The sequence below is a fragment of the Bradyrhizobium sp. SZCCHNRI1009 genome, assembly GCF_032487575.1.
Classification (GTDB): Bacteria; Pseudomonadota; Alphaproteobacteria; order Rhizobiales; family Xanthobacteraceae; genus Bradyrhizobium.
Genome location: NZ_JAUEUL010000009.1, coordinates 112,534 through 167,680, shown reverse-complemented (window position 1 = coordinate 167,680; position 55,147 = coordinate 112,534). Strand labels below are relative to the sequence as shown.

Here is a 55,147-nt window from a genome sequence, read left to right as displayed (position 1 = left end):
GCCAAAGGCAACCGCTTTGTCGCGTCTCAGCGGCCGGATCGGCTCGTCCCGGCCTCGTCGCGCTTGCGCAATTCGTTCATCAGCTCCGCGAGGGGAGCTGGCAGGTGAGAGCCGTCCGGCGGCAGGCTGCGTTGCAGGCGCTCGCCGACGGCCTCGCAGATCGACCGGCTGGTCTTGCGATCGAGCGCGTCGCTGAAATCGGCGGTGCGGCCAGACATGACGGTATTCCACGGGCAGTTGCAGGATGATGCTGTAACAAGTCGTGGCCGCTCGATTTGTTTCCGGCTCCCGACCGGAATACCCCGAAATGAGGTTGAAAGTGCACAAAAAAAGCCCCGGCGTGGGGGAGACGCCGGGGCAATGCGAGTTCGGTGCGGCGGGGGGCGGGTGCCGCGCCGAGGCTCGTATCAATAGCAGCGGTTGATCAACCGCCAGCGCGGTCCCCACGGGGTCGGAACCACGCGGCGCACGTAGCAGCCGCCATAGCCGTAGCTGTAGACCGGGCCGCCGACGAAGAAGCGCGGGCCGTAGAACGGACGGTGCCATCCGCCATAGCCGCCGTGCCAACCGCCCCCATGCCAGCCGCCGTGCCAATGAGCCGAGGCGGCGGTCGGGGCGAGGGCGGCTGCGCCGAGGGCAATTGCGGCCGCCGCGATGAGGGAGAGTTTGCGCAACATGATCGTCTCCTGGATGACAGCGCTGGTGGCGCCGAAATTGTCCGACGGATGAGGCTGGGAGAGGGCGGCCACCGGTCGTGCTGCTGGCTCGTCCCCGCCCGATAGCCACGACCTTAAGGCCCCTGAGCTGAACACGGGCGGCACGGACCCTTCAGACTATGTTCAGAATCGTGAAATTGTCGTAAGGCGTCCCGCCTCCGGCAGGGTCCCGGTCGCTTGCCGTCGGCCGATCGCGTCGATATAAGCCCGCAACTCACCCAAATCCCGCACCTCCAAGGACGACATCATGGCGATTGAGCGCACCTTTTCGATCATCAAGCCCGACGCGACCGAGCGTAATCTCACCGGCGCGATCAACGCGCTGATCGAGAAGGCCGGCCTGCGCATCGTGGCCCAGAAGCGCATCCGCATGACGCGCGATCAGGCCGAGACCTTCTATGCCGTGCACAAGGCGCGGCCGTTCTTCGGCGAACTGGTCGATTTCATGATCTCCGGGCCGGTCGTGGTCCAGGTGCTCGAGGGCGAGGGCGCCATCCTGAAGTACCGCGACGTGATGGGCGCCACCGATCCGTCGAAGGCGGCCGACGGCACCATCCGCAAGCTGCATGCGAAGTCGATCGGCGAGAACTCGGTGCACGGTTCCGACGCGGCCGAAACGGCTGCGATCGAGATCGCGCAGTTCTTCTCCGGCAACGAGATCGTCGGTTGATCGATCCTCGTGCGGCGGAGGGCGCCCTCCGCCGCACGACCGTCGTGTTCTACGCTGAACTTGTCTGAAAGGCCCGGCCGTGAACTGGCTATCGCAACTCGCCGATTCCGCCAGCTTCGGCCACATGCTCGCTCAATTCGAGGCCGACCTGCAGAGCCCGGGCTTCTGGCTCGCGCTCGGCAAGATCGTCTGGATCAACGTGCTGTTGTCGGGCGACAATGCGCTGGTCATCGCGCTCGCCTGCCGCGGCCTGCACGGCAAGCATCGCTTTTGGGGCATGGTCGCCGGCTCCGGCATTGCCGTCGCGCTGCGCATCGCCTTTACCGGCATCGTTGCCACCCTGATGGCGTTGCCGTACCTGAAGCTGGTTGGTGGGCTGGCGCTGCTCGTGATCGCTGCCAAGCTGCTGGTGCCCGAAGACGAGAACGACGAGATCGCCGCCGGCACGACGCTGTGGCATGCGGTCCGCATCGTCGCGCTCGCCGACCTCGTGATGAGCCTCGACAACGTGATCGCGGTGGCTGCGGCCGCGAACGGCCAGGCGTCGCTGCTGATCATCGGCCTCGCCATGAGCATCCCGCTGATCATCGCGGGTGCCGCGCTGATCATGCTGGTGCTCGATCGCTTCCCGCTGCTGGTCTGGCTCGGCGCGATGCTGCTCGGCTGGGTGGCCGGCGAGGTGATCGCGACCGATCCCGCGATCGAGCCGATGCTGCACCATCTGCTCGACGGCACCGTCGTCATCAACATCGAGGCGACCTCGGCGCTGCTCGCCGGCAAGACCACTCTCGCGAGCCATGTCGATGTCATGGAGACGCTGATGTCGCTGATCGGCGCCGGCGTGGTGCTGCTCGCCGGCTCGATCTGGCGTGGCCGCGCGCTGCAGCGTCAGGGCCAGCTGGAGCCGGTGCCGGCGCGGGGCGTCGATCTGCCGTAGCGGTCGTCTGCGCCAGCGGATCCGACCGCACGCGCCGTCAGGCTTCGGCGTCCAGCCGATCGAGGAACTCGCGCACGGTGTGAACCGAGCCCGTGTCGGCCGGCTGATAGCCGGGCAGGGCGGCGATGGCGCAATGGAAGTCGTCGCCCTTCATCACATCGAGGATGCGCCGCATCGGATCGCTCTCGAGAAACGACTGATGGCAGGCGAAGAAGTAGTCCTCGGTCAGGATACGGATGAAGTCCAGCCCGAACTGCCGCGCAGCCGCCTCGACGCCGAAGCAGGCGTCGGCCATGTCGCTCGCGACATAGGCCGCGACGGCAGCGTGGGTGAACTCGATCTGCTGCGCGCCATTGATGCGCGCCTCGTCCAATCCGTGCGAAGCGAGCAATTGATCGAACAGCAGGCGGGTGCCTGAATCATGATCGCGGTTGACGAAGCGAATCTTGCCATCCGCGATGTCCGCCAATGATCGGATCGACAGCGGATTGCCGCGCTTGACCATCAATCCCATCTCGCGGGTCACGAAGCTGATGACGCAGTCCTGCCGGGGATCGAGCCAATCCCGGCAAGCCTGGATGCTCTGTGCGCGCAGTTCGCCGCGCGGCAGATGCAGACCGGACAGGTCGCAGGCGCCTTGCGCGAGCGACACCAGCGAATGCTGGCTGCTGACATAGCGCAGATCGACGCCGACGCCCGGCTCGCGATCGAGCAGCTCGCGCAACTTGGCGACGGCGAAGCCGTGGCTTGCATGCACGCGGATTACGGTGGGATGCGGCTGCAGGAACGGCTTGATCTCGGTCACCAGCTCCTGCGCCAGATTGTCGAGCTGCGGGCCGAGACGGGCCTGCATGCGCTCGCCGGCCCAGACCAGCTTGTCGCCGAACGCCGTGAGCTTCGATCCTTTGCCGCGCTGGGTCTCCACCAGCGGCACGCCGAAGAATGCGGACCATTGCTCGATCAGATTCCAGACATGACGATAGGAGAGGTGCGCGTCATGGGCCGCGCTGGTGATCTTGCCGGTTTTCCTGATTTCGCTGAGCACGCTGAGCATCACGACGATGCTCTGCGGTCCGTCATCCCAGTGGAAGCGCCAGACGGGTTCGATCGCGATGCGCAGCATCGGACCTGCTTGTGAAGTCGGCTTCATATGATGGCCCGCCATAGGCAACAGATATCATATTTACGAACTCATATTTGCTCCTACGCTGGCATACAAGAAGCGGAGGAAATATGATGTCCATTGCATATGACTACGAACGCGGCTCCAGCGCGTCGCGCTATCTGGCGAAGCCGCTGCAGCTCCTGGTCGACGGCCGGCACGTTCCCTCCGTCTCGGGGCGCTCGTTCGTGTCGTTCAATCCTGCCACCGAGCAGCCGATCGCGACGATCGCCGAGGGCAACGCCGAGGATGTCGACCGTGCCGTCGCAGCGGCGCGGCGTGCTTTCGAAGGGCCGTGGCGCACGATGCGCGCAGCGGAGCGTGGCGCGATCCTGCTGAGATGGGCGCAGCTGCTGCGTGATCATGCCGACGAGATCGTCGAGCTCGAAAGCCTCGATGCCGGCAAGCCGGTTGCGGCCGTGCTGCGCCAGGATCTGCCCGCAGCGATCGATACACTCACATATTACGCCGGCTGGGCCGACAAGGTCAGCGGTGAGGTCGTGTCCACGCGCGACGATGCCCTGACCTACACGGTGCGCGAGCCCGTCGGCGTCGTCGCTGCGATCGTGCCGTGGAACTTCCCGCTGATGATCGGGATGTGGAAGCTCGCGCCGGCGCTGGCCTGCGGCTGCACCGTCGTGATGAAGCCCGCCGAGCTGACCTCGCTGTCGGCGCTGCGGATCGGCGATCTCGCGCTCGAAGCCGGTCTGCCGCCCGGCGTTCTCAACATCGTGACCGGTCCCGGGCGCACGGTCGGCGAGGCGCTGGTCAATCATCCCGATGTCGACAAGGTTACGTTCACCGGCTCGCCCGGCGTCGGCCGCGGCATCATGAAGGGCGCGGCCGGCAACTTCAAACGGGTGTCGCTTGAGCTCGGCGGCAAGTCTGCCAACGTCATCTTCGATGATGCGAACATCGAGGCGGCCGCGAAGGCCGCGGCCAGCGGCATCTTCTTCAACACGGGGCAGGTGTGCTCGGCCGGCTCGCGCGTGCTGGTGCAGGAGCGTGTCTATGACGAGGTTGTCGAGCGCCTGACCGAGCGGGCGAGGGGCTTACGGATCGGCGATCCGCTCGATCGTGCCACCTCGCTCGGACCCGTCATCTCCGAGCGGCAGATGAAGACGATCCTCGATTATGTCGAGATCGGCCGCAACGAGGGCGCTTCGCTGGTGACCGGCGGGGCGCGTGCCGCACCGCGTGGCTACTTCGTCAGCCCCGCCGTATTCGCCGGCGTCACGCACGAGATGCGGATCTCCCAGGAGGAGATTTTCGGACCGGTCGTCAGCGTGATCAAGTTCAGGGACGAGGCCGACGCGCTGCGCATGGCCAACGGCACCGCCTACAGCCTGGCCGCCGGCGTCTGGAGCCGCGACATCGGCCGCGTCCAGCGCCTCGCCAAGCGGCTGCGCGCGGGCACGGTGTGGATCAACACCTATGGCTACACCGATGTGCGGTTGCCGTGGGGTGGCGATCGCGACTCGGGACTGGGCCGCGAGCATGGCACGGCCGCTCTGGACAATTTCACAGAGCCGAAGGCCGTCTGGATGAATCTTGCGGTGTGAGCCAGGCGTCGGTTGACGCGGACGGCCGCCATTCGGATCGGCGGTCGTCTGCGCGATCCAACGGATCAGTCGGCCTTGGCGCCGGTCGTGATGATCGAGCCGACATGGTGGCCACGCAGCGCCGCCGTCAGCCGTCCCGGCACCAGGCCGTTGACGACCTGGACCTGCGAGATGTGGCGTGCGTTGGCCATCACCTCGAGCAGTGTGCGGTCGAACGGCAGCGTGCCCTCCTGCTTGGCCAACGCATCGAAGCTGGTCTGACCCAGCAGTTTTGCTTTTGCCGCGTCCGGTCCGTTCGGGTCGACCGTGTAGACGCCATCGACGTCCTCGACGATCGTCAGTCCCGCGGCGCCGAGCGCATCGGCGATCAGGAAGGCGCCGGTGTCGGCCCGATGCGTCGGAATGCGCGAGGTCGGGAATTCGTGGTGGTGATAGGGCGGGAAGGCACTGCCGACCACTGCGCGTGCCGCGGTGAGATGAATCGCGAGTTGGTTGGCGATCGTCGGATGCTCGATGTAGGACACGCCTTCGCAGGCCAGCAGCGCCGCCAGGATGTGGCCGTTCTGGCCGGCCTCGCTGGCGGCGAGCGGTGCGAGCGAGCCGACCGGCAGGCCGAGATCGAGGCCGACGCCGTAGAGATGTCGGGCGCGGATACCTGCGCCGGTGAGGATCAGCAGCCGGTGCTCCGGCAGCAGCTTCCTGATCTCCTCGACCAGCGGCAGGATTGCCTCGGCGCCGCGGTCCATGATCGCGCGGCCGCCGATCTTGACGACCTGCAGCCAGGGCAGCAGCGCGATCGGGCGTTTGCCGGCGACAGGACGGGTGAGCTTGTCGTCGAGCAGCGTCTGGCGCGCGAGCGGCGAGGCGACGTGCTTGATGGTGTTGGTGTCAGCCATGGCGGTGGGGCCCTCAGCTCGCGGTGATGATGGTGCCGACATGCTCGCCGGCGAGCGCACGGGTCAGATTGCCGGGCACGAGTCCGTTGACGATCTGGACCTCGCGGACGTGTCGCGAGGCTTCGAGCAGGTCGAGCATCGGGAACTCCAGGATGGAGTCCGCCAGACCCTTGGCCTTCATCTCGGGCACCGAGATCTTGGGAATGAAGGTGGCATTCTTTTCGGTCTTCGGATTGGCGGTGTAGAGGCCGTTCTCGTCCTTCACGTAGATCATCGCCTTGCAGCCGAACTGCTCGGCGACCAGGAAGCAGCCGGCGTCGGTGCGGTAGGGCGGGATGACACCATCGGCCGAAGGGCGCATCCACAGGCCGTAGGGCGGCATGCCGCTGAAGACGACCGCGTTGACCTCGGCGAGATAGAGCGGCACGGCGGAAAGACCCGCGCCTTCCACCGCCGAGATGCCGTGCTTGGCGAGCAACTGGCCCAGCATTGCCGCGTTCTGGTCGGCAACGGAGGCGCCGAGCTGCGACAGCACGCCGGCCGGCAGATTCAGTCCGGCGGCGATCGAATAGAGGTGGCGCGCGCGGGTGCCGGCACCGGTCCCGATCAGCATCTTGTGCGCCTTGCGGGCGGCGACGATCTCCTCGACCAGCGGATAGACGGCGGCACGGCCGCGATCGATCATGCTCTGGCCGCCGATCTTGATCACGGTGGCGTCGGGAAGGATGCGGAAGTCAGCCGCCGTTTCCGCCGCCGCAATCAACTGGGCGTCGGTGAGCGAGCGCTGCATCAGAAGCTGCTCGAGCCCGGCCGTCGTGGTTGCCATTGAAAAACGTTCCTTTCCTCGTGGATGTCCGGCCGGCGTGCCGGATTGGCTGCGCCGTCCACCCGCTCCTGACCGTTTCCCTGAGATGTCCTGGCAGCCGGCTCAATGGCCGGCTATCGATCGCATATTGCCCGTGGAATACACGACCGTTCGTGGCCCCGACAATCGTCTGCGGAGCAGGTTGGCCCACGCTGTCATGCGCGAACATCGATCGCGCCGATCCCGCGGGTCCATCCAGTCAGAGAAAATCCCTTGGTATTTCAATTAGCTATATCGAGAATCATATAGCTTCACCCGAGCGGTTTGCAGGGTTTCCGACAATGCACAAAGTTTCGGCATAATCGCGCCGACTGCGGCCTGGACCGATTGATCGCAGCGCCAGGTTGCCGGTGAACGGCAGCCGCGATCATTTGAGAAGCTCGCAGATCGTGGGTCGATTCTTGTCGAATACGGCGCAGCGCCGCGACACGCTCCACCACCACTGGTCCAGCGCGCGACGCGTGCAGGGCAGCCTCACGCTCATGCCCTGCGCGAAATTGATCCACTCGGCGAACCTGAAGCAGGGGACGGCGATCAGGACAGGGACATCCGCGGCCAGTGCCTGCTCGATCAGATAGGTCAGGCCTCCGCCTTCGCTTTCCTGGCGGCCGAAGCGGTTGATGATGAGAAGATCGGCGCCCTCGCTCAGCGCCCCCGCCACTGCTGAGCCCGCCTGCAGCAATTGGCCGACGTCGAGGCGGCAGCCGCCGGCTTGGCGCCCAAGCCGCTGCAGCAGAGAAATCTCGACACCGCTGTGCACCAGCGTCGCCGCGATCTCGTGCGCGTCGAGAGAGCGCTGGACACGCTGCACCAGTCCGACGGCACGAACGCCGCGAGCCCGAAGACGGTCTGCGAACTCTCGTAACAGCTGATCCGGCTCGTCGCCCTGATCATACACCAGGGCAGCGAGGTCGCATTCGGCGTCGAACATCACGCGCTCCGGAGTGAAAATGACGGTGGACCCGTTTGCGGGAAGGCCGCGGACAACTGTCCGCGGCCTTCATGTGGCTCAGGCCGTGAGGCCCGGTCCGTTGATGATCTGCAGCTGGGTGAACTCGGCGAGGCCTTCCTCGGCGAACTCGGTGCCGATGCCCGATTGCTTGGCGCCGCCGAACGGGATGTGCGGCGCCATGTCCAGGTGCTTGTTGATCCACACCGTGCCGGCCTCGATCTGGGTGGCGATCTCATGCGCGCGTTTCGGATCGGACGACCAGACCGATGCGCCCAGGCCGTAGCTGGTGCCGTTGGCGCGGCGGATGACGTCGCTCGGGTCGGAGTATTTGATCACCGGCAGCACCGGTCCGAACTGCTCCTCGTCGACCAGCTTCGAGCCTTCCTTGATGTCGCGCACGATCGTCGGCTCGATGAAGTAGCCGGGACGATCCATCGCAGCACCTCCGGCGATGACCTTGCCGTTCTTGTGCGCGTCGTCGAGGAACGCCTTCACTTTCTCGTATTGCATCCTGTTCTGCAGCGGCCCGAGCTTGGTGCCCTGTTTGGAGCCGTCGTCGACCACGGTGTTCTTGGCGATCGCGACCAGCTCGTTGCAGATGTCATCATAGACGCTCTCGTGCACGTAGAGCCGCTTGATCGCTAGGCAGACCTGCCCGGAGTTCTGGAAGGCGCCCTCGAAGATACCGGGCGCGACGGTCTTCGGATCGACGTCGTCGAGCACGATGCCGGCGTCGTTGCCGCCGAGTTCGAGCGTGATCCGCTTCAAGGTCTGCGCGGCGCTGGCCATCACCTTCTGTCCCGTCGCGGTCGAGCCGGTGAACGAGATCTTGCGGATGTCCGGATGCCCGGTCATGCGGTCGCCGAGATCGTTGGCGTCGGTGATCACGTTGAGCACGCCGGCCGGCAGCACGTCCTTGACCAGCTCGGCGAATTTCAGGGTCGAGAGCGGCGTGGTCGGGGCCGGCTTGACCACCAGCGTGTTGCCGGCGAGCAGGGCAGGCGGCAGCTTGAAGCCCAGGATCAGCAGCGGATAGTTCCAGGGAATGATGGCGCCGACCACCCCGAGTGGACGGCGATAGGCTTCGACCTGGCGGTCGCCCGAACTCTCGATCACGCGCATCGGCAGCTCGAGCGTCGCGAGATAGCGGAAGAACGCGGCCATGCCGAGCACCTCGCCGGTGGCGTCGGTGAGCGGCTTGCCCTGTTCGCTGGTCAGGATCCGGGCCAACTCGCCCGAATTGGCTTCGATGATATCGGCCATCTTGCCAATGAGCCGGCGACGCTCCTCGATCGCAGTCGCGGCCCAGGCGGGGAAGGCCGCCTTGGCGGCGGCGACCGCCTGGTCGAGCTGGGTTTCGGAGGCCCGCGGACACTGCGCGAGCACCTCCTCGGTCGCCGGATTGATCACCGGCATGGTCGCGGCGCCCGGCACCAGCGTGCCGCCGATCAAAAGATGATAGTCGCTCATCGGCATGACTCTCCCTGCAAGATGTGGCACTTCGGCCACGTTATATCTGACGCTATATCACGATGAATACAGCAACGCCACCGCGGCATCTCCGCTGCCGCGCTGGACGCGATGGCATTTTTCGCTATAGTCATTCGGAAATAACGGTGAATTGATGTGGAGCCATCATGGAGCTGCGGGCCAAGGCGCTGACGGTCTGTGAGGTCGTCGACGACGGTGAGACGATCTCGCTCGGGTTCGAGGACGCGGCCGGCAATGCGGCGGCGCTCAGCCTCTCGGTCAGCCAGGCCGGCGCGTTGGTCATGACGCTGCCCGGCCTCCTCGAGCTGGCGCTGCGTACGCGTTATGGCGACCAGGCACTGCGCTACGCCTATCCGCTGGCGTCCTGGACCATCGAGCAGTCGACGGATTCGACGAAGCGCATCATCACGCTCGCAACGCCCGACGGCTTCAGCGTCCGGTTCGCGATTCCCGACGATCAGCAGAACGTGCTCGGCGAGGCGCTGCTGATGCGATACCCGTCGGCACCGGCGATCCGGCCGAACTGATCGCGCGGGGACCGATCCGAACGTTGGTCAGGCCAGGGATTTCCTGCCTGTTTCGAGGGCGGCGGCCGGCGCGTCGGCGTCCTCCGATGCCCTGCGAGAAGCACGATGGCCGTCATATGTGTTGCCGTTACCGTCTCCGATCACTGGGTCGGTCAGCAACCGTCGCGGCCGGATCACAAGCCGCTCCACAATGCTGCGGCACGGTGCCGCGCCTTTGACAAGTACCTCAGGGCGCGATCGTCTGTTTCTTATAATCTTGAACCCGTTCGCGCCGCCGCGACACCACCACGTCGAGCTCCACTGGTCGGGCCCTGATTGGAATTGTTTCGAATTGGACTTGCGCATGTTGACTGCTGATGAGATCGTGCACGTCAGGTCGTCGTTCGACTTGGTATTTGCCAATGCTACACAGATGACGACGACGTTCTATGACCGCATCTTCGAGCTTGCGCCGGAATGTCGGACGATGTTTCCCGCCGACATGGACGTGCTGAAACGGGACTTCATCGCGACCCTGGCGGTCCTCGTCGGCAGCCTCGATCAGACGACTGGTCTGTTGTCCAGCACCGACATCCTCGGCCGCAATCATGCGCGCTATGGGGTCAGGCCGGAGCACTATCCGGTGGTCGGCGAAGCGCTGCTGTGGACCCTCGCCAAGGGACTTGGTCCGCAATGGAATGATGAGGTCGAGCAGGCCTGGCGCAAGGTCTACGGCATCATCGCCCAGCGCATGATCGCCATCTCGGCCCGCGCGCGGCGGCCCTGATCATGATCTAGCTGCGCACGATCGAGCCGGAGCGGCCGACGAGACGCGCGAGCTGCTTGAAGCGTCCGCCGACGCGGTCGGCGACGAGGTCGACCATCTGGTGCTCGAACACCAGCATCAGCTTGCGGTCCTGGGTGCGGAAATGCGTCGCAGGCAGCACGCCGGGCCGCGCCGCCGAGATCAGATGCGCGACGCGAAACGCGGTGCCGAGCAGGCGCGCACGATCGATCTGAGCCGGGCTCAGCTGCTCGGTGAGAGCAGGCGGCTTCGCCTCGTTGCCCAATCCCTCGTAGCGGAAGAACACCGACAGCGCGGCGAAGATGCGGCCCTCATGGCTGATCGAGCCGAAATTGCCGTTGAGAATGATGCCGTAGGTCTGCTCGCCGCGATGGTCCGGATGCATGCGCCAGCCGATGTCGGACAACAGGCAGGCCGCGTGCCGCAGCCTGCGATCGTCCTCGGTCTCGCGGATGTGCATCACGCGGAACAGGCGGTCGGTCCAGTCGATCAGCTCGCGGGCATGCTGGGCCGAGCGCGACAACAGCTCGTTGAGGCCCTGCGCCGCGCAGAGCAGCCCGTCCTTGGCGCGCTCGGCGTCGGGAAGCTTGGAGTAGAGCAGGCCCTCGCGCACGCCGAAGGTCGAGAACACGACGGTCGTCGGCCTGGCGACGCGGATGATGTGCTCGAGCACCAGCGCGGCATAGGCAAGCAGCGGGCGCCGCGCCTCGGCGATCGCTTCGATGTCGGCCAGCATGTCGGCGGCGACGAGACGGCGCAGCCGGCGCACGAAGGCCAGCCCGTCGGCCGCCGGGATCGCATAGCCGTGCATCACCCCGAGCGGATAACCGCTCTGGATGATGTGGATGCGCGCCAGCGCGCGCCAGGTGCCGCCGACCGCGTAGAAGGTGCGGCCCTCGCCGGCCAGCAGCTGCGGCAGGTCGGTCAGCGCCTCGCTCGCGATACGCTGCGCCTTCTTCAGCGATTTCTCGGCAAGATCCTGCAGCGCAAGGCTGCCGAGCGGCAGGGTGACGCCGCTGCGGACCTGGTGCCCGCGCACGTCGATCAGCTCGAGTGAGCCGCCGCCGAGATCACCGACGATGCCGTCGGGCTTGTGAATGCCGGAGATGACGCCGAGCGCCGAATAGCGCGCCTCTTCGGCGCCGGTGAGGATCTGGATCGGGGCGCCGCAGATCTTCTCGGCCTTGGCGATGAAATCGGGGCCGTTCGAAGCATCCCGGCAGGCGGCGGTCGCGATGGCATGAACCTGCCCCACCCGCTGCACCTTGCACAGCGCACGGAAGCGCTTCAGCGCGGTCAGCGCCTTGTCGACGGCATCAGATGCGAGAAGGCCGGTGGTCTGGACCTCGCGACCGAGCCCACACAGCGCCTTCTCGTTGAACACGGTGACGAGACTGCGTTCCATCGCCTGGTAGACGACGAGACGGACCGAATTCGAGCCGATGTCGATGACACCGACGCTCGTGGCCCTCGTGCGGGGCGGCTTCACCACGGCATATCCCGGCGCAGAAGGCCCCGGTGCAGACAGCCCCTATGAAGGAGAGCGTTCATTCCGGCGCGTGAGCCGGCGCGGCGATGATTCCTTGAGCGACTTTCCACGGCCGGACAGACTCGGATTCGTCATGAAGTAATTGTGCAGGTTGAACGGCTCCTCGCCCTTCGCGGCCTTCATACGCGTTGACGACCCATCCGGCAACAATTGCCAGCTCTGCTCGGTATCCTTCAGGTTCGCGACCATGATCTGTTCCAGGACCTGCTGATGCACGGTGGGGTTCTGAAGCGGGCACAGCACCTCGACGCGGCGGTCGAGATTGCGCGGCATCATGTCGGCCGAGGAGATGTAGACGGCGGCCTTGGCGCTCGGCAGGCCCTGACCCATACCAAAGCAGTAGATGCGGCCATGCTCGAGGAAGCGGCCGATCACCGATTTGACGCGAATGTTCTCCGACAGTCCGGGGAGGCCGGGACGCAGGCAGCAGATGCCGCGCACGATCAGCTCGATCGACACGCCGGCCTGCGAGGCCTCGTACAGCGCGTCGATGATGTCGGGATCGACCAGCGAGTTCATCTTCATCCAGATCACGGCCGGCTTGCCCTGGCGGGCGAAGCTGGTCTCGCCGTGGATGTGCTCGATGATGCGCTTGCGAAGCGTGAGCGGCGACACCGCCATCTTCTCGATGTCGATCGGCTCGGCATAGCCGGTGATGTAGTTGAACACCCGCGTGACGTCGCGGCCGATCACCGGGTCCGACGTGAAGTAGGACAGGTCGGTGTAGATGCGCGCCGTCACCGGATGATAGTTGCCGGTGCCGGTGTGGACATAGGTGGTGAGGCTGCCGCCCTCGCGGCGCACGACCATCGACAGCTTGGCATGCGTCTTCAGCTCCAGGAAGCCGTACACCACCTGTACGCCCGCGCGCTCCAGGTCGCGGGCCCAGCGGATGTTGGCCTCCTCGTCGAAACGCGCCTTGAGCTCGACCAGGGCCGTCACCGACTTGCCGGCCTCGGCGGCCTCCACCAGCGTGCGCACGATCGGCGAATTGTTGGAGGTCCGGTACAGCGTCTGCTTGATCGCAACGACGTCGGGATCGCGCGCCGCCTGCTGCAGGAACTGCACGACGACGTCGAACGACTCGTAAGGGTGATGGACGATCAGGTCCTTCTGCCGGATGGCGGCGAAGATGTCGCCGCCATGGTCGCGGACACGCTCGGGATGGCGCGGCACGTAGGGCGCGAATTCGAGGTCGGGCCGGTCGACCCGCGTCAGTTGCGACAGCTCGTTCATCGCCAGCACGCCGTCGACGACGAACACCTCGTCATCCGTCGTGGACAGCGCATTCTGCACGAAGCGGCGCAGCTCCTCCGGCATGTTGGCCTCGATCTCGAGCCGGATCACCGAGCCGCGGCGCCGCCGCTTCAGCGCCGTCTCGAACAGCCGCACCAGGTCTTCGGCCTCTTCCTCGATCTCGATCTCGCTGTCGCGGATGATCCGGAAGGCGCCCTGGCCCTTCACGGTGTAGCCCGGAAACAGCCGGCCGATGAACAGTCCGGTCGCCTGCTCGAGGGTGATCAGGCGGATCACGCCATCCTTGGAGCCGGGGAAGCGGATGAAGCGATCGATCTTGCCGGGCATGCGAATGAGGGCGTTCATCGGACGCCCGTCGGCGGAGCGGATCAGCTGCAGCGCCACGGTGAAGCCGAGGCTCGGGATGAACGGGAATGGATGCGCCGGATCGATCGCGAGTGGCGTCAGCAGCGGGAAGATGTTGGCGAGGAAATGGTCCTCGATCCAGGCGCGCTCGCTCCTGGTGACGTCCTGACCGTCGACCAGCACGATGCCGAGCTCGCCGAGAAACTTGCGCAGGTCGCGCCAGATCGCCTGCTGGTCGATGGCGAGCTGCGACACCGTCTCGTTGATCAGCTTCAGCTGCTCGGTCGGCGTCAGCCCGTCGGGGCTGCGCTCGGCAATGCCCTCGCGGACCTGGGCGCGGATGCCGGCGACGCGCACCATGAAGAATTCATCAAGGTTGTTGGCGGAAATCGACAGGAAGCGCACCCGCTCCAGGGCGGGATGGCGCGGATTGACCGATTCCTCCAGAACGCGGCGGTTGAAGTGAAGCCAGGACAGCTCCCGATTGATGAATCGCTCGGGGCTCGAGGCAATCTCGATGGACGGCGCCGAGACCGGTGCTTTCTCTGAAATTTCAGTAACTTGCTCGGTATCCATAGGGAATTCGATCCATATCCGTCCAGTCGCGAATGGTCGACCGTAGCCCAATCTGGGTGACCAGGGGATGACGTTGCCGGCACCATTGAGGTTCCGTCATCAACCGCCGTCAAGATGGCCGCCGGTCACGCCGGGCGGAGCAGCTCCGCCGCCAGCGCCCGGGTGACGGGGCGTCCGAGCCGCAGCGACTCGTTGTCCAGCAGCGCAATGGTCTGGCGTGCCGCCGCATAGGACCGCTCGATGTGGCTGGCGAGATAGCTGACCACGGTTTCGTCGATCGCCATTTGCCGGTCGGCGGCCAGCTTGACGATCAGGGCCCGGAACAGCTGGTCGTCGGGCGGCAGCAGCGTGACCACCGGGACGGCACGCAGCCGCGACCTCAGATCGGCCAGGGCGATCGGCAGGGCCGCCGGGGCCTCGCGCGCCGTGATCAGCACGAAGGCCTCGTCCTGGCGGGCCAGGTTCAGCAGGTGAAACAGCGCCCGCTCGTCGAGACCGGTTGCGGTCAGATCCTCCAGCACCAGCGCGCCGGTGGCGAGCGCCCCGGGGACCACGCCTGCCTCAAGGGCATGCGCGGACAGCGATCGGGCGCCTGCCTGCTCGGCCCAGATCGCGGCGAGGTGGCTCTTGCCGGAGCCGTCGGGGCCGACCAGGAACATGGTCCGCGCCGGCCATTCCGGCCAGGCGTCGACCAGAGCGAGCCCGGCCGCGTTGCCTGGACCTTCGAAGAAATTGTCCCGCGTCAGGCTCTCCGCATGCGGCAGCGCGAAGGCCAGCTGACGAGGGGGGATATGGCCGGCCAAGATCGAATTGCTCCGTATCGTGTGGTGCGTGAGGTCAGGACGGGCCCTCCGCGGAGGATCACCGGACCTCGATGGTGCTCATGTGGCGCACCCAGTCGACGAGATACAGCCCGACCGACACGAGGGTAAAGACGGTGACCAGCACCATCAGCACCACATCGTAGGGCCTGGGCTCGAAGCCGAAGCTGAGCGAGGCCAGCACAAGCGCCGCGAATCCCACCTGGGCGACCGTGTTCAGCTTGGAGACCATCAATGGCTTCATCGCGACCGGCCTGTCGAACAGCCAGGACACGATCACCGCCGAGACGATCATGATGTCGCGCGAGACCACCAGGATGACGATCCAGCGCGGGATCGCGCCCCAGATGCCAAGCGTGACGAAGATCGAGACCAGCAGCGCCTTGTCGGCGAGAGGATCGAGCAGCGCTCCCAGCTCGGACCGCAGGTTGAAGCGCTTGGCCAGGAAGCCGTCCACGGCGTCGCTCACCCCCGCGACCACGAAGACCAGAAACGCGATCTCCATCTGGCCGGCCGCAATGGCCCAGACGACGATCGGAACCAGCAGGATTCGACCCAGCGTGATCAGATTGGGGATACTGTGGGGAATGGTCACGCAGCGGGTCCCGACGACGACTCGATCAAAAGACAACCCGATTCCGAAACAGGGCGAACCGGTACGGTTCCTAGATAGTGTGGGGACGAGCCCCTTGCGAGCCATTGCGCGCGGCCGGATTCCGACGTAACCAGCGGCCAGATTAGGGGTTTTTACCATGACCGAGCGCAAGAACGGGCTCACTTATGCAGATTCGGGCGTCGATATCGATGCCGGAAACCGTCTGGTCGATCTGATCAAGCCCATGGTGCGCGCAACCGCCCGCGCCGGTGCGGATGCCGAGATCGGCGGCTTTGGCGGCCTGTTCGACCTCAAGGCCGCTGGATTCAAGGATCCGGTGCTGGTCGCGGCGACCGACGGCGTCGGCACCAAGGTGAAGATCGCGATCGAGACCGGGCTGCATGGCGGCATCGGCATCGACCTGGTCGCCATGTCGGTCAACGATCTCGTCGTGCAGGGCGCCGAGCCGCTGTTCTTCCTTGACTACTTTGCGTGCGGCAAGCTCGACCCGGAGGCGACGGCGTCGATCGTGGCCGGTATCGCCGAAGGCTGCCGGGAATCCGGCTGCGCGCTGATCGGCGGTGAGACCGCGGAAATGCCGGGCCTCTACAAGGACGGCGACTACGATCTTGCCGGTTTCGCGGTCGGCGCGGCGGAACGTGGCACGCTGCTGCCGTCTCCCGACATCGCGGCCGGTGACGTGGTGCTGGGGCTCGCATCCTCCGGCGTCCACTCCAACGGCTATTCGCTGGTGCGCAAGATCGTCGCCCAGTCCGGCCTCGGCTTCGATGCGCCGGCGCCGTTCGCGCCGGTCCTGACTCTCGGCGCGGCGCTGCTGACGCCGACCCGCCTCTATGTGAAATCATGCCTTCGCGCCATCCGCGAGACCGGTGCGGTGAAGGGGCTCGCACACATCACGGGCGGCGGCTTCACCGACAACATTCCACGCGTGCTGCCGAAGCATCTCGGCGTTTCGATCGACCTGACGGGCCTGCCGGTGCTGCCGGTCTTCAAATGGCTGGCGGAGCAGGGCGGCATTGCCGAGCGCGAGCTCTTGCGCACCTTCAATTGCGGGATCGGCATGATCGCGATCGTCAAGGCCGAGGCCGTCGATGCCGTCATCGAGGTGTTCACCGCGAATGGCGAGCACGTCGCGCGGCTCGGCGAGGTCGTTGCTGCGACAGGCGACGAGCGGGTGATCTACACCGGCGCCCTCGATCTGGCTCTGTGAGACGAGTGTGCCGATGAAGCGCCGCGTCGCCATCCTGATCTCGGGCCGTGGGTCGAACATGGCCGCGCTGATCCACGCGGCGGCGCAGCCGGAATTTCCGGCCGAGATCGCCGTCGTGATCTCCAACCGGGCCGATGCGGCCGGGCTGCAGAAAGCGCAGGAGAGCGGCGTCGCGATCGAAATCATCGAGAGCAAGCCGTTCGGCAAGGACCGCGCAGGGTTCGAGGCCAGACTGCAGCAGGCGCTCGATGCACGCGGCATCGAGATCATCTGCCTGGCCGGTTTCATGCGCCTGTTCACGGCGGAGTTCGTGCAGCGCTGGTACGGCAGGATGCTGAACATTCATCCGTCGCTGCTGCCATCATTCCCCGGCCTCGATCCGCATGGCCAGGCGCTGCGCGCCGGCGTCAAGCTGTCAGGCGCCACCGTGCATTTCGTCATCCCGGAGACGGATGCAGGTCCGATCGTGATGCAGGGCGCGGTCGTGGTCAGGGACGACGACACGCCGGACACGCTGTCGACGCGCATTCTCGGCGTCGAGCATCGGATCTATCCGGAAGCGCTGAAGCTGTTGGCCAAGGGCTTGGTGCGGCTCGAAGGCGATCTCTGCCGGACGTCGTCCGTGGAGCAAGGCGATCATACGCTGATCTGGCCGGTCGTCCGCTAGCTGTCGCGGACAAAAAAATCCCCGGCGGGGCTGGGGGCACATCAAGGCTGACGAAGTCTGATCATCGGCGGCGAGCGAACCTGACGCGGAGCTCGTGAGTTGGTTTACGAACCCGCGCTGTGGCGCTCTCCGCCGGGACGATGCTCACGAGAGCTTCAGGTTCTCTGCCGACGTCTTGCCGCGGCTCTCCACCAGATCATATTCGATCGTCTGGTTCTCGTTGAGCGTGGTCAGTCCAGCACGCTCCACGGCTGATATGTGGACGAACACGTCCTTGTCTCCGCCAGTCGGTTTGATGAAGCCATATCCCTTGGTCGGGTTGAACCACTTCACGCTGCCCTTGTAGGTCGGCATCGCTGTCTCCTCGTCTAGACGAAAAAAAGACGCGGCCACGCTCACGCGTGCCACGCCACAAACGGGCTTCCCGGGATCTGCTCAATTTCCAAAGTCGCGAAACGCACAGTCGAACGGCCAATCCGATTGTACGGGAGATTGCAACACGATTTTCCGCCGATATCAAGGTTGGCGGACTGATGAGAACGCGACGTCGCGTCGCCGGCTGTTGCTGCAATTGCGAGGCTTGTGGTGCTGGAACCACAAATCCCTACAGGGAAGCCGCGGCACGGGCAATCCTCATTGACCGCGATCGGGAACTGCGGGCAAATCATCGCGGCAATATTGAAGCGAATTTGAGCGGCGGTGAAACGGGGCATCGATGCGCGGGGCATCTCAAGCCAGGCCGGATCGGCGAATGCGTAGTGGTGCGTCGGGCGCGATGCTGCTCATCGTCGCGCTCGGCACGGCCGCCGCGTCTTCGCCGTGCGTCGCGCAGGCCAGCCTGCCGAGCATCGCCGCCAGCCCGACGCCGACACCAACGCCGAGCCCACTGCCCAGCCCTGCGCCAGGCGCGATCAGTTCCGAACGTTCGGCCGGCCGAGCCGTGCTCGATCTCGGCTCGAGCTTCCTCGAACGGCTCGGGACTCAGGCCACGCAGGGCGTCACCCGGCTGCAGCGGAGCAATCCCGGGGGCGGCGGCGCGCCGGAGGCTTCGGAACAGCCTCGGTTCCGGACCTGGGGCGAGATGTATGGCGTCACCGTCCGTAGCGATGCGCAACGCGACTTCGTCGGCGACAAGAGGACGACTGGGGGCGGCGTCGCCGGTATCGGCATGCGCCTCGTGCCGGGCGTGAATGTCGGACTATCCGTCGACCAGAGCCGGACCTGGGTCGATGTGCCGCTGGCGCTGCAAGCGGCGACGCTCGATCTCACGCAGTTTGGCTTCAACGCCTCGGTCGACCAGGGACCCTGGACCTGGGCGATCGCGGTCGTCCATGGCGTCGGCGGGATCAGTGCGCGGCGCGACACCAGCCTCGGTGCGGCGACGTCGGTCTACGGCGCCCACATCACGGGCGTGCTGAGCGAGCTCGACTACTACTGGAGCATCGGGGAGAGCCGGATCGTTCCGAAGCTCGCCTTCGAATACACGCGCGCCACGACGGCGGCATTCCAGGAAGCGGGCGGGCTCGACCCGCTGTCGGTCAGCGGCACCTCGCTGGAGCGCGCCCGCGTTCTCGTCGGCGCCGAGTTCGGCCGCTACTTCATCGTCGACGGCAAGATCCTCGACGTCTCGGCCTATGGCAAGCTGGTCGACAATTTCAGTCAGAATCTCGGCGCGCTGACCGTCAGCCTCGGTCCGCAAAGCATCACGCTGCAGGGCCTTGGCGAGGGCCGCTACGGCGCCGACGCCGGCGCGGCACTGTCGCTATCCCTGAACCGAACGGCACGCCTCTATCTCAACTACGATGCAAAGCTTCGCTCGGTGCTGCAATCGCATCAGGGCACGCTCGGCGTCGAGCTCAAATGGTAGCCCGTCATACGGGTTTCGGCGCGACGTAGCCGTTGAAGCCGACGACATCCCGCGCGGGCGCCATCAGAGGCACGAGATTCAGCGGATGGATGAACTCGTCCCGGAAGCAGGCATGGACCTTCGGATCGAAGATGCGCTTCAACCAGTCGATGACGACCTTGTGCCGGTCGGAGTTGCGAAACTCCTTGTGATAGGTCAGCCACAGATCCATGTGGTAGTTGATGCCGAGATCGACAGGAACGAGCGGCGCCCCGAGCGCGACCGCCGATGTCGGCAGAAAGCCGATGCCGGCGCCGCGCTCGACCGCGTAGAGCACGGCAACGCTCGAATTGGTTGAGATGCCGACGATGCCTTCGAGGGACTCCAGGCCGAGGATGCGCGCATAGCCGGTCTCGTCGAGTTGCACGCCGTGCTGCTTGATGATGCGGTGGTTCTTGAGATCCGCCAGCGAAGTCGGCAGTCCATGCGCGTCGCGATAGGCTTCCGACACGAAGCCGTAGATGTGCAGACGGCCGAGCTTTGCAACGATCACGTCAGGGTTGGTCGGCCGTTCGAACTGGATCGAGATGTCGGCCTCCAGCCGCGACACGTCGGCCTGCTGCATCGCGCAGCTCAGATCGACGGTGATCCTGCGATAAGTCTTCTGGAAATCGATCAGTCGCGGCAGGATCCAGAAATTGCCAGGGCCTTCGGTCACGGCGACGCGCACCGACCCCTGCGTGTCGGTCGACAGCGAGGCACGCCGGAAGATGTTGAAGCTCAGCCGCTCCATCTGCTCGACGTCGAACAGCAACGATCGTCCCTCGTCGCTGAGCGACAGGCCGGATTGATCACGGATGAAGAGCTTGCATCCGAGCTCGTCCTCGAGCCGGTCGATCTTGCGCATCAGGGTTGTGCCGGTCAGTCCGAGCACATCCGCCGCGTTGCGGAAGCTGCGGTGACGCGTACAGAGCAGAAATGCTCTCAAATCCTCCCACGAGGGGTTAAGCGTTTCGTCAGACTTCCTGCGCTGCGTAGATGCAGCACCCCGATGCAAATGTTGCCGCATACACTCCAGCCCCGACAAGTATGATGACGTCATCAAAGCCAAGCTGGAAACATAGATGCAGAACCCCTACCGCGGAAGCACAGAATTCACGCCGCGACATCAGCTCGACGCGCTGCCGCGGACGGATCGGGTCGCGGCGCGGGCGGTCACGCTCGATCGGCTCGGTGAGCTCGCGGCGCTCGCACGCCGGGAAATACCGGGCGTTCGTGCCTCAGAACACGAGCTTGCGGAGTTCTTGCGGCACGATCCGGACTCGATCTTCGCGCTCTACCGCGGCAGGAACCTGCTCGGCGGCATCGCCTTCCTCTATCTCAACTGCTCAGGCCTCGATGCTTTGCTCCTGGATGAGTTCAATTTGAATGATCCGCCGCGCAGATTTCTGGCGCGGCCGGACGAAGACGTAGCCGCCATCTATGTCTGGGCGCTCGTCGCGCAAGGGCGGGGAGCGATCGGTCTCGGCAACGTCGCGCAGGCGCTGCAAGGCGCGAGATTTCGCGCCGCCGATTACTACGCGCAACCATCGAGTCCGGAAGGGCGCGCCTTTCTCGGCGCGCTCGGCTTCACGCCGGTGCCGAGCTTTCAGCCCGATCTCTGGTGGTATCAGCGGCCGTGGAACCGGATGCCCGAGATGATCGCGCCTTCGATCCAGTCGATGAAGGGTTTCGAACATGGGAGCATTGCGGATGCACAGCATTAGTTCGGCCAGGACAGCAAAGACGAATCCCCGCGCGATCACCGTGCGCATCGCGCGCGATCCGAATGACCTCATGCTCGTCACCGCGATCCGCTCCGCGGTCTACCTGACCGAGCAGGATTGTCCCATGGAGGAGGAGTTCGACGGCAACGATCTGGTTGCAGCCCACTTCCTCGGTTTCGTCGGCAAGGAGCCGGCTGGATGCGTTCGTGTGCGCTTCTTCGGCGACTTCGCCAAGGTCGAGCGGCTCGCGGTGCGCCATCAGTACCGGCGCTCGCGGCTGTCGTTCAAGCTGGTTCGCGAGGCGCTCGACTATTGCAGGCGCAAGGGCTTCAAGAAGGCCTATGGCCACGCGCAGGATCGTCTCGTCGATTTCTGGGCGCATTTCGGCGCCAAGCCGCTCGGCCATAATCGCAAGCTCACATTCTCCGATTTCTCCTACACGGAGATGGTGCTGGACCTCGAGCCGTGCGACGATGCGATCACGCTCGACAGCGATCCCTACATGATCATTCGTCCGGAAGGCGACTGGGATCGGCCGGGCGTGCTCGATCTCTCGGCTGGCCGGCCGGCATCCTCGCCCTTGCACGACTTCTCCGCAGCGAGACCATGATGCCGGGCCGAGATCTGTTCGGTGCCACCGAGGCGGATCCGCCTGTTCTCGTCTGCGCCGATCTGCAGTGCGAATATCTCGCCGAGGGACGCAGGCATCTGATCGCCGATGGCGACGTCGTCATGGCGCGCTGCCGGCAGTTGATCGCGCTCTGGCGTGACAACCTGTGGCCGGTCGTCCATCTCAAGCGGATCGCACAGGCAGCCTGGTTCAACCCGGCTTCCAACCTGACGAACTGGCTTCCGGACTTCAAGCCGACCCCGGGGGAGCTCGCGTTCGAGCATCCGCTGCCGTCCGCCTACAGTTCGGCCCGGTTCGCCGAGTACATGGCGAACATGCGCAGCATGCGCTGCGTGCTGCTCGGCTTCTCGCTGGACGAGACGATCCTCTCGACGGTGGTGGACGGCTTTCACCGCAGTCACCGCTATCAGGTGATCGGCGATGCCGTCGCCTGCCGGCAGGCCTGCGCCGGCGACGCCGCCTTGTACAAGTTGGTTGTAACCAAGGTGATCGGCAATTTTGCCGGTGTCCTCGACGGCGCCGAGCTTATCGGCGCTGGCGGCCGGCTCGCGGTGTGACCGCGGCGGCTATTGGCGGTATCATCCTGAGGCGAGTCGTTCGGCCAGATCGATAATCATACGACGATCGGCCGGATCACTGATCTTGTTGAACGCGACGACGAGGCGAAGGGCCTCGACGACGTGCAGGTCGACCGGATTCTCGCTGAGCAGCCGCAGCAGCTTCTGTTCCGGCGGTTCGCAATTGTCTTTGCTCACGCGGCAGCTCCAGGACCGAGACCACGACATGACCCGAGAGGAAGAGCTCAAAGAGCTGGCGAGCAGCCTCCGGGCAGCCATCGCGAAGGCGCGCCAGCTCAATCTGCCGACCAGCGTCTACATTCTCTCGATGGCTCTGGTTGAGGTGTCCCAGACAATCGAGGCGGAGTTGAGGGGGCAGACCAGCGCCGAATGATTGGCGAGATCATGGACACCCGTGCCGCCTGCTGCAATCAACTCGGCAGACTCGGGGAAGACGCGGCCGGCCATAGCCGCTGCGACGCCCATCAGGCCCGGTCGACCCGGACGACGCGGCCCTTCTCGATGGCGAGCGCGAGCTTGCCGTGCTTCAGCGCCAGCGCGGCCTCGCCGAACAGTTCGCGGCGCCAGCCCTGCAGCGCAGCGACGTCGGCATTGTCATCGCCGGCGATCTGCTCGAGATCATCGACGGTGGCGATGACCTTGCTCGCCACGGCGTGCCGTTCCGAGGTCATGCGCAGGAGGACCTTGAGCAGCTCGACGATCGCAGCGCCATTGGAGTTGTTGCGCGGCTTTTCCAGCTTGGGCAGGGCGGCGAGATCGCGCGCCAGTCCGCGCTGCACGGCGGCAACGATGTCGGAGCCCCATTTGGAGCGCTCGAAGCCCTTGGGCAGCGAGCGCAGATTGCCGAGCTTCTCGATCGTTGTCGGGGCATGGGTGGCGATGTCGCCGACGGCGTCGTCCTTCATCACGCGGCTGCGCGGCACGTCGCGGCTCTGCGCCTCCTGCTCGCGCCAGGCCGCGACCTCGATCAACACGGCCAATTCCTTCGGCTTGCGGACGCGGGTCTTCAGCCGCTCCCAGGCGCGCTCGGGGTGGAAGTCGTAGGTCTTCGGCGAGGTCAGGACCTCCATCTCCTCGCTGACCCAGTCGCTGCGTCCGCGCTTCTTCAGGTCGGCATCGAGCGCGGCGAACACGTCGCGGAGATGGGTGACGTCGGCCTCGGCGTAATGCGCCTGCTCCTTGGTCAGCGGCCGGCGCGACCAGTCGGTGAAGCGGTGGGTCTTGTCGGGGCGGTGGCCGGTGATGCGCTCGACCAGTTGGTCGTAGGCGATGCTGTCACCGTATCCCAGCACCATCGCAGCGACCTGGGTGTCGAAGATCGGGTGCGGCACGATGCCGGCGCGGTGCCAGATGATCTCGATGTCCTGGCGGGCGGCATGAAAGACCTTCAGGACCTTCTCGTTCGCCATCAGCTCGAAGAAGGCTTTGAGATCGATGCCCTCGGCCAGCGCATCGATCACCACGGCCTCGTCCGGGCTCGCCATCTGCACGACGCAGAGCAGGGGATAGTAGGTGGTTTCCCGGAGGAACTCGGTATCGACGGTGACGACCGGGTGGCGGGCGAGGCGGGCGCAGGCGGCTGCGAGGTCCGCGGTGGTGGTGATCAAGTCCATGAACGATCCATGACGAGGCTCTTACGCCGTCGTCCGAAAACGCTGACAAGTCAAGGGTGTCGGCAAAGGGTAAGGGACGAAATTCGTCTCCGCTTGTCGGCCCAATCCGCCCCGAACGCAAGCGCCAGTGTCTCGGCCGATCGCTCTATGGTTGATGATGGGCGGGCAGGGGGCCGGTCAGTGATGCCGGACGCGGCCCGCGGGCCGGCGCGCCGAGGGCACCGCGAGCACGATCAGGCACAAGGCGATCATCGCCAGACCCATGAATTCGAACACCAGCGCGTCCACGTCTCAGACCTCCCCGACTTGTTGGTTCAACTTGTCGGGGCTGCGTTGATCGTTTCTTAAGGACCCGGGCGCTGTCAGGGCGATGGTGGACGCGAGGTTAAGACTGCGTGTCAGGTGCCGCAGAACGTCTGCAACACCTGCTCCTCCGGCTGCGGCGGATCGGCATAATCAGCCCGGTCCGGCCGGTCGTCATAGGGCCGGGCCAGCACCGCATGCAGCTCCTCGAACGGCGCGTAGTCGTCGTTCTCGACCGCCGCCGTGATCACCGCCTCGATGCGGTGGTTGCGCGGGATGAAGGCCGGATTGACCTTGCGCATGGCCGCGCGCCGCTCGGCCGGGCTCTGCGGTTCCTCGGTCAGGCGCTGCTGCCAGCGCGCCGCCCATTCGTCGAACCCGGCGGGATCCTCGAACAGCGAACGGACCTCGCCGAGATCGCCGTTGCCGGCGGCGTCGCTGAGACGGCGGAACGTCAGCGTGAAGTCGGCCTTGGCCGCGGCCATCGCGTCGAACAGCGCCTGCGCCAGCGGCTGGTCGCCCTCGGCTCGCGTGAACAGGCCGAGCTTGCGCCGCAGTCCCGCCTGGTGGGCGTCGGTGAACTCCGCGGCGAAGCCGTCGAGTGCAGCCTCGGCTTCCTTGATCGCCTCGTCCTTGTCGTCCCCGAACAGCGGCAGCAGGCATTCGGCCAGCCGGGTCAGGTTCCACAGCGCGATGCGCGGCTGGTTGGCGAAGGCGTAGCGGCCGAACTCGTCGATCGAGGAAAACACCTGCTTGGGGTCGTAGGCGTCCATGAAGGCGCAGGGGCCGTAATCGATGGTCTCGCCGGACACCGAGGTGTTGTCGGTGTTCATAACGCCATGGATGAAGCCGACCAGCAGCCAGTCGGCGATCAGCTTGGCCTGGCGCGCGATCACGGCGTCGAGCAGGGCGTGGTAGGGCCGCTCGGTGCCGGCGATATCAGGATAGTGCCGGCTGATGACGTGGTCGGCGAGCCGGCGCACGGCGTCCACGTCCTGGCGGGCGGCGAAGTACTGGAACGTGCCGACCCGGATGTGGCTGGTGGCGACGCGGGTCAGCACCGCGCCGGGCAGGGCCGTGCCGCGATAGACCTGCTCGCCGGTGACGACCGCCGCCAGCGACCGGGTGGTCGGGATTCCCAGCGCCGCCATCGCCTCGCTGACGATGTATTCGCGCAAGACCGGCCCCAGCGCCGCGCGGCCATCGCCGCGGCGCGAAAATGGCGTCGGGCCGGAGCCCTTGAGTTGGATGTCGCGGCGGACGCCGTTGCGATCGACGACCTCGCCGAGCAGAACCGCCCGGCCGTCGCCGAGCTGCGGCACGAAATGCCCGAACTGGTGGCCGGCATAGGCCATCGCGATCGGCTCGGCACCCTCGGGCAAAGTCTTGCCGGCCAGGATCTCGGCGCCCTCCGGCGTCTCCAGCTCCGTCGGGTTGAGGCCGAGCTCCTCGGCCAGCGGCCGGTTCAGCTTGATCAGGCGGGGCGCCGCGACGGGGGTCGGCGCCACCCGGGCAAAGAAATTGTCCGGCAGCGCGGCGTAGGAATTCTGGAAGGGGAAATGCACGGTCATGGCTCCAAGATAGGCCCGCTGAGGCCGCTTTTCGAGCCCAAACGGCTGCCAGATGAGCGTTTCAGCGCCAGCTCAATTCGGCGGCAGCGCGGCCGGTTGCTCCGGTGCGCCGGGGAGGCGGCCTTTTCCGCAACGAGGCGGAAAAGGGGCCGCGCATGCGGTTGCCGCGCCGGGGCGGCTCGGCTAAACCCTGCGCGCATTCGGCAATGCGCCCTTGCGGCTGCGCCGATTCCCTTTTCCTCACGACGACCATTCAGGACGACCATGCATCGCTACCGGACCCACACCTGCGGCGCGCTCCGCGAGAGCAACATCGGAGAGACGGTCCGGCTGTCCGGCTGGTGCCATCGCATCCGCGACCATGGCGGCGTGCTGTTCGTCGATCTGCGCGACCATTACGGCATCACCCAGTGCGTCGTCGATCCGGACTCGCCGGCGTTCAGCCTCGCCGAGAAGCTGCGCTCGGAGTGGGTCGTGCGCATGGAGGGCAAGGTGCGCCGCCGCCCGGCCGGCGCCGACAACAAGAGCACCGACAATGACGATCTGCCGACCGGCAAGATCGAGCTCTACGTCTCCGACATCGAGGTGCTCGGCCCCGCGGACGAGCTGCCGCTGCCGGTGTTCGGCGAGCAGGACTACCCCGAGGACATCCGGCTGAAGTACCGTTTCCTCGATCTGCGCCGCGAGAAGCTGCACCAGAACATCATGACGCGCGGCGCGATCATCGATTCGATGCGCCGGCGCATGAAGGAGCAGGGCTTCTTCGAATTCCAGACCCCGATCCTGACCGCGTCCTCGCCCGAGGGCGCGCGCGACTTCCTGGTGCCGTCGCGCATCCATCCCGGCAAGTTCTACGCGCTGCCGCAGGCGCCGCAGCAGTACAAGCAGCTGCTGATGATGTCGGGCTTCGACCGCTACTTCCAGATCGCGCCGTGCTTCCGCGACGAGGACCCGCGCGCCGACCGCCTGCCCGGCGAGTTCTATCAGCTCGACATCGAGATGAGCTTCGTCGAGCAGGAGGACGTGTTTGCGGCGATGGAGCCGGTGATCACCGGCGTGTTCGAGGATTTCGCCAAGGGGAAGCCGGTCACCAAGGGCTGGCCGCGCATCCCGTTCGCCGAGGCCATCCGCAAGTACGGCTCCGACAAGCCCGACCTGCGCAACCCGATCGAGATGGCCGACGTGTCCGAGCACTTCCGTGGCTCCGGCTTCAAGGTGTTCGCGCGCATGCTCGAGGATCCCAAGAACCAGGTGTGGGCGATTCCCGCACCGGGTGGCGGCAGCCGCGCGTTCTGCGACCGGATGAACTCGTGGGCGCAGGGCGAGGGCCAGCCCGGCCTCGGCTACATCATGTGGCGCGAGGGCGGCGAGGGCGCGGGTCCCTTGGCGAACAACATCGGTCCGGAGCGCACCGCTGCGATCCGCAGCCAGATCGGCACCAAGGAAGGCGACGCCGCCTTCTTCGTCGCCGGCGATCCCGACAAGTTCTGGAAGTTCGCAGGCCTCGCCCGCAACAAGGTCTCCGACGAGCTGAACCTCGCCGACAAGGATCAGTTCAAGCTGGCCTGGATCGTCGACTTCCCGATGTACGAGTACAACGAGGACGACAAGAAGGTCGACTTCTCGCACAACCCGTTCTCGATGCCGCAGGGCGGCTTGGAGGCGCTGCAGACGCAGGATCCGCTGACCATCAAGGCGTTCCAGTACGACATCACCTGCAACGGCTACGAGATCGCCTCGGGCGGCATCCGCAACCACAAGCCGGCGGCGATGGTGAAGGCGTTCGAGATCGCGGGCTATGGCGAGCAGGAGGTGGTCGACCGCTTCGGCGGCATGTACCGCGCCTTCCAGTACGGTGCCCCGCCGCATGGCGGCATGGCCGCCGGTGTCGACCGCATCGTGATGCTGCTCTGTGGCACCACGAACCTGCGCGAGATCTCGCTGTTCCCGATGAACCAGCAGGCCATGGACCTGCTGATGGGTGCCCCGTCCGAGGCTTCGACCAAGCAGCTTCGCGAGCTGCACATCAGGACCAATCTGCCGAACAAGTAGTTCGGCAGGGCTCGATGTAGGGTGGGCAAAGCGGCCGCCGTCAAGCGGCGGCGTGCCCACCATCCATCGGCGCATCCGCCGCGAGATGGAGGGCACGGCGCTCCAGCAGATTGCCGTGAGGAGAGAGCAGGGCAGCGCCTTTGCCCACCGCACGGCAGTGTTCTCCCTTATGCCACCGAACGGCCCGGCGGCATCCGCGTCAGGACGTCGTCGCGGCGGACGGCGTGATGAAACAGTGCGGCGGCGACGTGCAGGGCCACCACGACCCACGCGATCCATTTGCCGACAAAATGGTGGATCGCATCGACCGGCGGCTCGAACGCCTCTCAGGCGATCCCCGAGCGCGTCTCGATCCAGCTGAACAGCGCAATCCGTCTCGGCTCGTCGTTATCGGCCCCGAGCTGCGGCATGTCGTCGCCGGTTAGGACGTCACGCCGGTGCAAGATGACCCAGCCTTGAAGGCGTCGCTCCGTATTTGATGTTCTCGCGTTAATGCTGGTTAACACTGCGAACAACTTCGTCCGGGCCTTCGATTGCGTCGAGGCGGCTCCGGATGCGCTCTCGCGCATCGCGCCGAGCTCTTCGAACGGCCACAGGATCGGGCCGTCGTGCCCCGCGGCAAAGTGTTGATTCTGAGAACTAATCGATGGCGCCGGCTGTTAGTTCGGCGCGTTGCGAGACCCAACGCAGAACGCGATCGAGCGGTGCGGCTCGCTATGAGTTCCAGGCGACAGCGATCAGTCGAATGGCGGTTGCGGTGTTATGCAACCTGTCCTTAATAGAAGCCTGTCTGACTCATGTAGTGAACATAGCCAACCAATCACAAGAAGACGGATAGTTCAAAATGACCGTTCGCTGGTGCGCGCTCCTTCTCGGAACCTGCTTCTTCGTCCCTGCCGCCTCTGCTGTTCCCATTTCCCCCGATGTCGTTCGTGATCTCGCCGCCCGCGTCGGTCCGGTCGTCGGTCAGGCCGCGACGTGCCGCGAGATCGCCCAGGGACGCGTCCAGACCATCATCGATCAATTCAGCGAAGTGATCCGCCAGGGCTCTTCGAACGGCGGCGAGCGCGATGGGCTCATCCGCACCTTCAATAGCTACATCGCCGAGGGCCGCGGCCGGGTCGCGTCCTCGCAGGTGAACTGTCAGACCGCAGAGCGCCAATTGGCAGAGCTGGAGCGGTCGCTCAGCCAGCAGCAGTCGGCGGCTCCCTCGCTGTCCTTCGCGCTGGCGCCCCCGACCGCGGCCGCGTCGACGCAGCCCACGGCCAACCTGCCGCCTCCGCTTCCGCACGGCGTCAGCGATACCGAGATCCGGTTCGGCACCGTCATCCCGTTCTCCGGAGTCCGCAAGGAGTCCGCGCGCCAGATGAAGCTCGGCATCGAGACCGCGTTCGCCCGCGCCAACGATGCCGGCGGCATCAACGGCCGCAAGCTGCGGCTGATCGCTGCCGACGATGGCTATGATCCGACGCGGACGCTCGGCGCCATGACGCAATTGTACGAGAAGGACCAGGTGTTCGGCTATATCGGCAACATGGGCACTGCGAACAACGCGGTGGCGATTCCCTACGCGCTGGAGCGCCGCGCGCTGTTCTTCGCGCCCTATAGCGGCTCCGCCGTCGTCCGCCGCGATCCGCCCGACCGCTACGTCTTCAACTATCGTGCGAGCTACGCCGAAGAGACCGCGGCGATCGTGCGCTACCTGATGAAGGTCAAGCGCATCCCGGCGAAGCAGATCGCCGTGTTCGCGCAGAACGACGCCTATGGCGACGACGGTGCCAACGGTGTCGCCAAGGCGTTCCGCGCGAACGGCATCAACGATCCGATCATCCGCTACGGTTTTCCGCGCGGCACGCTGGACGTCGACGAGGCCGTCGGCAAGCTGAAGGCGCAGACCAAGCCGCCGATCAAGGCCGTGATCATGATCGCGACCGACCGCGCGGCGGCGAAATTCATCGAGAAGACCCACGAGGCGGTTCCAGGGCTGATCTACGCCAACATCTCGGCGGTCGGATCGTCGTCGCTCGCGGCCGAGCTGAAGCTGCTCGGCGCGAAATACACCAACGGCGTCATCGTCACGCAGGGCGTTCCCTCGGTCGCAGGCTATTCGAGCCTGGTGCTCGACTACAAGACCGCGCTGGAGAAGTACTTCCCGGGCGAAGCGCCGGACTACACCTCGCTCGAGGGCTTCATCTCGGCAAGCATCCTGATCCAGGCGCTGAAGCAGACCACGCCGCTCGAGACCGAGCGGGTGGTCGATACGCTGGAGTCGATGCAGAGCATCGACCTCGGGCTCGGCAGCAAGCTCTCCTTCGGACGCGCCGAGCATCAGGCCTCTCACAAGATCTGGGGCACCGCGCTCGACGAGACCGGCACCTATCAGGCGATCGAGCTGGAATGAGGCGCGGAGCGGGGCGCGGCAAGACGGCCATCGCCGGGCCTTGCCGCGTCGCCCACGCTTCCCGCTGACTTCCGGTGCCGCTGCGATGAGTTCGGGCGGACGAGGCTGCGGCCTGCCGTCCTGAGCTCATGGTGAGGCGGAACAGTTGGCTGGATTTCGGGTTTGGATTGCATGCGCAACAACTGTGGGCGACTGCAATGTCCGTGCGAACACAGATTTCGGCGATGATCTTCATGATGGTTCAGGCTGTGCTGTTCGGCGCGGGAGTCCTGACCATTCTCCTCACACCCCTGAGCGACCACGCGATGATCGCGATGCCGGTCATGATCGCATCGAGCGTGGCGCTGGCCGCCATTCTCTCCTGGCAGATCGCACCGCGGCTACGTGCGAGATACTGGCGGCGGCGTGGAACCACCCACGACCTGATCTCGGGTTGACGCGGGACGCCGGGCTCCGGACGGCAGGTGCAACGCTGCTTTCGGACTGCTGTGCCTGGCCTTCGCCGCGGCCACGGCAACAAAGAACGGCTGCGGAATACTCAAACCGGCGTCGTTCCATCTCCCCGCCCACGATTTCACTCCGCCGCATAGGGCGACACAGCGGCGCCGCGACGTTCGTTGCGGCGCAATATCGAAAGCCGGCAATCCGTTAGAACCAACCCTGAGCCGCACGGTTAGAGAGCATTCTCATGGAGGATGAACCATGCGCGTTTCAGCAGCAGCGACCGTTCTGTTCCTGTCCTCTTGTTTCGTGTCCGCCGCAGCTCTGGCTGAGCAGGCCGACACCTCGCCTCCAACGGGCCAGTCCCAAGCCGTTCCTGTGCAGCCCGAACGCACGCCCCAGCAGGCTGACCAGGCCCGGGAGCGCGAACGGCAGAGCGCCGAAGAGACCAAGGTGAACCGCGATTGGACCACGCAACAGCGTGACGAAGATCGCATGGGCATGGATCGCATGCGCCAGCACCGCATGGGCCGCATGATGGACCAGGACATGGACCATCGCACCACGGGAAGGAATTCGCGCATGCAGCGCGACGACGACATGGATCGCCGTTCAAGCAGCTTCGACGAGGACCGGCCGTATCGCCGTATCAAGATCTGCTACGAGTACGAAAATGGCGACGAGTTCTGCCGCTACCGTGACTAGGTGAGGGCGGTTGCGACAGCATCGGCTGATGAGGCACCGACCGCACCGCTGCCCGCGGGCTTGCTTCCTGACAGCGAACGAGCTGCTGGTTTGCGTCAGCTTGCGCGGCGTGCAAACAGCAGCGCGCCGCCGAGGCCGCACATGACGGCGCCCGACGCCTGCCGCATCCGCGTCACGAGGCTCGGGCGCGTGACGAGACCGTGCCGTGCTCTGGCGGCCCAGAACGTCACGACCAGGTCGACGCTGGTGTTGAATGCGACCGAGATCAGCCCGAGCACGATGAACTGCGCGGCGACGTGGCCCGTGGGATCGACGAACTGCGGAATGAAGGCGAGGAAGAACGCCGCCGTCTTCGGGTTGAGCGCCTCGACGACGATGCCCTCGCGGAAGGCGCGCCGGCTGCCGGTCGTCGTCACCTCGGCCGGCCCTGCGACCCGCGCTTCACGCCAGGTCTTGATGCCCAGCCAGATCAGATAGAACGCGCCCGCGATCTTCAACACCGCAAACGCCTCAGCGCTCGCCATCACCAGCGCCGACAGCCCGACGGCACCGGCGGTCACGTGCACGAGCCCTCCGAGCCCAAGCCCGACGCTGGACGCCAGCCCCTCGCTCCGCCCGCCGGCCAGCGTGCGCGCGACGATGTAGAAGATCCCCGGCCCCGGCGTCAGCGCGACGATGAGTGCGGCGGTGAGAAACACGAGGAAGGTGGAGAGGTGGGGCATGACGTTCGTATTATCACCGCAGGCGGCCCTTTTCAGCAGAAGGCCGATGCGATCGATCATCCTTCGGTGCGAGTGGCGCGCGTAGCCGGCAATCAAGGCCGCGGTCGAGCGCCAAACACAACTGTCGTCCCGGCGAACGCCGGGACCCATACCGCGTGATCTGTCGAGGAACCTGACTGATAGTTGCCGACAGGGCCGAGACCAGCCCGACGGGCAATCCCCGCAATCCCGCCATGCGCAATCTGCCCGTCGTGTTAGTTTGACGCAATCATTCCGCTTGCGCCGTCGGGCAAATCACCGCCACATTTCCGGCCATCCCGCCTCGATGAAGAGGGACGGTTCGCGGTCGTCACGAGACGTGAGGCGGGGAGGCGGTGGCTGCAGTCTGTCGCAGCGCGCGTGGCGCGTGGACGAAAGGCAGGGTGCAGACGGTCAAGTCGTGTGGTCCTGACACCCCGATGCTGGTGTCAAGTTCGCGGCGGATGCCTTCCGGCATCGCGCGGATGACGGGGGCAAACAAGCCGGTCCCCGAGGAGAGCGCGAAGCAGCCGCAAAGCCCACCGCGCAGGGAATGCCGGATGACCGGCAGCACCTGTGGTACCTGCCGCCTGCATTTTTTTCGCAGGCGGGCCATGGGTTGCGGCCAGCACCCGGCATTCCCTGCGCCCTCTTCGTCGAACGAGGGCCGAACGACCGGAATAACTCGGGCGATCGCGCCGCGGGATTGAGGACGCGCGTGTAGGTAGGGGACCTGCCGTGTTCATCGATGGCGGAGCGAGAAGTCCCAGCGCGCAGCATCGGCGGTTACGAACACGCTCCCTCCGCGAGTCATTCCGGGGCGCGCGCAGCGCGAGCCCGGAATCCATCACCACGACCGTGCGACAAGGATCGAGATGCCTGCACCGTCGACCTCCTTCGCCAATCAATATTCGGGAGTATGGATTCCGGGCTCGCGCTGCGCGCGCCCCGGAATGACGGAGGAGAGGAGTGCGGACTCCTCTCTCTCTAGGTCAGGAAAGTCATCACGGCGCGGTCTGGGCCTCGATCTTGAACTGCGCCAGCGCGCTCGGCGGGTCAATGGCGATGAGCTGGGCGAGCTGCAGGGCTGGGACCTTGGCGCGCGGCGAGAGCTTCAGCGTGAAGGTCTGGCGCGGGATCTGGACGAAACGGCTGATGGCCTCGACGGCGCTGGCGACATCGATGTTGTCGGCGGCGACCTGGGCACCGATCGCCTTGATGCTGTCGACCAGCGCCTTGCGCGCGGCATCGCGCGTGATCGCATGACCGCGCGCGTAGTTGGCGACGAGCACGTCCACCGCGCCGAGATCGCGCAGGGTCAATTCCAGCCCGCTGGCCTCGATCTGCTCCGCTGCCGTCGTGGCCTGCTGCAGGTCGATGGTGAACACGTCGCGCGGCACCTGCGACAGCGAGACATTGGCCGAGGCTGCGATGAGGTTGCTGACCTCGAGCTTGAAGGGCTGGAGCGCGAACGCACCCGAGCTCTCGGTCCAGCCGAGGCCGAGATCGGCGTCGAACGCGGCGGTGTCGATGCCGGCGACGAGGAGCGGCAGCAGCGCCGGATTGGACGCATCCAGAGGTCCGGCCATCTTGGCCACCAGGTGCGCCTGGGTCGGGATGGGGCCGACGAACTGGCCCCAGTCGAGGCTGAAATTGTCGATCTGCACCGGCTTGGTGCTCGCCTTGTAGGAGGTCGTCAGCCCCTTCAGCTCGATGCCGCCGATCAGCTTGAACAGCGCCAGGGCTTCGGCCGCACCGGGCTTGGCGCCGGGCACGGCGAATTTGGCGGTCTGGCGCAGCATACCGCCCATGTCGAAGCGCTTGACCGCGAAGCGGCCGAGCTTGACCGGTCCGTTCGGGGTCCGTCCGTCGAAGCCCTCGAACGCGACGTCGCCCTTGCCGTCGTCGAGGTCGAACCGCGTCAGCGCGACCTTGACCGGGCCGTCGGGAGTCTCGACCGCCAGACCTCGGACCTCGACGTTCTTGAACAGGACGCCGTCATAGATGCTGGCCACCTTGTCGATGAGGTCGGGCGTCATGGCGCTCGTTCGCGGCGAGGTCGGCGTCAGGGCAGCGACCAGCGCGGGCAGCTGGATGCGCGACGGCCGCACGCCGAACTCGTCCATCGTCAGGGCGTCGATGTGCATGCGCATGCCGAGATCGGACGTGATCTCGTAGAGGCCCATCCCGGCGGAGCCGCTCAGGCGGATGGCACGATCGTCCTTGGCGGACTCGGTCGCGAACAGGGCGACGATGGCGTTGACGTCGATGTCCTTGGTCACGATGTCGAGCATGCGGCCGCGCACCGTCTCGACCTTGCCGTTCGGCGGCTGCGCCGCCGTGCTGAAGGTGACTTCCTGGATCTTGTAGTTGTCGATGCGGCCGCCCTTGATGCCGTCCACCACCAGCCCGGAATAGCCGAATTCGGTCGGCCCGACCGCGGCGCCGCCTTCCATCGTGCCGGTGACCCGCGGCACCGTGGCCGAGGTGGCGCTGACGGTGGCGAGCTGTTGAGCGAGGGCGCGGGTGGTCTCGAGCGCACCCGCCCCGGCCGGGATCGCCGCGAACCGCGCCGGGCCGGCGTAATCCTTCACCACCAGTTGCGGCAGCTTGTAGCTCAGGCGCAGCGGCGAGGGGCCGGGGATCTGGCCGGCCATGGCGATGTCGCCGATCTCGATGCTGGCAGCCGTGACATGCTCGGAATCAGGCTGGCTCAGGCCGGTCGCGGTGACGGTGCCAAGCGTGACGCTGGCCGGCGGCTGGGTCGCCGATTCCAGCTTGACGTCGGCGATTGTCAATTTGCGGCTCCACAGGTCGAAGGCGACCTTGCCATGGGTTGCCGTGGCGCCACTCTGCCGGATCTGGGCAAAGCTCGCCTCGACCTCGCGCTCGGCGCGGCTCTGGGCGTACCAGGGCACGCCGACGAGGCCAGCGACGGCCAGCGCGACAGCCGTGAGAATTCCGATCACGATACGGGTCATTTGATGTGCTCCGCCCAAGGCTTAGGCAGCAAGTGGTGATGGTCTCAATGAAATCGATGGAGTAGGGATGTGCTTCTGCGAATTGGGGAATCGCTGGCCCGGGATGCCGGCGAGCATGGTTTCGGATGTTGCATGAAAGCCGCCCAGCGTGCATCACATGCGCTTCCACCGGCCGGAAAAACCGACGTCTGACCGAGACTCAAGAGACCAAAAATCCGGGTCGGAAACGCTGGAGCACGTATGTCGTCGTCCTATTCTGAAGATCTTCGTTCCGCAGCCCTGGCCTATCACCGCCTGCCGCGGCCCGGCAAGCTGGAGATCCAGGCCTCCAAGCCGCTCGCCAATCAGCGCGACCTGGCGCTGGCCTATTCGCCGGGCGTCGCCGCTGCGTGCACCGAGATCGCCAACAACCCGGCCGAGGCGGCATCGCTGACCGCGCGGGCCAACCTGGTGGCCGTCGTCTCCAACGGGACCGCTGTGCTCGGCCTCGGCAATATTGGCCCCCTGGCCTCCAAGCCGGTGATGGAGGGCAAGGCGGTCCTGTTCAAGAAATTCGCCGGCATCGACGTATTCGACATCGAGATCGCGGCCGATACCATCGACCGGGTGGTCGAGACGGTCGCGGCGCTGGAGCCGACCTTCGGCGGCATCAACCTCGAGGACATCAAGGGACCGGAGTGCTTCGAGATCGAGGCGCGGCTCAAGGAGCGGATGAAGATCCCGGTCTTCCATGACGACCAGCACGGCACTGCAATCATCGTCGGCGCCGCGATCAAGAACGCGCTGTCGCTGTCCGGCAAGCAGCTCTCCGAGGTCAAGATCGTGACGTCGGGCGCAGGCGCCGCCGCGATCGCCTGCCTCAATCTGCTGGTGTCGATGGGCGCGCAGCGCAAGAACATCTGGGTCTGCGACATCGACGGCGTCGTCCATGAGGGCCGCAACACGCTGATGGATCCGTGGAAGGCGGTCTATGCGCAGAAGACCGACAAGCGGACGCTCGCCGATGTGATCGGTGGCGCGGACATCTTCCTCGGGCTATCCGCCGGCGGCGTGCTGAAGCCGGAGCTGCTCAAGCAGATGGCCGAGAAGCCGCTGATCATGGCGCTCGCCAATCCAAATCCGGAGATCATGCCGGAGGAGGCGCGCGCCGCACGGCCCGACGCGATGATCTGCACCGGGCGTTCGGACTTCCCGAACCAAGTCAACAACGTGCTGTGCTTCCCGTTCATCTTCCGCGGCGCGCTCGACGTCGGCGCCACCGCGATCAACGAGGCGATGAAGCAGGCCGCGGTCGATGCGATCGCGCAGCTCGCCCAGGATCCGCCCTCGGACGCGGTGAGCCGCGGCTTCGATAGCGGCGAGACGCAGGGCTTCGGCCCGGGGTCGCTGATCCCGTCGCCGTTCGATCCGCGCCTGATCCTGCGCATCGCGCCGGCGGTGGCGAAGGCGGCGATGGAGTCCGGCGTCGCGACGCGGCCGATCACCAATTTCGACGAGTACACCGCGCTGCTGGAGCGTTTCGCGTTCCGCTCCGGCCTGGTGATGAAGCCGGTGTTCGCCAAGGCAAAGACGCAGCCGGTCCGCGTGATCTATGCCGAGGGCGAGGACGAGCGCGTGCTGCGCGCCACCCAGGTGGTGCTGGAGGAGAAGCTGGCGCGGCCGATCCTGGTCGGTCGCCCCAGCGTTGTCGAGGCCCGCATCAAGCGCTTCGGCCTGTCGATCAAGGCCGGGCGTGATTTCGACCTCGTCAATCCCGAGGACGATCCGCGCTACCGTTCTTACGTGCAGAGCTACATCGAGATCGCCGGCCGCCGTGGTGTCACGCCGGATGCGGCGCGCACGGTGGTGCGCACCAACGCCACGGTCATCGCGGCGCTCGCCGTCGTCAGGGGCGAGGCGGACGCCATGATCTGCGGCGTCGAGGGCCGCTACATGAGCCATCTGCGTCATGTCCGCGAGATCATCGGCTTCATGCCGGGGGTCAGCGACTACGCGGCGCTGGCGCTCACCATCACCAGCAAGGGCGCCTATTTCATCGGCGACACCCAGGTGCGGCCGGATCCGACCGCTGAGGAGCTCGCCGAGATGGCCTCGCTGGCGGCCAACCACGTCACGCGCTTCAACATCAAGCCGAAGATCGCGTTCGTGTCGCACTCCGATTTCGGCGGCTACGACACGGAGTCGTCGCGCAAGATGCGGCAGGCGACGGCGCTGTTGAAGCAGCATCGTCCCGACCTCGAGGCCGACGGCGAGATGCAGGGTGACACCGCGCTGTCGGCGACCGCGCGCAAGGCGATCCTGCCGCATTCCAATCTCGAGGGCTCGGCCAACGTGCTGATCATGCCGAATCTCGATGCCGCCAACGTCGCCTATCAGATGATCAAGGTGCTGGCGGATGCGGTCCCGGTGGGGCCGATCCTGATCGGCCCTGCCAGGCCGGCGCATATCCTCACGCCATCGGTGACGGCGCGCGGCATTCTCAACATGACGGCGGTGGCCGCCGTCGAGGCCCAGGAGCGGGCAGGGAGGGCGCAGCCGACGCTGTTCGCGTGACGGTGCCGGCGTGATCGAAGTGTGGCGGAATTCGTCCGGTTTCGGTCGTATTCCGCCCGCCTTTATTGTTGAAAAGCGTTCGCGACGTCACATATCCGGCCCGGTGGGCCGGCGACACATCGTTTGAAGTTGATCCGTGAGGGCGAGAATGCCGGGTTTCATTACATTCGGGCGCGTTCTGTTCGCCGTGATCTTCATCTACACGGGCGCGACCAAGCTGTTCGGCATTCCCGCCACCGCTGATCTGATCGCCGCCAAGGTCACGATTCCCACCATGCTCGCGCCCTACGCGGCGCAGCTCGAGGCCGCTGCCAAGATGCCGATGCCGCAGATCCTGGCGATCGCGGCCGGCGCGTTCGAGGTGCTCGCCGGTGTGATGATCGCGCTCAACTTTCTCGGGCGTTTCTTCGCGGCTCTGATGATCCTGTTCGTCGGCGCGACCATCTTCTACTTCCATGACTTCTGGAACCAGACCCCGCCCGACAACGCCAAGACCCTGATCGACGCGCTCAAGAACCTGTCGATCATCGGCGCGCTGTTCATGATCTTCGGCTACGGCAAGGGCCCGAAGGCACCGGAGCAGAGCGCCTACGGAGATATCTAGGAGGGAGCCTTAAGCGGATCGCTTCCAGGCGGTGACGCTGACGTCGTCGGCGGGATCGAGCATCAGCTGATTGGACGGCGTGTAGCCGTGGGCCGTCAGCACCTGCTGCGGCGATCGGTCGGGACCGACGCCTGGAAAGCACGGCGCGCCGCCGGGCAGGGAGACGTGGGGCGCCAGCGACAGGAAGAAGCTGTCGTAGCTGTCCATGAACATCTCGAACACGACCGGACCGCCGATCACGGCCACCGTGCCAGAGCTGACGCCCGCGGCTTCACAGGCGGCTTCGAAGGAGGCGCCCGCCGGATTCCAAAGGGTAGAGAGCGGCTTCTCCGGATCCGGCGCCAGCCCCGCGACCTTGCGGGTCACGACGATGCGCCGGCGCTTCGGCGAGTTCGGCTGGTCCTCATAGGAGTTGCGGCCATGGACGATCAGATCGGCGCCATCGAGGGCCTGGGAAAAGAATGCGGCGTCGCCGGGGAATTTCAGGGCGGGCGGCATCGCATTGTGCGCGTCGGCCAACATCCCGTCGGCCGACACGATCACGTAACCTTCGATACGAAGCTTGGTCACTGACGAAAGGAATCCTGTCTCATTCGGACACTGTCGTCACAACGCTCGAGACCGGCCTTTGGCTCACTGTCGGCAGCTTCGCGACCTTGGCGAGCTGCTCGTCATATTGCGGCAGCGACTGCACCGGCGCCTTGGCGCGCATCGCGACCACCTTGTAGCCGCCGGCCTTCAGGCGGCGCAGCATCTCGGGCAGGGCCTCGGCGGTATGCTTGTGGAAGTCGTGCATCAGGATGATGCCCTTGCCGAGCTTGTCGAGCTTCTTGAAGGTGACGTCGAGCACCGCCTGCGCATTGCGCGCCTTGAAGTCGAACGAGTCGAGATCGCAGGAGAAGATTCCGATGTTGCGGGTGCCGAGATAGGTCACCATCTCCGGCGGGTGCTGCAGGGCCGGGAAGCGGAAGAACGGCGCCGGCGAGTTGCCGCCGAGCGCCCACTTCACGGCGCTGATGCCGAGCTCGATCTCTTCCTTGCGCTGATCCTCGGTCAGCTTCTTGTTGGTCAGCGCCGCATGCGACCAGGTGTGCGTGCCGACCGTATGGCCGGCATTGTAGACCTGCTTCAGGATCTCCGGATAATAGGTCGCATGCTTGCCGATGATGAAGAAGATGCCGGTGGTGCACTGGTCGGCAAGCGCCTTGAGCACGCTGGGCGTGTTCTCCGGCCACGGGCCGTCGTCGAAGGTCAGCACGACCTCGTGATCCTTCAGGAAGTCAAGGTCCTTGAAGTGCTCGAAGCCGAAGCCTGGACCGCCGGTCGTGTCGATTTCGACGGTGCGGCCGACGCCGAGCGCCTCGGGGTTCATGCAGGGCGCGCGCGGCGGCTGGGTCTGCACCGCAGCGGCCGGAGCGGGTACGGGTGCGGCAGCAGCCGGGGTCGGTGCCGCCGCCGTGCGCTGCGCCTGCGACCACGCCACGCCAGACGTCAACAGCGAAGCCGCCAAAGAGCTCGCGAACACCAATCCTGCTGCAATCCGCATCGTGTTTCCTCGGGGTTGTTGCAACGGGAGCGCCAGTGCCGAGAGTCGCTCCGTCATCCGGCCGGGATATTAGCCCAGCAGCCGGAGTGGCGCCAAAAGGAAACGAGGCAAAAACACGGGGGAAGTTGCCGGCTTCCGCCGCATTCCTGCCGAGTGTTGCTCAGCCGTTCGCCAGCAGCCGGGCGACCGCGGTCTTGACCCGCGTCTCCGTCGGCTCGACCGAGGAGGCGAACACGTCGGCGATGTAGCCGTCACGGCCGATCAGATATTTGTGAAAGTTCCAGCGCGGCGTCTCCTTGGGCCGCGCCTCGGCGGCCCAGCGGTAGAACGGGTGGGCGTTGGAACCGGTGACCACCGCCTTGGCGGTCATCGGGAAGGTCACGCCATAGTCCTTGTTGGCCAGCTCGGCGATGTCGCCGGCGATTCCGGGCTCCTGGTTGAAGTCGTTGGACGGCACGGCAATGATCGTCAGCCCGCGCTCATGGAACTCGCTCCACAGCTTCTGGAGGCCGGTGTATTGCGGGGTGTAGCCGCACTGCGAGGCCGTGTTGACGACCAGCACCGGCTTGCCGGCGAAATCGGCGAGCCGAATCGGCTCACCGGCCAGCGCCGGGAAGGAGAAGCGGTAGGCGGTCATCTTGGTCACCGCATTGTCGGCATGAGCCGCCTGCGACGTGAGCGCCGCGCCCGACAACGAGGCGCCGATGCCGAGAACAACCATCCTGCGATTGATCATGTGAATCTCCCTGAGCAGAGCCAGCCCCGTCAGCATGAATGTGCCCGCGCTCGACCGGCCGCTGCGTGAACGGCCGCGACGTTGCGCTGGATCAGACTGCATTGCGGCACGGGATACCCCTGCGGTGGGGCGGAAAGAGGGACGTGATCGGTCTTCAGCGCAGCGAAAGGATGAAGTCCGTGCCCTCGCCGGTTTCGCCCTGGTTGATGCCTTGATCGGAGACGATCAGCGAACTTCCGGTCGACAGGGCTTCGCCGAGCCACGCCATCACGTCGGCGGGAATGGTGATGCGATCGAGCGCCTCGGCTGCGCTGCTCAGCTGAACGACCTGTTTCAGCTCGGCATCGGCGCCCGCGGACTTCTTGCCGCGCCGGACCGCCTTGGCGGCACCATCGTTCGCCGCGGTGCTCCGCGCCGAGGAGGGCAGCGAGACGACCGACCAGCGCATCGTCGCCGGATCGGCCTTGTCAGCCGTCGCGGTGAACACGTGGGTGCCGAGCGGCTTGTCGCCCGGTGCGATGGTGACCGGGATGTTGAACACCGGAGCGAAGTTCTGCCGCACGTACAGCTTCGAATCCTTGCGGCTGATGAAGATCGCGATCTGGCTGTTGCGCTTCAATTCGGGCTTGGGCGCAATCGGCTTGTCCGGCGCGGCAACACGCGACTGATCCTTGGCGAGATCGTTGGGATCGACCGCCTTCGCCGGTGCCTCTGCCGCCGGTGTGGACGGCGACGCAGGCTGGTCCGCGATCGGGGCGTCGGCAGGCTTGGACTCTACCGACTTGGACTCAGGCGGCTTGGACTCGGCAGGCTTGAGTTCGGTCGAACCGGTGGCTTCGGCATTCGATGCCTCAGCCGGCTTCTCGACAGCCGGAGCGGCCACCTGCGCAGCATTCGTTGGCTCGCTCGCCGGAGCGACGTCGCCGGGGGCAGACTTGGCCTCTGCGTCGGCGGTCGCAGGCTCAATCTTGGTCTCGGCGACACTGGGCTTCAGATCGGCAGTATTGCTTTGAACCTCCACCGGTGGCGAGCGCGATGGTTCGACGCTTGGGGAAGCATCCGAGACCATCGGTGGGAGTCCGTTGGCGTTGGCGGCGTCGGCGGTCTGCACCTGGCGCGACGCGGCGGGCGATCCTTCGCCGGAGCGCGGGCTCTCGGCATGACCGATCGTGGCGCGCAGATCCGTCGTCGCGACTGTGATCGCGGTGGTGACGGCCGCGCCCTTGTCCGACTTGATCGCCGCCGGCGCAGTCGCATCGGGTTGCACCGATGCGCTCGGCTGCGGCGCCTTCAGTGCAGCGAGCATCGGATGCGAGAAACTCGCAGGAGCCACCTCGTTCGGCGTGACCAGGACCCGGGATCCCATCCGCGTCCAGCCATAGAATCGGGTTGCAAAGCTTGGCGGCATGCGGATGCAGCCATGCGAGGCCGGGTAGCCGGGCAGTACGCCCGCATGGAGCGCGACGCCCGACCAGGTGATGCGCTGCATGAACGGCATCGGGGCGCCGCTATAGATGTTGGAGCGATGGAATTTCTGCTTCTGAATGACGCTGAACACGCCCATCGGGGTGGAATGTCCCTTCATGCCGGTCGAGACCGGCGCTTCCGCGAACAGACCGTTTGCGTCGTAGACCTTGAGCTGCTGCTTGTTGATCGACACCGCGATCGTGACCGGCCCTTGCGGCTTGGCAGCCTCCTTCTCGGTCTTCAGCTTGTCGAGGTGGCGCGCCTTGGCCTTGCGCGGCGCGGCCGGGCGTAAGGTCGGAGCAATGGTGACGGGCTGAGAGTCGTTCCAGTAGTAATAAGACGCTGCGTCAGCCTGTGAAGTCGCTGCGAGGGCAAGCGGAACTGAAACGATTGCTGCACAATAGAACCGCCCCCTGGCGGCCGCACGAACGCAGAGCATTCCGGCAAATCCTCAAGAACCATCTGGTCTTTAGTGTCGCAGACGGAGTCTGCGTTCACCAGCTTGGGGCTTCTGCCCTGCGTGATTTCGTTCCAATCGTAGCAGAAAAGCCTCACATCCCGTTAAACGGGTAGTGGAAGGTCACGGGCTGGAGCGCCTTCCTTGCAGGCATTTGTGTCCCTACATGGGCGGTATGCCGAGCATCGGCGGTATAACGGAGACCGACATGTCGTTCAGAGCCACCAAACGGTTTGATCTGTGGCTGAAAACCCTCGCTTGCCTACTGCTTATCGGATTGTCCTCGCCTGTCATCTCAGCATACGCCGCAGACGAGCCGGATCTGATCTTCCGTCGGTCGACCGTGTTCAAATTGCTCAGCCCGAATGACAAGCTCGCGACCTATGGCGTTGATGATCCAGAGGTCGAGGGCGTCGCCTGCCACTTCACGGTGCCGCAGAAGGGCGGATATGCCGGCTGGCTGGGCCTGGCCGAGGAGGTCTCCGACATCTCGCTCGCATGCCGGCAGATCGGCCCGATCAGGTTCAAGCGCAAGCTCGAACAGGCCGACGACATGTTCCGGCAGCGGCGGTCGCTGTTCTTCAAGAAGATGCAGATCGTTCGCGGCTGCGACGCCAAGCGCAACGTGCTGGTCTACATGGTCTACTCGGACAGGCTGATCGAGGGCTCGCCGAAGAACTCGACCTCCTCCGTCCCGATCATGCCTTGGGGCAAAGCCGATGACGGCGCAGTCCAGAAGTGCGGCGATTTCATTCAATAAGGGATGTGCCAAGAGACGATCGGCTGCCGAAAGCCTCGCTGGGCAATTTGTGCTTGGCGGGATCGTGGCAGCCGATCAGCCGCACCAGGCTCTGTGGGGCCGAGGCGGCGTAGCTCTCGGTCCGCTGCTGCGCCATCGGCGTAGCCAGGGAGCTGCGGCGAGATACCTTCGGCTTGGGTGTGTGCAAGCGCTTGTCCATGGTGACCCTGAGGGAGCAACGTCGTCTCCCAACGCGCCGCGCTGCTGGGTTGCCGTGGTGAGCTGGGAGGTTCACCCTGCCGGCCACGATTAACGCAAGGTCGTTAAGAAGCTCTCCGTCGGCAGATTGACGGTTGCCTTGGATGGCGCTGGCGCGGTCAAAGCGGGTGGTGCTTTAGGTCACTCTCGTTTAGATTGTATTCTGTGTCGTCGGGTGGTCGCGATGAAACGAAGCGGAGGGGCCATGAAACCATTTTGTGCCCGTGCCGCAGACCGCTTGAAACGTGAAGCGGGTATGAAAGCATCAGCGACATGCGAATCGTGTTGTCCCGGCCCGCGTGGATGACATGACAAAAAACAAGAACCAGCGGTCCACCATGTGTTTTCGACTGGATGCTGCGGCGCTTGCCGCGCTGTCGTGCCTCTTCTGGTCCTCCGTCGAGGCGCGGACGACGACCCGATTGCCAGATCTGCGCGGCGAGTTCGTACGGCTGTGTGCGCCTCATATGCTCGACCGGTGGACGCATCCCGAAGCTGTCTGCTCCTGCCTGCATGATCATGCGGCCGCGATGGTGGAGGATGCCGACTTGCGCGAGGCGCTGCTGCGCGGGATCAGCGAGACCGGCGTGCCGACCATCGAGACCGATTGGGTGCCCGCACCGAAGCGAGCGGAGATCGGTCCCACGTTCACCAAGATCGCGAAACCCGCGCTGCAGTGCATGTTCGATCCGGCCAACTGATCAGCCGCTGGGCCTGATCTCGATCAGCGTCCATCGTCCGGCGGTGCTCGTTGTCAGTCCAGGCCATATTGCGACATCAAGGACTGCACGTCCGGCCGGCGCATGATGCGCGAGATCCGGGTACTGATGGCAACCTCGTCGCTGTGTCTCGACGATCTCGCAGCAGGCTTGGGCGCAGGGCGGGCCGCTGCCGCGCCGGCGCGGGTTGGCTGATGCCGCGCAGGAGCAGGCTTTTCGGCGGACGACGAGGCGGCCGGTTGCGTCCCCGTGGCCTGTGTGGCCGCCGCGGCCGGGAGGCCGGACCGGGGCCGCGCGGCAACAGGAGCGATCGCGGGGACCAGCACCGGTGAAGCTGCGGCCGTGACCGGCGGAGTCGGGGCTGGTGCCATCGGGCGTGCTTCGGTGGTGACCGCCGCGGGGGATGTCGCGAGCACTGGATTCGACGTCTTGGCAGCTTCAGCAACGGGCGCGGCGGCCGTGAGCGAGTTGGTACGCGTCTGCGATGAAGCTGCCTCAGGCGCCGGGACGGGCGCAGCCAGTGAGGTGAGCGCCGGGGCTGGCGGCGAGATCGCCGCCGGCGGCTCGATGACCGGAAGCGGGGCGGCGATGGCGGCATTGCCTGCGGAGGCGGCCTCGCTGGTGATCTTTTCGCTGCGGTCCAACTCGGGCTTCCTGATATCGCTGGGGACATTGAGGGCCTGGGTTTGCGCGTGAGCCAGCATCTGCCGCGCGGTCATTGGTGTCTCCGCCGAAGCCGAGATCGGCAGCAGGACGGCGGTCGCGAAGGCCAGCTGCAGGGTCCTCGTTGACGATGTGAACTTGATCATGACCGGCTCCTTGCGATGTGCGATCTGCACTGGGTTCGTTCAGGCCGCTGCGCTGGCGGTCGCCCGGTCGTGGGCGATGACGACACGCTGGCCGCGCATCTTGGCGATCACCTCGTCGCGCGGGCCGAATGCCAGCGTCTTGCCGAAGGCCATCACCATGATGCGGTCAACATGCGCCAACAGCTGCGGACGGTGAGTGACGACGATCACGGTGCGACCGGCGGTCTTCGCCTGGGCCAGGGCGTGCGCCAGCGCCCGCTCGCCGTCCTCGTCGAGGTTCGAGTTCGGCTCGTCGAGGATCAAGAGCCGCGGATTGCCGTAGAGCGCGCGGGCGAGGCCGACGCGCTGCCGCATGCCGCCGGACAATGCCACGCCGCCTTCGCCGATCGGCGTGTCGTAGCCGTTGGGCAGGCGCAGGATGACCTCATGCGCGCCGGCGGCCTTGGCGGCAGCGACAACGGCTGCTTCGTCGACCTTCGCAAGCCGGGCGATGTTGTCGGCGACGGTGCCTGAGAACAGCTCGATGTCCTGCGGCAGGTAGCCGATGTGCTTGCCAAGCCGGTTTGGGTCCCATTGGCTGTAGGCGGCGCCGTCGATGCGGATCACGCCTTCGCGCAGCGGCCAGACCCCGGCCATGGCGCGCGCCATGCTCGACTTGCCGCTGGCGGAGGCGCCGACGATAGCGAGGCTCTCGCCGGCCTTGAGCGAAAAGCTGACGCCCTTGACCGAGGGGCGGCCGGCCGCCGGCGGCCACACCACGGCGTTCTCGACGTCGATGTCGCCGCGCGGCGTCGGCAGCGCCGTCGGCGCAGCCGTGACTGGCAGGGCCTGGAACAGCTCCTCCAGCCGGCGATAGGCGGAGCGAAATGCGATGATGCGCTTCCACTGCCCGACGACCTGCTCGACCGGCGCCAGCGCGCGGCCCATGATGATCGACGTCGCCATCATCGCGCCGGGCGAGATCTGCTGCTCGATCGCGAGCCAGGCGCCGATGCACAGCAGCGAGGTCTGCACCGCCATGCGCGCGAACTTGGTCACGGAATGCATCGCCGCGCCCCGCTCGACGAGGGTGCTGTGGGCATCGACCATCGCCGACTGACGGCAACTCCAGCGGTCCATGACGATGTCGCCCATGCCGAGGCCGCGCACGACCTCGCCATTGCGCAGCGCCGCCGCGACGAAGCGCGAGGCCTCGTTGGCCAGCGCGTTGGTGCGCTCGACGCTGGCGCGGGTGTAGAATTCGGTGAGCAGCGCCAGCGAGAACAGCACCGTCGCGCCGAGCAAAGAGAGGATTCCGAGATAGGCGTGCTGCAGAAAGCACAGCGCGACGAACACCGGCGTCCACGGCAGATCGCAGGCGATGGCGGCGGTGCCGCTGGAGATGCAGTCGCGGATGGTCTCGGCGTCACGGATGATCTGCTGGCCGAAGCGATGCCGCGGCGACAGCTCCGCCTTCATCATCGTCTCGAACAGCGGGTGGCGCAGCGTGCCTTCGAACTGCACGCCGGCACGGGCCAGAACGCCGGAACGGGCGAATTCGAGGACGCCATACAGCACGAGGAAAACACCGACGATGAGCGTCAGCATGACCAGCGTGCCGAGATTGCGGCTGGTGAGCACGCGGTCATAGACCTGCATGGAGTAGAGTGGCGAGGCGAGCATGCTCGCATTGATGAAGAGGCTGAGCACGAAGGTCGCGGTGAGCGCGGGAAAGCACGCGCGGAGCGCGGTTCCCAGCGGGCTTCGGGTGGTGCTCGTCATGTCGGATCCCCTTGCGATGGTGCTGGGGAGCTTGGCCTGGGCAGCCGTCGTCGACCGTGACTGACCTCACATAGCTCGAGGCGGATCTGCCGGCGCTTGAGTTGGCCGGTTGCAGCCGCTACCGGATGGATCAGCCGTGCCCAGATTTCGCACTTGCCTGAATCACAGTGACCTCATGCCTGCCGTAACCTCCCAGAACATCCGGCTCGTGTCGGGCCTCGTCCTGTTTGCCTTCGCTGCGACGCATTTTCTCAACCATGCGGTGGGTCTGTTCAGCCTCGAGGCGATGGACGAGGTGCAGGAATGGCGATTGGTCGTCACCCGATCGTGGCCGGGAATGATCGTGCTGGCGGCGGCACTGCTCGCCCATGCCGTGCTTGCGTTCACCAAGACGGTTGAGCGCGGCACGTGGCGGCTGTCCTCGTGGGAGCTTGTTCAGATCGCCACCGGATTTGCGATCCCAGTGTTGTTGCTGCCGCACGTCATCGAGACCCACATGGCTCATGCTCTGTTCGGCGTTCAGGACGGCTACCTCTATGCGCTGGCGCTGCTGTGGCCCAAGGCGACGTGGATTCAGACTGCGCTGCTGCTGCTGGTCTGGATCCACGGCTGCGTCGGCCTGCATCATTGGCTGAAATTCCGGGGCTGGTATCGCGTGATGCAGCCGCTGCTGTTCGTCCTCGCCGTCGCGCTGCCGTTGGCGGCGCTGATGGGCTTCGTGGTGTCTGGACGCGCCGTCGCCGCGCTGCTCGGCAATCCCGGCATGGCCGAGCAGATGCGCGAGGTCACCCATTGGCCGAGCGAACTCGACGCCAAGTGGATTGCCCTGCTGCAGGTTTCGGCGCAGATCGCGGCCGTCGCGCTGCTCGTTGCAGGCGTGACGATCATCGTGTTCCGCCACGTCGCATCGCTCGCAGCGCCGAAGATTGCCGTTGCCGTCACGGGCGGCGCTACGGTGCAGGCCGCGGTCGGTCCGACGCTGCTGGAGATCGTCGGCAGTCATGGGCTGTCGCTCCAGGCCGAATGCGGCGGCCGCGCCCGCTGCGGTCTCTGCCGCGTCCGGGTCGATGAAGGAGCGGAGACGTTGGCGCCGCCCGGCCACGCGGAGCGTGTCATGCTCGCCGAATTGGCGGCACCGGTGAATGTGCGCCTGGCCTGCCAGATCCGCCCTGGGGCGCCGCTGACGATCACGCGTCTCGTCGGCGGCCAACGAGAGGAGAGGGTGCCCGCCGTCGACGGCCTCCAGGCTGAGCGCCGCGCGGTGTGTCTGGTTCATGTTCGGGTCCGCGCGGTGGCGACCATCGCGCGCGACCGGTTGCCCTCCGACCTCGGCTTCATGATGAACGAGATCTTCGGCGCCATTGGCGGAGCCATCGAAGCCCGGTCCGGGCGCATCGATCGTTTCCTCGGCGACGGCGTGCTCGCCGTCTTCGGCGAGGAGCAGGGAGCAGAACAAGGCTGCCGCGATGCGCTGCAGGCGATCGGCGCCATGGACGTGGTCATGGACCGCGTCAACGAAAAGATCGCCGCGGAGATCGGTCGGCCCGTGGAGCTGGCGATTGGTGCTCACCTTGGCGACATCGTTGTCGGGCAACTGACCCTTGGACGCACCTCGCAGGTGGCTGTGCTCGGACTTGGGACGGAGTGGCCGGCGCTTCTGGCTGAATTGGCGGAGACCAGAGGCTGGCAGCTCGCAATGTCCGGGGGCGTGGCGACAGCTGCCGGCCTTGTTGATCTGGATGGAGCGATGCGTGAGAGGCTTGCCGATCCCGAACAGGGTCGCGAACTGGACGCCATCGGCGTGCGGCGTGCCCGCGACCTTGCAGTCGTTGCGGGCACGCCACCGGCGCGGTCGGTATAGGTGCTCTCGGCTCATTTCTCACGGAACGTCTTGGCGAGCGTGTTGAGCAGCGGGCCGACCAGATATTCGAGCACGGTGCGCTCTCCCGTGGAGATGATGACGTCGGCCTGCATGCCCGGCAGGATTTTCTCGGCGATCTCGGGCGGGATGGTCGAATAGTCGATCACCACGCGCGCCGAATAGTAGCTCTGTTTGCTCGCCTCGTCGGACATCGCGTCCGCCGAGACGCTCGTGACCTTGCCGAAGATCGTCGGCGTGGTGCGCGAGGAGAAATTGGAGAAGCGCACCTCGGCCCTCTGGCCGATCGCGACGCTCTCGATGTCGCGCGGCGAGACGTGCGCCATCACGTCGACGCCTTCGCCGACCGGAACGATCTCGGCGAGCGTATCGCCGGGCTTCACGACGGCGCCGACGGTGTGGACTTTCATGTTCATGACGATGCCGTCGCGCTCGGCGCGGATGTCGACCCGGCGCAGCACGTCCTCGGCGATGACCAGCTTCTCGCGCAGGTCCGACAGCTTGGCCCGGGTGCCGTCGAGCTGCTGGCCGACCTCGGTCAGATATTTCTGCAGCGTCTGATCGATCTGCAGGCGCGTCTGTGCCGCCGTCTGCGTCAGCCGCGCGACGTCGGCCTGCGCCTGGCCGAGGTCGCCTTCGACGCGGGCGCGCTCGCGTTCCAGCTCAAGGAACTTGTTGCGCGGATAATAGCCTGCGGCGACGGCCGGGCGCACATTGTTCATCTGCGTCTCGAAGCTCGCGAGCTGCGCGGAGAGCGCTGCGCGCTGGCGGTCGCGGCCGGCGAGCTCCTGCTGCTGCTGGGCGATCTGCGAGTTGAGGATGTTGATCTGGCTGATCAGGCCATTGCGACGCTCGACGAACAACCGCTGCTGGTCGGCGATGGCAAGCGCCGCCTCCGGCACGTTCTGGCGGTTGAGCAGCGCGTCGGGAAATGTGACCATCCGCGCATTGCCGCGCTCGGCGAGCAGGCGCGCCTCCTCGGCCAGCGCCGCGTCCATCTGCTTGCGCAGGAGGTCGGTGTTGGCCTGGGCCTCCGTCGGCTGCAGCCGAAACAGCAGGTCGCCGCGATGCACGGCGTGAGTTTCCTTGGCCAGAATCTCCCTGATGATTCCGCCCTCACGGTGCTGAACCACCTTGTGATCGCCGGAGACGGACACGGTGCCCGGTGCGATCGCCGCACGATCGAGCGGCGCATAGGCCGCCCACACGCCGAAGCCGCCGAACACCAGCGCAATCGACAGATAGCCGAGCAGGGCGTAGCGGCTGAAATCGGCCTTGACCGGCTGCGGCCGGTCGGCCGCTTCGAAGAAGCCGTGATCCTGCACCGCTGACATCGACATGCTGCGTCCCCGAGATTGTCCGTGGGGCAGGAGCATCGTCGATGCACAGATTCAGGACTGTGCGGAAGGTCACGTGCCGGAGGCCGGCTACGTATGACGGCCCAATCGAACGAGATCAGCTACTTCCTTTTCGGCCCGAACCGCGGCACGCATTTCGTGGTGCGGACAATGCCGGTTTCGGCCATCTTGGAGCCCAATACCTCCTTCACCTGGCCGGCGGGGCAGGTGCCGTCATCGACCAGCACCCGCTGGCCGAGCCGGAGATCCGTGATGTCCTGCTCGCGCCCGACATATTGCGCCTGCGCGGGTGCGGCAACCAAGAGCAAGATACCGAGGACGCCGAGAGGGCAGGCTGCGACGTCCGCGAACGCGAAGATTTGAGAACGCATCACTTCCCTTCGATCTTCAGGCCTTTGGGCCCGAGATTGATCTGGACACCCTCGGGCTGCTTCTTGGCCTGATATAAATTGTAGCCGAGCACGATGATCGCCGCGCTGAGAATGCCGAGGAGGAAATAGAGGATATTGCGGTGGTCCGACATGCCAAAATCCAAAGTATGTTACCGTCGTTCGTATGCGCGAATGTACGAGCGGCCTTGCGATTCTGAAAGCAGCGGCGAATCCGGTGCAACTATGCATCAGATTGTGATTTGGTGCGGTCATCGGCAATTGGAACCGCGACAGGCATGATCACCCAGAACACTACGCAGCGCATCGTCGACGCCGTCGATGCCCACTTCGACCGGCAGCTTGCGACCACGAGCGACTTCGTCGCCATCCCCTCGACCCGCGGCGCCGAAGGGCCGTGCCAGGACATGTTCGGCGATCTCCTGCGTGTGCGCGGCTACGAGGTCGACGACTGGCACATCGATCTCGACGATCTGAAGGACATGCGCGGCTACGGCCCGATCGAGCACGACTTCTCGAAGGCGCGCAGCGTGGTTGGAACCTACCGGCCGGCCACGTCGGCCGGGCGATCGCTGATCTTGCAGGGGCATTGCGACGTGGTACCCGCCGGCCCGCTCGAGATGTGGGAGACGCCGCCGTTCTCGCCGGTGATCCGCGACGGACGAATGTATGGCCGCGGCGCCTGCGACATGAAGTCCGGGACGATCGGCGCACTCTATGCGCTCGATGCCATCAAGGCGGCCGGCTTCAAGCCGACGGCGCGCATTCATGTCCAGTCCGTGATCGAGGAGGAGAGCACCGGCGTCGGCGCACTGTCGACCTTGCAGCGCGGCTACCGCGCGGATGCCTGCTTCATCCCCGAGCCGACCAGCGGCAAGATGGTGCGCTCTCAGGTTGGCGTGATCTGGTTCCGCCTCAAGGTGCGCGGCTTTCCCGCGCATGTGTTCGAAGCCGGCGTCGGCGCCAATGCGATCCAGGCGAGCTATCATCTGATCCATGCGCTGGAGAAGCTCGAAGCGGACTGGAACGAGCGCGCCAAGAGCGACCATCATTTCAAGACGCTCAATCATCCGATCAACTTCAATCCGGGCATCATCAAAGGCGGCGACTGGGCCTCGAGCGTGCCGGCCTGGTGCGACGTCGATTGCCGCATCGCCATCCTGCCGGGCTGGTCGGTCAAGGACTGCCAGAACGAGATTCTCGCCTGCGTCGCCGCGGCTTCGCGCGATCACCGCTTCCTCTCCAACAATCCGCCGGTGGTCGAGTGGTCCGGATTCCTGTCCGAAGGATACGAGTTGACCAATTCGGCTGAGCCGGAGGCGGCGTTCGGCAAGGCCTTCACCGCCGTCTACGGCGGGGAGGTGCAGGACCTCGTCTTCACGGCGCTCACGGATACCCGCTTCTACGGGCTCAACTACAACATCCCCAGCCTCTGCTTCGGCGCGACCGGCGCGGCGATGCACGGCTTCAACGAATATGTCGATCTCGACTCGCTACGCCAGGCGACCAAGACCATGGCCTTGTTCATCGCCGAGTGGTGTGGAGTCGAGAAGGCGTGAGCGCAAGGCCGTCGCGGCAATGACCTCGGAGGTCATTGCCGCGCGGTCTGGGCTCGGCGCATCCAGGGTGCGGTGAAGGCACGGGGAGACGTGTCGTCCGTGCGCAAGGATCGGAACGGTATGACGCCGCTGGACAAGATCAATGCGATGAAGATGCCGTTCGCGGACTTGAAGGGCGTCACCTTCACCGAGGCCAGCGCCGATCGCGTCGTGGCGCAGATGCTGGTGCGGCCGGATCTGTGCACCCTGCATCACACCATCCACGGCGGCGCCGTGATGGCGCTCGCTGATTCCGTCGGCGCGGCTGCGACCGTGATCAACCTGCCGCAGGATGCCAAGGGCACCACAACCATCGAGAGCAAGACCAACTTCATCGGCGGCGCCAAGGAGGGGACCGTGGTGACCGCAACCGCCACGCCCGTGCACCGCGGCCGCCGCACTCAGGTATGGCAGACGCGGGTGGAGACCGAGGACGGGCGCCTGGTCGCGATCGTGACCCAGACTCAGCTCGTGCTGTGATGATTCGTACACAAACGAATTGTTAACTCACGCGATCCTTGCATGGCCGCATGTTCTCTCCGTAGAGCGCGGGGCTTGCAATGAATGTTGCGATGCACAATATAACTTCTGTCTAGGGAAAGACGTCTGTGTGCGAGGGCTCTCGAGAGGAGTCTCAGGCAGTGTCACAGGTAGATACTTTTCGTCCCCGGCCGGGCTTCGGCTATGTGCGGACGCTCAGCCAGCACGAAGAACTGCCGTTGCTGCGCGATCATCTGTTGCGGCTCGATGCGGAAAGCCGGCACGATCGATTCAACGGCTTCCTCGATGACAGTTTCATCGAACGCTATGCCGCCCGCTGTGCGGCCGATGGCACGATCGTCGTCGCCTACATGGAAAACGGCATGGTGCGCGGCGCCGCCGAGTTGCATCCGCCGGAGCAGTCCGAGGACGGGCTTCCGGAGATTGCGTTCAGCGTGGAGGCTTGCGTGCGCCGCCGCGGGGTCGGCAGCCTGCTGTTCCAGCGCGTGATCTCGGAGGCGCGGTGGAAGGGCTATCGCAAGCTTCGTGTCACGACCGGATCGCAGAACCATGCGATGCGGGCGCTCGCGGCCAAATTCGGCGCGCATCTGGCGTTCCGTCACGGCGAATCGACCGGCACGATCGATCTGAGCGAGCAGCCTCAGGATCAACTGGCGAAGCTCGTGATCGATGCGCCGATCGCGGCCGCGCGTGCGTTCTTCACCCTCAACCGGGCCTGCTGGAAGCTCGTGACCCGGATGTACGGCGACAAGCGCGCGGCCTGAGCCGAGCCGTTGCTGCGATGACAAAGGCGCGACAGCGATCACCGCTGCCGCGCCTTTTCGTTTGATTGCATTGGCCGATGCGCCCCGGAAGGCGTTCAGGTGCCGGTGCGCTTGTCGAAATTGAAGCGGCGCACGGTGCGGCGCTCGACCACGACGGCACGCTGCTGCGTGCCTTGGTCGGCCGTGATGACGCGCGTGTTGGTGCGCGCGGCAACGCGGACTGCCTTCTTCACCTCGGGCAGCACCTGCTCGAGCGGCAGACCCATCAGCGCCGACGCGATCTCGGCCTGGGCCTGCACGTCGTCGGTAATGCCTGACGCGGCGAAGATCGCTTCCTCCAGAGTCGGGGGATCACGCCTGACGCGACGCGGACCGTACTTGGTGTTCCAATCTTCGCTCATGGGGGCCTCGTGAATCGTCCGGGATACCTAGAAGCAGGATTGTTGCATTGCAATATATATTCCGCGGGGCAGCCCAGCTATGCGTTCACCATGTCGCGATTGGGCAACGGTACCTGCGTCATGTGGATATCCTGGGGCCAGCGGCGCAAGGCCGCGAGGCCGGCTTTTGTGAGGACATAGACACCGCGCTCGGCGCGGTCGAACCAGCCGTAGACGTTACGCTGCAGAATCTTCGGCGCATCCGGAATCTCCGCGCGGAGGTCGCGGACGCGCTTCGGCCCGCCCGAGAGCGCCGAGGCGCAGGCCAGCGCCTGCTGCCGATAGGCCGTCATGATGGGAGCCCGGGTCGAGCCGCCAGCGACGGGGTCGCCCTTGCGCCGCTGATGCTCGATCACGAGACGCGAACGCTTCTTGGGGTTCTTGCGCGGCGCGGTGGTAGGCGGCCGCACCAGCACTTCGATGTCTCCGGCTGAGGTCACGGCCAGCATGCCGAAGCCGAGCCGGCGGCACAGATTGCGGTAGCGGGAGTCGCTTTCACGACCCTTGCCACGTGCTGACAGATTTGCTGCGACCCAGACCTCATCGCAGGCCCCAGCCCGATCGACCGCCTGCAGCAGCAGTTCCAGGTTGAAGACCTGCTTCAGCTCGCAGACGACGACCACCGGCGGGTCGTCGCCCTTGAGCGCCACCACGTCGCAACCGCCGATTTCCCCCTTGACCGAGAAGCCAAGGTTTTCGAGGAAGCGTTTGACGGGAAGGTAGAGCGCGGTTTCCAAGGGGCCGTCCGATGTGTGCGACTCAGAGCGCGCGCGAGTCTAGCCCGCCGAGTCCGGTGATGTCAGCGCCAAGTCGGGGTGACCGGCTGGCTTCGCTACACCCGGCCGACAACCGGTATCAGTGCGCCGGTCACGCCGCTCGCGGCGTCGCTAGCGAGAAACAGAATGACCTCCGCGAGTTCCTGCGGCGTCACCCATTTGTCGAAATCGGCCTTGGGCATGCTGGCGCGGTTGGCCGGCGTATCGATCGTCGACGGCAAAACGGCGTTGACGGTGATCTTGCCCTTCCATTCTGCCGCGAGCGCTTCCGTCAGGCGATGCACGCCCGATTTGGACGCAGCATAGGGGCCCATGCCGGCACCGGCCTGGAGCGCGCCCATGGCGCCGATGTTGACGATGCGGCCCGTGCTGGAGCGGACGAGATGCGGGATCGCCGCGCGCGAGGCGTGCAGCGCGGTCATCAGGTTTCGCGCATGCATCGTCTCCCAGACGGAATCGTCGCCGTCGGCCGTGGTCTCGAACGCGAACGCGCCGGCGATGTTGATCAGCGCATCCAGAGTGCCGAAGTGGGCGGCGACGGAGTCGATCGCGACCTTTGCCT

The 55,147-nt window shown here is 65.7% G+C and carries 57 protein-coding genes (1 of these 57 cut by a window edge); 25 read left to right on the top strand and 32 right to left on the bottom strand.

Features of this window, described 5'->3' with window-relative positions:
- Positions 1 to 26: 26 nt before the first annotated feature.
- Both QX010_RS17980 and QX010_RS17975 read right to left on the bottom strand, forming a co-directional pair.
- The gene (locus QX010_RS17980) at positions 27 to 218 is read right to left on the bottom strand and encodes a hypothetical protein (RefSeq protein ID WP_315800282.1); all 192 of its coding nucleotides are present in this window, start codon (positions 216 to 218) and stop codon (positions 27 to 29) included.
- Between the two features lie 189 nt (positions 219 to 407).
- The gene (locus tag QX010_RS17975) at positions 408 to 677 is read right to left on the bottom strand and encodes a sulfur globule protein precursor (RefSeq protein WP_315800444.1); all 270 of its coding nucleotides are present in this window, start codon (positions 675 to 677) and stop codon (positions 408 to 410) included.
- A 286-nt stretch (positions 678 to 963) separates the two neighbouring features.
- On the opposite strand from QX010_RS17975, the gene ndk reads away from it, so the two are divergent.
- Both ndk and QX010_RS17965 read left to right on the top strand, forming a co-directional pair.
- Positions 964 to 1,386, top strand: a complete 423-nt coding sequence (ndk, locus tag QX010_RS17970; RefSeq protein WP_315712380.1) for a nucleoside-diphosphate kinase — start codon at positions 964 to 966, stop codon at positions 1,384 to 1,386.
- A 79-nt stretch (positions 1,387 to 1,465) separates the two neighbouring features.
- Entirely contained in the window at positions 1,466 to 2,323 is an 858-nt protein-coding gene (locus QX010_RS17965) for a TerC family protein (RefSeq protein WP_315800281.1), read from the top strand.
- Between the two features lie 37 nt (positions 2,324 to 2,360).
- Here QX010_RS17965 and QX010_RS17960 read toward each other — a convergent pair whose 3' ends face one another.
- A complete protein-coding gene (locus QX010_RS17960; RefSeq protein WP_316180900.1) occupies positions 2,361 to 3,446 on the bottom strand; it encodes a substrate-binding domain-containing protein in 1,086 nt (361 codons plus the stop codon).
- Positions 3,447 to 3,559: 113 nt separating this feature from the next.
- Here QX010_RS17960 and QX010_RS17955 point away from each other — a divergent pair, with 113 nt between their 5' ends.
- Positions 3,560 to 5,047: an aldehyde dehydrogenase family protein gene (locus tag QX010_RS17955; protein WP_316180898.1), complete on the top strand. Its 1,488-nt coding sequence runs from the start codon at positions 3,560 to 3,562 to the stop codon at positions 5,045 to 5,047.
- Between the two features lie 65 nt (positions 5,048 to 5,112).
- Here the strand turns inward: QX010_RS17955 and QX010_RS17950 are convergent, their stop codons facing one another.
- The 4 genes from QX010_RS17950 to QX010_RS17935 all read right to left on the bottom strand — a co-directional run bounded on the left by QX010_RS17950 (position 5,113) and on the right by QX010_RS17935 (position 9,230).
- Complete coding sequence (locus QX010_RS17950) at positions 5,113 to 5,943, bottom strand: molybdenum storage protein subunit alpha (RefSeq protein ID WP_316180897.1); 831 nt, start codon at positions 5,941 to 5,943, stop codon at positions 5,113 to 5,115.
- Positions 5,944 to 5,956: 13 nt separating this feature from the next.
- Positions 5,957 to 6,769: a uridine kinase gene (locus QX010_RS17945; RefSeq protein WP_316180895.1), complete on the bottom strand. Its 813-nt coding sequence runs from the start codon at positions 6,767 to 6,769 to the stop codon at positions 5,957 to 5,959.
- 406 nt (positions 6,770 to 7,175) lie between these two features.
- Positions 7,176 to 7,739 carry a DUF2478 domain-containing protein gene (locus tag QX010_RS17940; protein WP_316180894.1) on the bottom strand — a complete coding sequence of 188 codons (564 nt, stop codon included), beginning with the start codon at positions 7,737 to 7,739 and terminating at the stop codon, positions 7,176 to 7,178.
- Positions 7,740 to 7,817: 78 nt separating this feature from the next.
- Positions 7,818 to 9,230 (bottom strand): aldehyde dehydrogenase family protein, encoded by a 1,413-nt coding sequence (locus QX010_RS17935; protein ID WP_316180892.1) that lies wholly within the window; start codon positions 9,228 to 9,230, stop codon positions 7,818 to 7,820.
- A gap of 167 nt (positions 9,231 to 9,397) precedes the next feature.
- On the opposite strand from QX010_RS17935, the gene QX010_RS17930 reads away from it, so the two are divergent.
- Both QX010_RS17930 and QX010_RS17925 read left to right on the top strand, forming a co-directional pair.
- Positions 9,398 to 9,778 (top strand): hypothetical protein, encoded by a 381-nt coding sequence (locus QX010_RS17930; protein WP_315800275.1) that lies wholly within the window; start codon positions 9,398 to 9,400, stop codon positions 9,776 to 9,778.
- A 343-nt stretch (positions 9,779 to 10,121) separates the two neighbouring features.
- Positions 10,122 to 10,544, top strand: a complete 423-nt coding sequence (locus tag QX010_RS17925; RefSeq protein ID WP_315800274.1) for a globin family protein — start codon at positions 10,122 to 10,124, stop codon at positions 10,542 to 10,544.
- Positions 10,545 to 10,551: 7 nt separating this feature from the next.
- Here the strand turns inward: QX010_RS17925 and ppx are convergent, their stop codons facing one another.
- The 4 genes from ppx to QX010_RS17905 form a co-directional block, all read right to left on the bottom strand.
- Positions 10,552 to 12,051 (bottom strand): exopolyphosphatase, encoded by a 1,500-nt coding sequence (gene ppx, locus QX010_RS17920; protein WP_316181022.1) that lies wholly within the window; start codon positions 12,049 to 12,051, stop codon positions 10,552 to 10,554.
- A 42-nt stretch (positions 12,052 to 12,093) separates the two neighbouring features.
- Positions 12,094 to 14,289 carry an RNA degradosome polyphosphate kinase gene (locus tag QX010_RS17915; protein WP_315800272.1) on the bottom strand — a complete coding sequence of 732 codons (2,196 nt, stop codon included), beginning with the start codon at positions 14,287 to 14,289 and terminating at the stop codon, positions 12,094 to 12,096.
- A gap of 125 nt (positions 14,290 to 14,414) precedes the next feature.
- Positions 14,415 to 15,092, bottom strand: coding sequence for a DnaA ATPase domain-containing protein (locus tag QX010_RS17910; RefSeq protein ID WP_315800271.1), 678 nt, complete (start codon positions 15,090 to 15,092; stop codon positions 14,415 to 14,417).
- A 58-nt stretch (positions 15,093 to 15,150) separates the two neighbouring features.
- Positions 15,151 to 15,705, bottom strand: a complete 555-nt coding sequence (locus QX010_RS17905) for a CDP-alcohol phosphatidyltransferase family protein (protein WP_315800270.1) — start codon at positions 15,703 to 15,705, stop codon at positions 15,151 to 15,153.
- Positions 15,706 to 15,862: 157 nt separating this feature from the next.
- Here QX010_RS17905 and purM point away from each other — a divergent pair, with 157 nt between their 5' ends.
- Complete coding sequence (purM, locus tag QX010_RS17900; protein WP_315800269.1) at positions 15,863 to 16,936, top strand: phosphoribosylformylglycinamidine cyclo-ligase; 1,074 nt, start codon at positions 15,863 to 15,865, stop codon at positions 16,934 to 16,936.
- A 13-nt stretch (positions 16,937 to 16,949) separates the two neighbouring features.
- Positions 16,950 to 17,603, top strand: a complete 654-nt coding sequence (gene purN / locus QX010_RS17895) for a phosphoribosylglycinamide formyltransferase (RefSeq protein ID WP_315800268.1) — start codon at positions 16,950 to 16,952, stop codon at positions 17,601 to 17,603.
- 144 nt (positions 17,604 to 17,747) lie between these two features.
- On the opposite strand, the gene QX010_RS17890 is transcribed toward purN, so the two are convergent.
- Together QX010_RS17890 and QX010_RS17885 are read right to left on the bottom strand one after the other, a co-directional pair.
- Complete coding sequence (locus QX010_RS17890; protein WP_284423192.1) at positions 17,748 to 17,957, bottom strand: cold-shock protein; 210 nt, start codon at positions 17,955 to 17,957, stop codon at positions 17,748 to 17,750.
- Between the two features lie 41 nt (positions 17,958 to 17,998).
- A complete protein-coding gene (locus QX010_RS17885) occupies positions 17,999 to 18,316 on the bottom strand; it encodes a hypothetical protein (protein ID WP_316180888.1) in 318 nt (105 codons plus the stop codon).
- A gap of 38 nt (positions 18,317 to 18,354) precedes the next feature.
- Here QX010_RS17885 and QX010_RS17880 point away from each other — a divergent pair, with 38 nt between their 5' ends.
- A complete protein-coding gene (locus tag QX010_RS17880) occupies positions 18,355 to 19,470 on the top strand; it encodes an autotransporter outer membrane beta-barrel domain-containing protein (RefSeq protein ID WP_316180886.1) in 1,116 nt (371 codons plus the stop codon).
- 4 nt (positions 19,471 to 19,474) lie between these two features.
- On the opposite strand, the gene QX010_RS17875 is transcribed toward QX010_RS17880, so the two are convergent.
- Positions 19,475 to 20,518: a LysR family transcriptional regulator gene (locus QX010_RS17875; RefSeq protein WP_316180884.1), complete on the bottom strand. Its 1,044-nt coding sequence runs from the start codon at positions 20,516 to 20,518 to the stop codon at positions 19,475 to 19,477.
- A 55-nt stretch (positions 20,519 to 20,573) separates the two neighbouring features.
- Here QX010_RS17875 and QX010_RS17870 point away from each other — a divergent pair, with 55 nt between their 5' ends.
- From QX010_RS17870 to QX010_RS17860, 3 genes are read left to right on the top strand one after another with little or no spacing between them, the layout of a single operon-like run.
- Positions 20,574 to 21,215 carry a hypothetical protein gene (locus QX010_RS17870; protein WP_316180882.1) on the top strand — a complete coding sequence of 214 codons (642 nt, stop codon included), beginning with the start codon at positions 20,574 to 20,576 and terminating at the stop codon, positions 21,213 to 21,215.
- On the top strand, positions 21,202 to 21,825 hold the full coding sequence (locus QX010_RS17865) for a GNAT family N-acetyltransferase (protein WP_316180880.1): 624 nt from the start codon (positions 21,202 to 21,204) through the stop codon (positions 21,823 to 21,825). The genes QX010_RS17870 and QX010_RS17865 overlap by 14 nt, the downstream gene beginning before the upstream one ends.
- Positions 21,822 to 22,403 (top strand): isochorismatase family protein, encoded by a 582-nt coding sequence (locus tag QX010_RS17860; protein ID WP_315800263.1) that lies wholly within the window; start codon positions 21,822 to 21,824, stop codon positions 22,401 to 22,403. The genes QX010_RS17865 and QX010_RS17860 overlap by 4 nt, the downstream gene beginning before the upstream one ends.
- Positions 22,404 to 22,424: 21 nt before the next feature.
- Here QX010_RS17860 and QX010_RS17855 read toward each other — a convergent pair whose 3' ends face one another.
- Positions 22,425 to 22,601 (bottom strand): hypothetical protein, encoded by a 177-nt coding sequence (locus QX010_RS17855; protein ID WP_315800262.1) that lies wholly within the window; start codon positions 22,599 to 22,601, stop codon positions 22,425 to 22,427.
- A gap of 28 nt (positions 22,602 to 22,629) precedes the next feature.
- On the opposite strand from QX010_RS17855, the gene QX010_RS17850 reads away from it, so the two are divergent.
- A complete protein-coding gene (locus QX010_RS17850; RefSeq protein WP_315800261.1) occupies positions 22,630 to 22,797 on the top strand; it encodes a hypothetical protein in 168 nt (55 codons plus the stop codon).
- 91 nt (positions 22,798 to 22,888) lie between these two features.
- On the opposite strand, the gene rnd is transcribed toward QX010_RS17850, so the two are convergent.
- Together rnd and QX010_RS17840 are read right to left on the bottom strand one after the other, a co-directional pair.
- Positions 22,889 to 24,037: a ribonuclease D gene (gene rnd, locus QX010_RS17845; protein WP_315800260.1), complete on the bottom strand. Its 1,149-nt coding sequence runs from the start codon at positions 24,035 to 24,037 to the stop codon at positions 22,889 to 22,891.
- Between the two features lie 398 nt (positions 24,038 to 24,435).
- Positions 24,436 to 25,911: a protein adenylyltransferase SelO gene (locus QX010_RS17840; protein ID WP_316180877.1), complete on the bottom strand. Its 1,476-nt coding sequence runs from the start codon at positions 25,909 to 25,911 to the stop codon at positions 24,436 to 24,438.
- Between the two features lie 264 nt (positions 25,912 to 26,175).
- Between QX010_RS17840 and aspS the strand changes: the two genes are divergently transcribed.
- Positions 26,176 to 27,963, top strand: coding sequence for an aspartate--tRNA ligase (aspS, locus tag QX010_RS17835; protein WP_316180876.1), 1,788 nt, complete (start codon positions 26,176 to 26,178; stop codon positions 27,961 to 27,963).
- A gap of 167 nt (positions 27,964 to 28,130) precedes the next feature.
- Here aspS and QX010_RS17830 read toward each other — a convergent pair whose 3' ends face one another.
- Positions 28,131 to 28,223: a hypothetical protein gene (locus QX010_RS17830; RefSeq protein WP_316181021.1), complete on the bottom strand. Its 93-nt coding sequence runs from the start codon at positions 28,221 to 28,223 to the stop codon at positions 28,131 to 28,133.
- Here QX010_RS17830 and QX010_RS17825 point away from each other — a divergent pair.
- From QX010_RS17825 to QX010_RS17810, 4 genes are all read left to right on the top strand, one after another.
- Positions 28,191 to 28,388, top strand: a complete 198-nt coding sequence (locus QX010_RS17825; RefSeq protein ID WP_316181026.1) for a hypothetical protein — start codon at positions 28,191 to 28,193, stop codon at positions 28,386 to 28,388. The two genes, QX010_RS17830 and QX010_RS17825, sit on opposite strands and share 33 nt — an antisense overlap.
- A gap of 419 nt (positions 28,389 to 28,807) precedes the next feature.
- Positions 28,808 to 30,364 carry an ABC transporter substrate-binding protein gene (locus QX010_RS17820; RefSeq protein ID WP_316180874.1) on the top strand — a complete coding sequence of 519 codons (1,557 nt, stop codon included), beginning with the start codon at positions 28,808 to 28,810 and terminating at the stop codon, positions 30,362 to 30,364.
- A 197-nt stretch (positions 30,365 to 30,561) separates the two neighbouring features.
- Positions 30,562 to 30,801 (top strand): hypothetical protein, encoded by a 240-nt coding sequence (locus QX010_RS17815; protein ID WP_315800256.1) that lies wholly within the window; start codon positions 30,562 to 30,564, stop codon positions 30,799 to 30,801.
- A 265-nt stretch (positions 30,802 to 31,066) separates the two neighbouring features.
- On the top strand, positions 31,067 to 31,510 hold the full coding sequence (locus QX010_RS17810) for a hypothetical protein (RefSeq protein WP_316180873.1): 444 nt from the start codon (positions 31,067 to 31,069) through the stop codon (positions 31,508 to 31,510).
- A 95-nt stretch (positions 31,511 to 31,605) separates the two neighbouring features.
- On the opposite strand, the gene QX010_RS17805 is transcribed toward QX010_RS17810, so the two are convergent.
- On the bottom strand, positions 31,606 to 32,232 hold the full coding sequence (locus QX010_RS17805; RefSeq protein ID WP_316180872.1) for a LysE family translocator: 627 nt from the start codon (positions 32,230 to 32,232) through the stop codon (positions 31,606 to 31,608).
- Between the two features lie 1,022 nt (positions 32,233 to 33,254).
- Positions 33,255 to 35,231 carry a hypothetical protein gene (locus QX010_RS17800; protein ID WP_316180870.1) on the bottom strand — a complete coding sequence of 659 codons (1,977 nt, stop codon included), beginning with the start codon at positions 35,229 to 35,231 and terminating at the stop codon, positions 33,255 to 33,257.
- Positions 35,232 to 35,471: 240 nt separating this feature from the next.
- On the opposite strand from QX010_RS17800, the gene QX010_RS17795 reads away from it, so the two are divergent.
- Together QX010_RS17795 and QX010_RS17790 are read left to right on the top strand one after the other, a co-directional pair.
- On the top strand, positions 35,472 to 37,784 hold the full coding sequence (locus QX010_RS17795; protein ID WP_316180869.1) for an NADP-dependent malic enzyme: 2,313 nt from the start codon (positions 35,472 to 35,474) through the stop codon (positions 37,782 to 37,784).
- A 148-nt stretch (positions 37,785 to 37,932) separates the two neighbouring features.
- Entirely contained in the window at positions 37,933 to 38,388 is a 456-nt protein-coding gene (locus tag QX010_RS17790; RefSeq protein ID WP_316180868.1) for a DoxX family protein, read from the top strand.
- A 9-nt stretch (positions 38,389 to 38,397) separates the two neighbouring features.
- On the opposite strand, the gene QX010_RS17785 is transcribed toward QX010_RS17790, so the two are convergent.
- From QX010_RS17785 to QX010_RS17770, 4 genes are all read right to left on the bottom strand, one after another.
- Entirely contained in the window at positions 38,398 to 38,958 is a 561-nt protein-coding gene (locus tag QX010_RS17785) for a dihydrofolate reductase family protein (RefSeq protein ID WP_316180866.1), read from the bottom strand.
- A gap of 19 nt (positions 38,959 to 38,977) precedes the next feature.
- Positions 38,978 to 39,934 (bottom strand): polysaccharide deacetylase family protein, encoded by a 957-nt coding sequence (locus QX010_RS17780; RefSeq protein ID WP_315800249.1) that lies wholly within the window; start codon positions 39,932 to 39,934, stop codon positions 38,978 to 38,980.
- 160 nt (positions 39,935 to 40,094) lie between these two features.
- Positions 40,095 to 40,670: a glutathione peroxidase gene (locus tag QX010_RS17775; RefSeq protein WP_316180865.1), complete on the bottom strand. Its 576-nt coding sequence runs from the start codon at positions 40,668 to 40,670 to the stop codon at positions 40,095 to 40,097.
- Between the two features lie 154 nt (positions 40,671 to 40,824).
- Positions 40,825 to 42,576, bottom strand: a complete 1,752-nt coding sequence (locus QX010_RS17770) for a L,D-transpeptidase (protein WP_316180863.1) — start codon at positions 42,574 to 42,576, stop codon at positions 40,825 to 40,827.
- Between the two features lie 226 nt (positions 42,577 to 42,802).
- Here QX010_RS17770 and QX010_RS17765 point away from each other — a divergent pair, with 226 nt between their 5' ends.
- Positions 42,803 to 43,354, top strand: coding sequence for a CreA family protein (locus QX010_RS17765; RefSeq protein WP_315800246.1), 552 nt, complete (start codon positions 42,803 to 42,805; stop codon positions 43,352 to 43,354).
- A 575-nt stretch (positions 43,355 to 43,929) separates the two neighbouring features.
- Entirely contained in the window at positions 43,930 to 44,292 is a 363-nt protein-coding gene (locus QX010_RS17760; protein ID WP_316181020.1) for a hypothetical protein, read from the top strand.
- 53 nt (positions 44,293 to 44,345) lie between these two features.
- Here QX010_RS17760 and QX010_RS17755 read toward each other — a convergent pair whose 3' ends face one another.
- The gene (locus QX010_RS17755) at positions 44,346 to 45,119 is read right to left on the bottom strand and encodes a hypothetical protein (RefSeq protein WP_316180861.1); all 774 of its coding nucleotides are present in this window, start codon (positions 45,117 to 45,119) and stop codon (positions 44,346 to 44,348) included.
- A gap of 39 nt (positions 45,120 to 45,158) precedes the next feature.
- Complete coding sequence (locus QX010_RS17750) at positions 45,159 to 46,880, bottom strand: type I secretion system permease/ATPase (RefSeq protein WP_316180858.1); 1,722 nt, start codon at positions 46,878 to 46,880, stop codon at positions 45,159 to 45,161.
- A gap of 136 nt (positions 46,881 to 47,016) precedes the next feature.
- On the opposite strand from QX010_RS17750, the gene QX010_RS17745 reads away from it, so the two are divergent.
- Positions 47,017 to 48,741, top strand: coding sequence for an adenylate/guanylate cyclase domain-containing protein (locus tag QX010_RS17745; protein ID WP_316180857.1), 1,725 nt, complete (start codon positions 47,017 to 47,019; stop codon positions 48,739 to 48,741).
- An 11-nt stretch (positions 48,742 to 48,752) separates the two neighbouring features.
- Here QX010_RS17745 and QX010_RS17740 read toward each other — a convergent pair whose 3' ends face one another.
- From QX010_RS17740 to QX010_RS17730, 3 genes are all read right to left on the bottom strand, one after another.
- A complete protein-coding gene (locus tag QX010_RS17740; RefSeq protein ID WP_315800241.1) occupies positions 48,753 to 50,099 on the bottom strand; it encodes an HlyD family type I secretion periplasmic adaptor subunit in 1,347 nt (448 codons plus the stop codon).
- Between the two features lie 119 nt (positions 50,100 to 50,218).
- Positions 50,219 to 50,488, bottom strand: coding sequence for a DUF6719 family protein (locus QX010_RS17735; RefSeq protein ID WP_315800240.1), 270 nt, complete (start codon positions 50,486 to 50,488; stop codon positions 50,219 to 50,221).
- A complete protein-coding gene (locus QX010_RS17730) occupies positions 50,488 to 50,640 on the bottom strand; it encodes a hypothetical protein (RefSeq protein WP_315800239.1) in 153 nt (50 codons plus the stop codon). Before QX010_RS17730 ends, QX010_RS17735 begins: the two co-directional genes overlap by 1 nt.
- A gap of 144 nt (positions 50,641 to 50,784) precedes the next feature.
- Between QX010_RS17730 and QX010_RS17725 the strand changes: the two genes are divergently transcribed.
- The 3 genes from QX010_RS17725 (at position 50,785) to QX010_RS17715 (ending at position 53,369) form a co-directional block, all read left to right on the top strand.
- On the top strand, positions 50,785 to 52,065 hold the full coding sequence (locus QX010_RS17725; protein ID WP_316180855.1) for an ArgE/DapE family deacylase: 1,281 nt from the start codon (positions 50,785 to 50,787) through the stop codon (positions 52,063 to 52,065).
- Positions 52,066 to 52,185: 120 nt separating this feature from the next.
- A complete protein-coding gene (locus QX010_RS17720) occupies positions 52,186 to 52,584 on the top strand; it encodes a PaaI family thioesterase (protein WP_315800237.1) in 399 nt (132 codons plus the stop codon).
- Between the two features lie 128 nt (positions 52,585 to 52,712).
- Positions 52,713 to 53,369, top strand: a complete 657-nt coding sequence (locus QX010_RS17715; RefSeq protein WP_410051393.1) for an N-acetyltransferase family protein — start codon at positions 52,713 to 52,715, stop codon at positions 53,367 to 53,369.
- A 95-nt stretch (positions 53,370 to 53,464) separates the two neighbouring features.
- Here the strand turns inward: QX010_RS17715 and QX010_RS17710 are convergent, their stop codons facing one another.
- From QX010_RS17710 to QX010_RS17700, 3 genes are all read right to left on the bottom strand, one after another.
- Positions 53,465 to 53,770: a hypothetical protein gene (locus tag QX010_RS17710; RefSeq protein WP_172109527.1), complete on the bottom strand. Its 306-nt coding sequence runs from the start codon at positions 53,768 to 53,770 to the stop codon at positions 53,465 to 53,467.
- A gap of 77 nt (positions 53,771 to 53,847) precedes the next feature.
- Positions 53,848 to 54,546, bottom strand: coding sequence for a DUF2161 domain-containing phosphodiesterase (locus tag QX010_RS17705; RefSeq protein ID WP_315800235.1), 699 nt, complete (start codon positions 54,544 to 54,546; stop codon positions 53,848 to 53,850).
- A gap of 95 nt (positions 54,547 to 54,641) precedes the next feature.
- Positions 54,642 to 55,147, bottom strand: partial view of an SDR family oxidoreductase gene (locus QX010_RS17700; RefSeq protein ID WP_316180851.1) — the 3' portion only. Its footprint extends 175 nt past the window's final position; only the last 506 of its 681 coding nucleotides appear in the window; its start codon lies off the right edge, out of view; its stop codon occupies positions 54,642 to 54,644.

Bases quoted from the DNA above. Each gene is read 5' to 3' on its own strand.
- QX010_RS17980 (WP_315800282.1), bottom strand. From the start codon at position 218: ATGTCTGGCCGCACCGCCGATTTCAGCGACGCGCTCGATCGCAAGACC.
- QX010_RS17975 (WP_315800444.1), bottom strand. From the start codon at position 677: ATGTTGCGCAAACTCTCCCTCATCGCGGCGGCCGCAATTGCCCTCGGC.
- ndk (WP_315712380.1), top strand. From the start codon at position 964: ATGGCGATTGAGCGCACCTTTTCGATCATCAAGCCCGACGCGACCGAG.
- QX010_RS17960 (WP_316180900.1), bottom strand. From the start codon at position 3,446: ATGCTGCGCATCGCGATCGAACCCGTCTGGCGCTTCCACTGGGATGAC.
- QX010_RS17955 (WP_316180898.1), top strand. From the start codon at position 3,560: ATGTCCATTGCATATGACTACGAACGCGGCTCCAGCGCGTCGCGCTAT.
- QX010_RS17950 (WP_316180897.1), bottom strand. From the start codon at position 5,943: ATGGCTGACACCAACACCATCAAGCACGTCGCCTCGCCGCTCGCGCGC.
- QX010_RS17945 (WP_316180895.1), bottom strand. From the start codon at position 6,769: ATGGCAACCACGACGGCCGGGCTCGAGCAGCTTCTGATGCAGCGCTCG.
- QX010_RS17940 (WP_316180894.1), bottom strand. From the start codon at position 7,739: ATGTTCGACGCCGAATGCGACCTCGCTGCCCTGGTGTATGATCAGGGC.
- QX010_RS17935 (WP_316180892.1), bottom strand. From the start codon at position 9,230: ATGAGCGACTATCATCTTTTGATCGGCGGCACGCTGGTGCCGGGCGCC.
- QX010_RS17930 (WP_315800275.1), top strand. From the start codon at position 9,398: ATGGAGCTGCGGGCCAAGGCGCTGACGGTCTGTGAGGTCGTCGACGAC.
- QX010_RS17925 (WP_315800274.1), top strand. From the start codon at position 10,122: ATGTTGACTGCTGATGAGATCGTGCACGTCAGGTCGTCGTTCGACTTG.
- QX010_RS17915 (WP_315800272.1), bottom strand. From the start codon at position 14,289: ATGGATACCGAGCAAGTTACTGAAATTTCAGAGAAAGCACCGGTCTCG.
- purM (WP_315800269.1), top strand. From the start codon at position 15,863: ATGACCGAGCGCAAGAACGGGCTCACTTATGCAGATTCGGGCGTCGAT.
- purN (WP_315800268.1), top strand. From the start codon at position 16,950: ATGAAGCGCCGCGTCGCCATCCTGATCTCGGGCCGTGGGTCGAACATG.
- QX010_RS17890 (WP_284423192.1), bottom strand. From the start codon at position 17,957: ATGCCGACCTACAAGGGCAGCGTGAAGTGGTTCAACCCGACCAAGGGA.
- QX010_RS17885 (WP_316180888.1), bottom strand. From the start codon at position 18,316: ATGCCCCGTTTCACCGCCGCTCAAATTCGCTTCAATATTGCCGCGATG.
- QX010_RS17880 (WP_316180886.1), top strand. From the start codon at position 18,355: ATGCGTAGTGGTGCGTCGGGCGCGATGCTGCTCATCGTCGCGCTCGGC.
- QX010_RS17875 (WP_316180884.1), bottom strand. From the start codon at position 20,518: ATGCGGCAACATTTGCATCGGGGTGCTGCATCTACGCAGCGCAGGAAG.
- QX010_RS17870 (WP_316180882.1), top strand. From the start codon at position 20,574: ATGCAGAACCCCTACCGCGGAAGCACAGAATTCACGCCGCGACATCAG.
- QX010_RS17865 (WP_316180880.1), top strand. From the start codon at position 21,202: ATGCACAGCATTAGTTCGGCCAGGACAGCAAAGACGAATCCCCGCGCG.
- QX010_RS17860 (WP_315800263.1), top strand. From the start codon at position 21,822: ATGATGCCGGGCCGAGATCTGTTCGGTGCCACCGAGGCGGATCCGCCT.
- QX010_RS17850 (WP_315800261.1), top strand. From the start codon at position 22,630: ATGACCCGAGAGGAAGAGCTCAAAGAGCTGGCGAGCAGCCTCCGGGCA.
- rnd (WP_315800260.1), bottom strand. From the start codon at position 24,037: ATGGACTTGATCACCACCACCGCGGACCTCGCAGCCGCCTGCGCCCGC.
- QX010_RS17840 (WP_316180877.1), bottom strand. From the start codon at position 25,911: ATGACCGTGCATTTCCCCTTCCAGAATTCCTACGCCGCGCTGCCGGAC.
- aspS (WP_316180876.1), top strand. From the start codon at position 26,176: ATGCATCGCTACCGGACCCACACCTGCGGCGCGCTCCGCGAGAGCAAC.
- QX010_RS17825 (WP_316181026.1), top strand. From the start codon at position 28,191: ATGAAACAGTGCGGCGGCGACGTGCAGGGCCACCACGACCCACGCGAT.
- QX010_RS17820 (WP_316180874.1), top strand. From the start codon at position 28,808: ATGACCGTTCGCTGGTGCGCGCTCCTTCTCGGAACCTGCTTCTTCGTC.
- QX010_RS17815 (WP_315800256.1), top strand. From the start codon at position 30,562: ATGTCCGTGCGAACACAGATTTCGGCGATGATCTTCATGATGGTTCAG.
- QX010_RS17810 (WP_316180873.1), top strand. From the start codon at position 31,067: ATGCGCGTTTCAGCAGCAGCGACCGTTCTGTTCCTGTCCTCTTGTTTC.
- QX010_RS17805 (WP_316180872.1), bottom strand. From the start codon at position 32,232: ATGCCCCACCTCTCCACCTTCCTCGTGTTTCTCACCGCCGCACTCATC.
- QX010_RS17800 (WP_316180870.1), bottom strand. From the start codon at position 35,231: ATGACCCGTATCGTGATCGGAATTCTCACGGCTGTCGCGCTGGCCGTC.
- QX010_RS17795 (WP_316180869.1), top strand. From the start codon at position 35,472: ATGTCGTCGTCCTATTCTGAAGATCTTCGTTCCGCAGCCCTGGCCTAT.
- QX010_RS17790 (WP_316180868.1), top strand. From the start codon at position 37,933: ATGCCGGGTTTCATTACATTCGGGCGCGTTCTGTTCGCCGTGATCTTC.
- QX010_RS17780 (WP_315800249.1), bottom strand. From the start codon at position 39,934: ATGCGGATTGCAGCAGGATTGGTGTTCGCGAGCTCTTTGGCGGCTTCG.
- QX010_RS17775 (WP_316180865.1), bottom strand. From the start codon at position 40,670: ATGATCAATCGCAGGATGGTTGTTCTCGGCATCGGCGCCTCGTTGTCG.
- QX010_RS17770 (WP_316180863.1), bottom strand. From the start codon at position 42,576: ATGCTCTGCGTTCGTGCGGCCGCCAGGGGGCGGTTCTATTGTGCAGCA.
- QX010_RS17765 (WP_315800246.1), top strand. From the start codon at position 42,803: ATGTCGTTCAGAGCCACCAAACGGTTTGATCTGTGGCTGAAAACCCTC.
- QX010_RS17760 (WP_316181020.1), top strand. From the start codon at position 43,930: ATGTGTTTTCGACTGGATGCTGCGGCGCTTGCCGCGCTGTCGTGCCTC.
- QX010_RS17755 (WP_316180861.1), bottom strand. From the start codon at position 45,119: ATGATCAAGTTCACATCGTCAACGAGGACCCTGCAGCTGGCCTTCGCG.
- QX010_RS17750 (WP_316180858.1), bottom strand. From the start codon at position 46,880: ATGACGAGCACCACCCGAAGCCCGCTGGGAACCGCGCTCCGCGCGTGC.
- QX010_RS17740 (WP_315800241.1), bottom strand. From the start codon at position 50,099: ATGTCGATGTCAGCGGTGCAGGATCACGGCTTCTTCGAAGCGGCCGAC.
- QX010_RS17735 (WP_315800240.1), bottom strand. From the start codon at position 50,488: ATGCGTTCTCAAATCTTCGCGTTCGCGGACGTCGCAGCCTGCCCTCTC.
- QX010_RS17730 (WP_315800239.1), bottom strand. From the start codon at position 50,640: ATGTCGGACCACCGCAATATCCTCTATTTCCTCCTCGGCATTCTCAGC.
- QX010_RS17725 (WP_316180855.1), top strand. From the start codon at position 50,785: ATGATCACCCAGAACACTACGCAGCGCATCGTCGACGCCGTCGATGCC.
- QX010_RS17720 (WP_315800237.1), top strand. From the start codon at position 52,186: ATGACGCCGCTGGACAAGATCAATGCGATGAAGATGCCGTTCGCGGAC.
- QX010_RS17710 (WP_172109527.1), bottom strand. From the start codon at position 53,770: ATGAGCGAAGATTGGAACACCAAGTACGGTCCGCGTCGCGTCAGGCGT.